This is a genomic window from Kaistia defluvii, from assembly GCF_026343955.1.
Lineage (GTDB): Bacteria > Pseudomonadota > Alphaproteobacteria > Rhizobiales > Kaistiaceae > Kaistia > Kaistia defluvii.
In genome coordinates, this window is sequence record NZ_JAPKNI010000010.1 from 112463 (window position 1) to 163911 (window position 51449).

Below are 51449 nucleotides of genomic sequence, written 5' to 3' on the forward strand. Positions count from 1 at the left end.
ACCAGCGAGCACCGGATGCGAATTGTCGTGCGGGGGACCATCTTGAGCGTCTCAACAAGTTTAGAGTGCCCGCTGGATCCTCCTTCGAGGCTTCGCTTACGCGAAGCGCCTCAGGATGATGGCGGAGCGGGTGGATCGGCCAGGATAGCCGGAGGACTGCCGTAGCCATGCACCGGATCGCGCTGGCGGGACCCACCGACTTCAAGGGCTGGCGCGACGCTGCCCGCCGGCTGGCGCGGCAGGGCGTCGAACCCGCCGACGTGGTCTGGACCGTGGCCGGCGAGTCCAGCGATCTCTTCGCCGCGCCGGGGCTGGAGACGCCGGCGGCCACCGCGCCGGAAGGGCCGGCCTTTGCCGTGCCGCGCGCCTTTCTCGATCTCGCCGAGACCGCGATCCTGCACAGCGATCCCGAACGGTTCGCCTTGCTCTACACGATGCTTTGCCGGCTCAGGACGAATCACGACGCGCTGGAGGACAGCGTCGATCCGCTGGTCATCCGGCTCAACGGTTTCGCCAAGGCCGTGCGGCGCGACATTCACAAGATGCACGCCTTCGTCCGCTTTCGCGCCGTCGAAACGGAAGCGGGCGAGTGCTTCATCGCCTGGTTCGAGCCGGAGCATCATATCGTCGAGGCGGCGGCGGCGTTCTTCGCCCGCCGCTTCGCCTCGATGCGCTGGTCGATCCTGACGCCGGAGCGCAGCGTGCATTGGGACGGCGAGATCCTGCGCCTGTCGGAGGGGGTCGATCGCTCGGCCGCACCGGGCGAGGATGCGCTGGAGGATCTCTGGCGGCGCTACTATGCATCGATCTTCAATCCCGCCCGGCTGAAGGTGCAGGCGATGATGTCGGAGATGCCGCAGAAATACTGGCGCAACCTGCCCGAGGCCTCGCTCATTAAACCGCTGATCGACCAGGCGGAGCGAAGGAGCGCCGAGATGGTCCAGTCCGCCACGACACCCGCCAATCCCCGGCCGCAGCGCGCCCGGCCCGCGCCCGCGGAAGCGAAAGAGGCGCCGGCAATGGCCGGCACGATCGGGGCATTGCGGGCCGAGGCGGCGGGCTGCCGGCGTTGCCCGCTCTGGGCGCCGGCGACGCAGACCGTCTTCGGTGAGGGGCCGGAGGACGCCGAGATCGTGTTTGTCGGGGAACAGCCGGGCGACCAGGAGGATCTGGCCGGGAAGCCCTTTGTGGGTCCGGCGGGCCAGGTGTTCGATGCGGCGCTTCGCGACGTCGGCATCGACCGTGGCCGCGTCTATGTCACCAATGCGGTGAAGCACTTCAAATTCGTGCCGCGCGGCAAGCGACGCCTGCACCAGAAGCCGAATGTCGCGGAAATCGTCGCCTGCCATGTCTGGCTGGAGCAGGAGCTCCAGATCCTGCGGCCGCGCCTGGTCGTGGCGCTCGGCCTGACCGCGGTGCGCAGTTTGACGGGCAAGACGATGACGCTTGCCTCCGCGCGCGAGCAGAAGCTGCAGACCGAGACAGGAACGGCGCTGGTGGCGACGATCCACCCGTCCTATCTGCTGCGCCTGCCGGACGAGGCGATGAAAGCGCGCGAGCACGCGCGCTTTCTCGAGGATCTGAGGCGCGTGGCCGATCTGGCCAGGGTTGCCTGACTACCAGCAGGTATAGCCGCCATCGGCCGAGACGATCGAGCCGGTCATCAGGCTGGCCGCGTCGCTGGCGAGGAAGTGCACGACCGAGGCGATTTCGTCGGTCTCGCCCATGCGGCCCATCGGGGTGCCGCCGATCCAGGCTTCGTTCATCACCGGATCGTCCTTCACGAAGGCGGTCAGGGGCGTGTTGATATAGGTCGGGGCCACCGCGTTGACGCGGACGCCGCGCGAGGCCCATTCGGCAGCCAGCGATTTGGTCAGGTGGTGCACGCCCGCCTTGGAGGCATTGTAGAAGGCCTGCTCCTGCGGCTTGTTGACGATGAAGCCGGACATCGAGCCGATATTGACGATGGCGCCGCTCTTCGCCTTGAGCATGTAGTTGCCGAAGGCGCGGCAGCACCAGAAGGTTCCATTCAGATTGACGTCGATGACGTTCAGCCAGTGTTCGTCGGTGACCGTCTCGGCCGGCGTCATGCTGCGGGCGATGCCGGCATTGTTGACCAGGATGTCGATCTTGCCGTGCTTGGCGACGACGTCGTCGGCGACCTGGTTGACGCGGGCGGAGTCGGTGACGTCCATCACCACGACCTCGACGTCATAGCCCTTGGCCTTCAGGCTGGCCTGGCCGGCCTTGGCAACGGCTTCGTCGCGATCGGCGATGATGACGGTCGCACCCGCTTCGGCCAGCGCTTCGACGGTGGCGAGGCCGATCGACTGGCCGCCGCCCGTGACGAGCGCGACCTTGCCGTCGAGACGGAGCTTTTCGAGATACATTCTTTTCCTCCTGAGAATTTCTCGTAGGCCATCAAGCTACTGAACGATCATGGTGCCGTCACGATCGAAGCGATGGGTTTTCGAGGAATTTGGCCAGAGAAAAGCGCTCTCATGGCGCGCGCGCCAATACAAGCGGCCCAGATCCGCCTGGGAGGCGGCCGGGCTTCTTATACGCCGGTGGGAGAGCGGGGCGCTGAAGAGTTGGCGACGGGCCGGAATCGGGGGCATTCGGGCCCGTCGCCCCGGCCGATGCATCGGGCAGGAGCATCGGCCGGAAAGTGGTCGGTGGGCCTCGGTCAGCCGTCCTGGTCCTGGCTCGGGCTGCCGAGCGGCGGCGCCTTGGCGCTCCCGGGGCGCGCGGGCTTGGCAGGATCATGCGGCTCCGCCTGCTTGCCGGGGTCGTCGCCCTGGATGTCGGCAGGACGATTTTCGTTGCCGAAGCTGCTGTTGCCTCCGGCCTTGTCCTTGTCATACGGCGTCGACATGAAGTGCCTCCTTCGTTTCCTCGGGAAGAAAACACGGCAATGTCGATCCGGTTCCCCTTCGGGAACGAGAGGAACGGGTCAGGTGACGGCGATCAGGAACGGCACGCGGTGCCGGCGGCCCTGCCGGTCGAGCTGGGTCAGCCGCTCCCGGTTGGAGATCACGGAACGGCGCAGGTGCCGCTCCAGCGCGCGCTGCGCTTCGGATGTCCGGCCGGCCAGAAGGTGCTCGAACACCTCCAGATGCTCGCCCAGCATCACCTCGATCTCGTCGGTGTCGCGATGGCGCTGAAACGTCTCGTGCATGGCGATCAGCGGTAGCTGGCTGCGGCGGATCGCGTCGCGCAGCTGGCTGTTGCTGCAGCGCAGGACGGTTTCGACATGCAGGTCGTTTTCCAGCTGCTCCAGCCGGGCCGGGGTGCGTTTGCCCGCCTGCACCCGGCGGATCCGCTCGTGCCGGGCGCGCAGCTCGGCCGGGTCGAGATGCGGCAGGGCCTGCTCCAGCGCGATCGGTTCCAGCAGCCAGCGCAGCTCGAAATGCTCGTGCAGCAGCTCCGGCGTCAGCGGCCCGGCATACCAGCGCTGGTTCTTGTCCTGCGTGACCAGCCCGGCGCGATCGAGCCCGGTCAGCACCTCATGCGCCACGGTGCGGCTGACGCCGTAATGGTCGGCGAGCAGGCTCTCGTTCAGATGGAAGCGGCCATAGGGCAGGCAGCAGGCGACGATGTGCTCGACCTCGGGGTAGATCGTGGCGCGACGATTGCGCGTGCGCGGCTCGATCATCCGCGCATCGGGCAGCGTCAGCCCGGCCTCGATCAGGTCAAGGCGCAGCGGCGGCGCGCCGGCATCCTCGCCGATCATCAGCCCGCGCCCGCCGAAGCGGACGACCAGGCCCTCATCCTCCAGCCGCCGCAAGGCGGCGCCGGCGGGGATGCGGCTCGACTGGAAGGCCCGCGCCAGCGCCGTCTCGCCAATCACCAGGCCGCGCGGCAGCCGTGCCTCGACGATGTGTCGCCGCAGCACGCGGTAGATCACCTCGTAGAGCGGCAGCTCCATGTCTTCCGGTTCAGCCATCGCCGACATCGGCGCGCCCTCCCGGCCCGTCCTGCGACGTGGCGGCCGGGGCCGGCACGGGCGATCGCCCGGCGCGGTTAGCGTGCCGCCGGTCAGACACGCGCCGCCTCGGGCGCCGGGCCTGTCTGGGGCATCGGGCTCGCCTCGGCGCTGCCGGCGTGGATCAGCGCCATGATCTCCCGGCTCATCGGCTCATAGCGGAGCGAATTCTCGATCGTGCCGGCGATGGCGAAATCGCGCATCACCAGGATGCGGTCGGCCAGCGTGATCATCTCCGGCATGTCGCTCGAGATCAGCAGCACGGAAAGCCCCTCGCGGGTGATCTCGCCGATCAGCTCGTGGATCGCGGTCTTGGTCTTGATGTCGATGCCGACCGTCGGCTCGTCGATGATCAGGATCTCGACGCCGGCCGCCAGCCATTTGGCGATCGACACCTTCTGCTGGTTGCCGCCCGAAAGCTTGCCGACGGCCTGCTCGATCGACGGCGTCTTCACCTCGAGCTTGTCGACCAGCGGATGAACCATCTTGCGCTCCGTCGCGCGGGTGATCAGGCCGAGACTGGAGGCGATGCGCCGCCAGACGGTGATCGCGACATTGGAGCGGATCGGATGGGTGAGGATCAGCCCTTCCGCCTTGCGGTCCTCGGAGATGTAGCCGAGGCGGTGGCGGCGGATGGCGGTCGGAACGTCGGGGATCGTGACCGGCTTGCCATGCAGGCGCAGCTCGCCCGAAACGACCTTGCCGTCGCCGATCAGCGCCCGCGCCAGCTCGGTACGGCCGGCGCCGACCAGGCCATAAAGGCCGAGGATCTCGCCCTTGTGCAGCTGGAAGCTGACGTTCTTGTGGCCGAAGGAGGTGGCGAGGTTGGTCGCCTCCATCACGGTCTGCGAGCGGTCGGCGCTCCGCGTCCCCATCTCGGCGACGCGCTCCTCGCGGCCGATCATGGCCGAGACGATCTTGCCGCGGTTCATCGCCGAAATCGGCTCGCCGGCGGCGGCGATCTTGCCGTCGCGCAGCACGGTGACGCGATCGGAGATCGCCATCACCTCTTCAAGCTTGTGGCTGACGAAGACGATCGCCTTGCCCTCGTCGCGCAGGCGGCGGACGACGGCGAACAGCGCATCGGCCTCATGACCGGTGATCGAGGCGGTCGGCTCGTCGAGGAGGAGCACCTGCGCTTCCAGCGACAGCGCCTTGGCGATCTCGACGATCTGCATCTGCGCCACCGAGAGATGGCGGACCTCGGTGCGGGTGTCGATCGTCGGATCGATCAGGTCGAGGAATTTTCGCGCCTCGGCATGCACGCGGTCGAAGTCGATGACGCCGTTCCGGGTCGGCGGCCGTTCGATCATGATGTTCTCGCCGACCGTGAAGCGCGGGATCAGATTGCGCTCCTGGTGCACGGCCGAGATGCCGGCGGCGATGGCGTCGCGCGGCGAGGTGAAGTCGACCGGCTTGCCGTCGACCAGCAGGCGGCCGCGATCCGGCCGGTAGAGGCCGGTGATGATCTTGATCAGCGTCGACTTGCCGGCGCCGTTCTCGCCCATCAGCGCGTGGGTTTCGCCGGGCAGGATCTCGAACGAGACGTCGTCGAGCGCGGTGACGCCGGGGAAATCCTTGCCGATGCCTTCTATGGTGAGACGCATGGTCAGGCGCCTCCCGCGCGGACGGCGCGCAGCCGGTTCAAACCGACCGCGGCAAGGATCAGCGCACCCAGCAGGAACTGGACCCAGTAGGGATCCACCTTGGCCAGCACCATGCCGTTCTGGATGATGACGATCAGCACAACGGCGAGCGCGGTGGCGGCGACCGAGATATGGCCGCCGGTCAGCGCCGCGCCACCGATGATCGGGGCGGCGAAGGACATCAGCAGCCAGTCGACGCCGATGGTCGGCTGGGCCGAGCCGAGCTGCGCCACGGCGAGGATGGCGGCGGCGGCGGCGAGCAGGCCGGACAGCGTATGCGCCATGACGATGACGCGGTCGCGCGGGATGCCGGAAAGCTCGGCGGCCTGCGGGTTGCCGCCGACGGCGAGCAATTGCCGGCCCGGCACGGTGCGCGCCAGGAAGAAGGCCAGCGCGATGGCGATCAGCACGGGGGGGAGCAGCAGATAGGGCAGGGCATAGAAGCGCCCGGTGCCGAAGGCGACGAAGCCGGCCGGCAGATTGTAGAACGGGATCGACTCGGTGATGCCCAGATTGATGCCGGTGAAGGCGGACGCCGTCGCCAGCGTGATGATGAAGCCGTTGATGCCGGTACGGACGGTCAGCAGGCCGTTGATCAGGCCGCCGGCGGCGCCGATGGCGAGGCCGCTGAGGATCGCCACGGGAACCGGGAAGCCCCATTTCTCCATCATGCCGCCAACGGCGATGGCGACGAGCCCGCCCAGCGCACCGACGGAAAGATTCATCTGGCCGACGGCGAGCGTCAGCATCTGCGCGAAGGCGACGATCAGCACGACGCAGAACGAGCGCAGCATCACATAGAGGTTGAACTCGGTCAGGAAGGCCGGCGACAGCGCGGCGAGCGCCACCAGGCCGATGACGATCGCCACCGCCAGCGCCGACCACTCATTGGCGAGGAAGCGCTGGCCGAAGCTCATGTTGCGGGTGAGGGTGCTCATGCGCGGCGTCCCGAATTGCGGCGGCCAGAATCTCTGCGTCCCAGGCTGCGGCGCTCGGCATAGACGCTGCGATAGCGGTCGAGCATGACGGCGGCGAGCAGGATCAGTCCGAGAAAGAGCTGGAGCCAGAAATTGCCGATCTGCATGACCAGCAGACCCGAGCGGATGGTGGTGACGAGGAAGGCGCCGAGGATGGTGCCGACGACGGAGACATAGCCGCCGGCGAGCAGCGTTCCGCCCAGCACCGGCGCGAGGAAGGAGGGCAGCAGCCAATCCTGCCCGATCGACGGCATGGCGGCGCCGAGCCGGAAGACGAGCATCAGGCCGGCCGAGGCGGCGAGCGCGCCCGACAGCGTATGCGCGATGATGATGGCGCGGCCGACCGGGACGCCGGAAAGCTCGGCGGCGCGGGCATTGGCGCCGGCGGCCAGGATCTCGCGGCCCAGCGCGGTGAAGCGGAACAGCACGATCAGCGCGGCGCCGAGGCCGAGCGCGACGAACAGCAGCGGCGACAGGAAGCCCCAGCGCATGCGGCCGAAGGCGGCGATTTCCGGCGGCAGCGCGTTGAAGGTCTGCGCCTTGGAAAGGATCAGCATGCCGCCCAGGAACAGGCTGGCGCTGGCGAGCGTGATGATGAAGGAATTGACGCCGGAGCGGACGATGACGAAGCCGTTCAGCCAGCCGAGAAAGGCGCCGAGCAGCAGCGCCAGCGCCATGGCGACGGGGATCGGCAGGCCCAGCGTCTGCATCAGATAGCCGGATGCCATCACCGCGCAGACGCCGATCGAGCCGATGGCGAGGTTCATGCCGCCGGTCGCGAGCACCACCATGGTCGAGAAGCCGATGACCACGTCGACCGCCAGCGAGCGCGACAGCGCGAACAGGTTGAAGGTCGAGACGAAGCCGGGGGCGAGGCTGGTGAACAGCACCCAGAACAGCAGGATGATGGCCGCGAGGCCGATCAGGTTCGACTGTTCCGCTAGAAAGGACGGCCGCGCGCGGGAATCGGATGGGACGGAAAGGGTCATGGTGAAGCCATGTGAGAGGATGGCGAGACGCTGGCCGGGCGACGCCTTGACCAGATCGAACCCGGCATCATCCTGAGGTGCTTCGCGCCAGCGAAGCCTCGAAGGGTGATCCAGATGTCTCGCGAGCGCGAGCCTCCTTCGAGGCCGCTTCGCGGCACCTCAGGATGATGGCGGCGGTTGATCCCGCCATCATCCCGGAGTGCGACCCGCTTACTTGCAGGTGAGATACTTGTCCTTGAAGGTGGACTGGATCTCGGCGGTGATCTTCTTCAGATCGTCCTTGTAGGTCGCGGCGTTGTCGTTCGAGATCAGCAGCGTGCCCGAGTCGATGAAATGCTCGGTCTGCGGCGTCTTGATCCACGGCGCATCGGCCTTGACCGTGCAGGTGCCGCTGGCGATCAGGTCGAGCACATAGGCGCCGACATAGCCCTGGCCATAGGGGTTCTGCGCCATCGTGCCGGCGACGAAGCCGTCCTTGATGCCGTCGAGAACGATCTGGTCATCGTCGATGCCGACCAGCTTGATGCGCTTGTCGCCGAGATTGCGCAGCGACTTGGCCGCGACCACGGAGGGGATGTAGGCGGTCGAGATCAGGCCGTCGATCTCGTCCTTCTGGGCGCCGAGCAGGGCGTTGATCTTCTGGTCGGCGGCTTCCTGCGCATCGGTATCGGTGATGTGCTGGACGATGGTGACCGCGCCGTTCGTTTCCTTGACGGCCTTCTCGACCGCGTCCATGCGCAGCTTGGTGTTCGGGTCGACCAGCAGGCCGGCCAGATGCACGATCTTGCCCTTGCCGCCGAGCGACTTGATCAGCGCCTGGGTGCCGAGATAGGCCGAGTTGAACACGTCGGTGCCGAGGCAGAACGACATCTTGGTCGGGTCCTGCGCGCAGCCGGCGAGCGCCGCGGCCGGGATGTTGTTGGCGGTGAGTTCCTCGACCGTCTGGTTGATGCCGACGGCATCGCCCGGGAAGATGCCGAAGGCGGTGTAGCCCTGGCTGACCAGGCTTTCGACCAATTCGGTCTGCAGGTTCAACTTCCACTCGGCCGGAACCTTGAAGTCGACGGCGGCGATGCCGAAGTCCTTCGCCGCGTCCTTGCCGGCCTGTTCCCAGGGCGCGAAATAGGGATGCGGGCCGCCCGGAATGAGCGCGATCTTGTTGTCGGATGCATGGGCGGCGCCTGCGGCAAGTCCGAACAGGGCGGCGGCAAGCATCGGCAGGGCGCGCGAGCGCGCGCCACGGTGGCGTAGATTCATGGTGTCCTCCCTCAGCGACTGACGCGGCCTGCTCCACCAGTCCACGTTCGCGAAGGGGATGTAACCACAAACGCATATCGCGTGCAATATGCGGTGGAGCTGCCGCGCGATTCATGCGCGACCGGAGAGGGCCAAAACAAAAATGGCCCCGCCCCTGGGGTTCAGGGCGGGGCCGTATTGGGGGGGTCAGAAGTCAGTCTGTCTTGTCAACTCCGACGGCCGGGGATGGTTCCCCGGTCGTGTTTGCATCACGCTTTCGCGCGCCGGATCAATCCGCCGGACCGGCGTCCGGGCCGCCATCCGCGGGGCCGCCTTCGTCCTGGGCCGGACCGGCCGGACCCATGTCGTCGCCGCCCATCGGGCCGCCGGGACCCATGTCGTCACCGGCCATCGGGCCACCACGGTCATGCGGGCCATGGCCATGGGGGCCGTGACCATGGGGGCCATGTCCATGCGGGCCGTGGCCGGGGCCACGATCACGGCCGGGACCGCGCGGACCCATCGGGGGACCGAAGCGAAGGTCGGCATTCGCCAGCTTGTCCAACTGCTCGGGGGTCAGCTTGGCCTTGAGGGCGTCGATCGCCTTCGACAGATCGGCTGCCTTGGCGGCGCGGTCGGTGACGTTCCGGATCAGGCGTTCTTCGCGGGCGAAGGCCTGCGGCGCGGGCTTGGGCGCCGGAGCGGGCTGCGCATCCGTGGTGCCGGCTGCCGGCGGGGCCGGCGGTGCGGGCGGCGCCGGGGGCGCCGGCGGCTGGAACATGGCGAGCAGCGCGTTGGTATAGTCGCGCCAGGCGTCATGCTGGTCGGCGCGGATGCCGATCAGGGTTTCCACGGTGCTGAGGTTCTGGGCGAGCCACATCTGCATGCGCTCGCCGCGCGGACCGCGAGGACCATGGCCACGCATATCGCCGTGACGGCCTTCATGCATGCCGCGCATCATGGGGCGGTCGCCCCTTTCGGTCGCGGCGGGAGCGTCTGGCTTGGCGAAGGCCGGCGCGACGGCAATCGCCGAGACGCTGGCGAGGGACAGGATCGTCAGGGCTGCGAGAGTACGCTTCATAGAAATCTCCAATGGCTTACGCTGGGCACGATCCGAAGCTAGGAGCGGGCTGTTTCCCCGGTAGGTCGTTTCGTGTCGGAGCATGTCCGGGGTAAACGATTTCGTTGCGAAATGTTTCCCGGGGTCGCTTGGAGACGTTCGGTTACGAAAAAGCCGAGCCCCCGATCCGTCGAGCGGGTAGAGCTTGGGCCAAGGTTCCGCGCCGCGCCAATCCCGCCGGCCTCCGTCAGACAGGTTCAAGAGGCCCAGCGCCGCAATGTCCAACCCGCCGCACATCCTCGTCGTCGATGACGACCTCGAAATCCGCCGGCTTCTCGGCCGCTATCTCGACGGCCAGGGCCTGCGCGTCACGCTGGCGGCCGACAAGCGCGAGCTGGAGGACAAGCTCGCCACCCAGCATATCGACCTGATCGTGCTCGACGTGATGCTGCCGGACGGATCCGGCCTCGACATCTGCCGCCAGCTGCGCGACCGCCGCCCGCCGATCCCGGTCATCCTGTTGACGGCGCTGAAGGAGGATGTCGACCGCATCATCGGGCTGGAGATCGGCGCCGACGACTATCTCGGCAAGCCGTTCAACCCGCGCGAACTGCTGGCGCGCATTCGTGCCGTGCTGCGCCGCTCGGCCGAGGTGGTCGAGGCGCCCGCGCTGGCCGTGAGCTACCGCTTCGCCGGGTTCGTCGCCGCGCCCGAGACGCGCACGGTGGTCGATCCCGACGGCGCCGAGATCGTGCTGACCGGCGCCGAATTCGACCTGCTGATCGTCTTCCTCGACCGTCCCGGCCGCGTGCTGTCGCGCGAGCAGTTGCTCGACCTGACCCAGGGCCGTGAGGCCGACCCGCTCGACCGCTCGATCGACGTGCTGATGAGCCGTCTGCGCCGCAAGCTGGGTGACGATGGCAAGTTCAACATCTTCAAGACGGTACGCAATGGCGGCTACCAGCTGGCGGTGAAGGTCGAGACGGAGGGGGCGGCTTGAATTCGCTTCGCCTCAAGATCGGCCTGCTCGTCATCGGCGCCATCGTCGCCGTGGTGGGGCTGGCCACGCTGGTCGCTGTCAGCGTCATCGGCGAGCCCGGCCCCGGGCGGATGCTGGGCCCGACGGCGATCCAGATCGACCTGATCGCCCAGCTCGTCGAGCGCCATCCGGAGGATTTTCGCGACGGCCAGGTGGTGCCCGGGACCGGGCATGGCCGCGATCTCGGCATCCGCCTTCGCGACAGACCGGCGCGGGGGCCCGTGCATGAAGAGCTGACGCGGTCGCTGCGCAATATTCTCGACCATGCCGGCCATCCGCGCGACGTGATCGTCACCCAGCCGCGGCCGCATGCGCCGGCGCTGGTCTCGATCCCGATCAGCGACCTCGGCTATATCGCCGTGCCGCTTTCCAATGCGCCGCCGGCGCGCGCCGGCTGGATCGTGCTGATCGGCTGGATGCTGGCGATCATCCTGGGCGCGGCCGTCATCGCGCTGGTGATCGCCAACCGGCTGACCAAGCCGCTGCAGATGATCGAGGCGGCGATCGCCTCGGTCGGCGCGGACGGGGTGCTGCCGGCGTTGCCGGAGACCGGCTCGGCCGAGACGCGGGCCACGGCCGGCGCGCTCAACCGCCTGTCGGCCCGGCTCAAGAGCGCGATGGAGAGCCGGATGCGCCTGGTCGCCGCCGCCGGCCACGATCTTCGCACGCCGATGACGCGGATGCGGCTCCGCGCCGAATTCCTCGACGACGACGAACGGCAGAACTGGCTGAACGATCTCGACGAACTCGACCGCATTGCCGACAGCGCCATCCGTCTCGTGCGCGAGGAGGTGGAGGAGGGCGACCGCGATCCCGTCAAACTCGACGAACTCGTCCGCCGGCTGGCGACGGAACTGGCCGTGCAGGGCCATGACATCGAGGTCGGTCCGCTCGACGCCGTGGCGGTGGCCGCCGCGCCGCTGGCGCTGACGCGGGCGCTGCGCAATCTGATGATCAATGCCGCGACCCATGGCGGCGGCGGCACGATCAGCGTCACGCGCCAGGGCGAGACCGCGATGATTCGCATCGTCGACCGGGGCCCGGGCATACCGCCCGAGATGATCGAGCGCGCCTTCGAGCCGTTTTTCCGGGTCGATCCGGCGCGCCGCCAGTCGGTGCCCGGCGCCGGCCTCGGCCTCGCGATCGCCAAGGAAATCGTCGAGCGCCTGGGCGGCCGCATCCTGATCCGCAATGGCGAGCAAGGCGGCCTGGTGCAGGAAATCAGCCTGCCGCGGGTCGAACTCCCGGACGAAGCCGTCCGGCCTGTCTAGCTTGTTGCAACCCCTTCATGCGGCTGTGCTACCGTTTGCGCGAAACCACGCCTGAACGGAAAAATCACGTGACCCTTTCGATCGAAGACCGCATCGCCCGCTTCACCCTGGCGCAGGAAATCGCGCGCGAGGCCGGTGCGCTGGCGCTCGGCTATTTCGAGCGCCTCTCGACTCTGGCCGTCGAATTCAAGCATGGCGGCCAGGATGTCGTCAGCATCGCCGACCGCGAGGTCGAGGTGCTGATCCGCGCCCGCATCGCCGAGACGTTTCCCGACGATGGCGTGCTGGGCGAAGAGGATGGCCTGGTCGAGGGCAAGTCCGGCGTGCTCTGGGTGGTCGATCCGATCGACGGCACCAGCCCGTTCCTCAACGGCCTGTCGCACTGGTGCGTGTCGATCGCCGTGGCGGTTGGCGGCGAGGCCGAGATCGGCGTCATCTATGCGCCGGTCAGCGACGAGTTCTTCGCCGGCGCCAAGGGTCTCGGCGCCTTCCTCAACGGCGCGCCGATCGCGGTCGCGCCGGCCCGCGCCATCGAGGACGGCCTGCTCGGTTTCGGCAGCAACCACCGCATCCCCCCGGCGGATGTCGGTCGCTTCGTCACCGCGCTGCTGGAAGCCGGCGGCATGTTCTATCGCAACGGTTCTGGCGCGCTGATGCTCGCCTATGTCGCCTGCGGCCGGCTGGTCGGCTATTACGAGCAGCATATCAATTCGTGGGATTGCCTCGCCGGTCTCTGCCTGATCCGGGAAGCCGGCGGTTGGCACAATGATTTCCTGTCCGGCGACGGCATGTTGCAAGGCAACCGCATCGCCGCCGGCGCGCCGCAGATGAAGGACGGTCTTGTCGCCCTGCTGGAGCGCGTCGGAGCGTCGACAGAGACGATCGTCTGAGGCCGATTCAGGGAAGACCCTCACCCCAGCCCTCTCCCGTGCGCGGGCGAGGGAGCAGGCCGGCGCCCGCAACACTCCGGCGTCATCCCGGCCCGAACTGGCATCCATTCAGCCGGATTGTCAGCACCGAGCCGGCTCTTCACCTCTCCCTGAGGGAGAGGTCGGACCGAAGGTCCGGGTGAGGGTTTACGCCCTCTCCGGATGGGTCCCTAACCCCTCACCCGCCGGCTACGCCGTCGACCTCTCCCTCAGGGAGAGGTGAAAGTGAAGCGACCTAAACCCCAGGTCCCGACGCCTCGCGCAGATAGCGGACCGGGCGCTCCGGCGCGAGTGCCAGCGCGGCGCGAACGATCGCCTGGGCGTCGATGCCGTGGTGGCGATAGAGGTCGGCGATCGTGCCGGTCTGGCCGAAATGTTCGACACCGAGCGAGCGGGTGCGGTGGCCGCCGACCGAGCCGAGCCAGCCCAAGGTCGCCGGATGGCCATCGAGCACGGTCACCAGCGAGCAATGAGGCGGCAGGTCCGCGAACAGCCGCTCGACATGCGACTGGGCATGGACCAAGCCGCGCTCGCGGGCGCGTCCGGCCGCGGTCCAGCCCGCATTGAGGCGGTCGGCCGAGGTGATGGCGAGCAGGCCGATGTCGCGGCGATCCTCGGCCAGCAGGCCCGTCGCCTCGATCGCCTCGGGCGCGACCGCGCCGGTATAGGCGATGACCACCTCCGCGTTCGGGCCGGGTTTGCGCAGCCAGTAGGCGCCGTCGACGATGGCGCGCGAAAGCTCCTCGTCGATCGTGCGGACCGGCTGTTCCAGCGGCCGGGTCGACAGGCGCAGATAGATCGAGCCGCCGGTCTGGTCGCGCAGCCAGGTGCGCTCGTCCGGGTCGCCGTCGCCATTCCTCTGGATGTAGTCGAAGCCGAAGCGGAGAATGGTGGCGAGTTCGTCGACGAAGGCCGGCTCGAAGGCGGCGAGGCCGTCCTGCGCCATGCCGATCAGCGGCGTGCCGATCGACTGGTGCGCGCCGCCTTCCGGCGCCAGCGTGATGCCGGACGGCGTGGCGACGAGGATGAAGCGCGCATCCTGGTAGCAGGCATAGTTGAGCGCGTCGGCGCCGCGATAGATGAACGGGTCGTAGAGCGTGCCGATCGGCAGCAGGCGTTCGCCATTGATCGAATGGCTGAGCCCCAGCGCCGAGAGCATCAGGAACAGGTTCATCTCGGCGATGCCGAGTTCCAGATGCTGGCCCGAGGGCGAGAATTCCCAGTTGAAGGTCGAGGGAATGCGCTCCGACTTGAAGGTGTCGGCCATGCTTTCGAGCGCGAACAGGCCGCGCCGGTTGACCCAGGGCCCGAGATTGGTCGAGACGGTGACGTCGGGCGAGGTGGTGACGATGCGGTTGGCGAAGTCGCTGTCCTCGCGCGAGATCTCGTTCAGGATCTGGCCGAAACCGGCCTGGGTCGAGAGCTCCTTGCCGCCGACGCCGGGGGTCGGCAGCACGGCGGGCACGTCGATATGCGGCGAGACGGCGGCCTTCTCGCGCTTGTTGAACGGCACGGCGTCGAGGAAGGCCTGAAGCTTTTCGGGCGCTTCGGAAAGGCCCTCGAAGTTTTCCCACTCATGTCCTGGCCGGACGTTCATCGCGGTGCGGAACGCGTCCATCTGGGTCGGGTTCATCAACCCGGCATGATTGTCCTTGTGGCCGGCGAGCGGCAGGCCAAAGCCCTTGATCGTATAGGCGATGAAGCAGGTCGGCCGGTCATGCGTGCCCGCCTTGGCGAAGGCGTCGAGCAGCGTCGGCAGGTCGTGGCCGGCGAGGTTGGTCATCAGCCGCGCCAGTTCCTCGTCCGAGCGCGATTCGACCAGTTTCGTCACGGGTCCCTGGTCGCCGATCTCGTCGAGAAGCCGCTTGCGCCAGGACGCGCCGCCCTGGAAGCAGAGGGCGGAATAGAGCTGGTTCGGGCAATGGTCGATCCAGTCGCGCAGGCGCTCGCCGCCCGGCTCCTGGAAGGCGGCTTCGAGCAGCACGCCATATTTGAGCACCACGACGTCCCAGCCGAAGTTCTGGAAGATCGCTTCAAAACGCTGCCACAGGCCTTCGCGGACGACGGCGTCGAGGCTCTGGCGGTTGTAATCGACGATCCACCAGGTGTTGCGCAGGCCGTGCTTCCAGCCTTCGAGCAGGGCCTCGAAGATGTTGCCCTCGTCCATCTCGGCGTCGCCGACCAGCGCGATCATCCGGCCTTCGGGGTGCTCGCCGCTCCAGCCCTTGGCGCGGACATAATCCTGCACCAGCGAGGAAAACAGCGTCTGCGCCACGCCGAGGCCGACCGAGCCCGTCGAGAAGTCGACGCCGTCCATGTCCTTGGTGCGGGACGGGTAGCTCTGGGCGCCCTTGTAGCCGCGGAAATTCTCGAGCTTTTCGCGCGTCTGGCGGCCGAGCAGGTACTGGATGGCGTGGAAGATCGGGCTCGCATGCGGCTTGACCGCGACGCGGTCCTGCGGGCGCAGCACGTCGAGATAAAGCGCCGTCATGATCGTGGCGAGCGACGCCGACGAGGCCTGGTGGCCGCCGACCTTGATTCCTTCCGCATTGTCGCGGAGGTGGTTGGCGTTGTGGATGGTCCACGCCGCCAGCCAGAGGATCTTCTTTTCCAGCTCCGCCAGAAGGGCGAGGCGGTCCGGAGACGGCGAAGACGGGGCGGGCGCGGTCGGCATGGACGATCCTCCATCGATCCAGATAGCGAAGGATGGACCGAACGGCGCGGCGCGGTCCAGCGGTTCCGCAACGCGCCCGGTCGGCCGGGCGCGTTGGCTGTCGTGATCAGCCGATGCGCGACCCGGTCGCGGTATCGAACAGGTGGATGCGGTCGACCGGGAACGAGACGCTGACCGTGTCGCCGCGCACGGCAACGCCGCGCTCCAGCGAGAACGCCTTGACGTCCTCGCCAAAGGCGCTGGCGTGCAGGATGGTGCCGAAGCCGGTCGGCTCGACCAGCGAGATCAGCGCCTGGATGCCTTCGAGCCCGGTCTTGCCGACCAGCACATGCTCCGGGCGGATGCCGAGCGTCACCTTGGTGCCATCGGCGGTCGGGGCCGGGCCGGCAAGCGGCACGACGACGCCCTGCGCCAGCTCGACCGTGCCGCCATTGGCGTTCCGGTAGGTTCCCTCGAACATGTTCATGGCCGGCGACCCCATGAAGCCGGCGACGAAGAGGTTGGCCGGGCGGTCATAGAGGTCGAGCGGGCTGCCGACCTGCTGCACGAGGCCTGCATTCATCGCGACGATCCGGTCGGCCAGCGTCATGGCCTCGATCTGGTCGTGGGTGACGTAGATCGAGGTGGCGCCGAGGTCCTGGTGCAGCTTCTTGATCTCGCCGCGCATGTGCTCGCGCAGGCGGGCATCGAGGTTGGAGAGCGGCTCGTCGAACAGGAACGCCTTGGGCGAGCGCACGATGGCGCGACCCATGGCGACGCGCTGGCGCTGGCCGCCGGAGAGCGCCTTGGGGCGACGCTCCATCAGCGGCGTTAGGCTGAGCTTGGTGGCGGCGCCCGAAATGGCGGCGGCGATCTTCTCCTTTGCCGTCTTCCGGAGCCTGAGGCTGTAGCTCATGTTGTCGGCGACCGTCATATGCGGATAGAGCGCATAGGACTGGAACACCATGGCGATGTCGCGGTCCTTCGGGTCGAGGTCGTTGACGACCCTGCCGCCGATGCGGATCTCGCCGGAGGAGATGTCTTCCAGGCCGGCGATCATCCGCAGCAGGGTGGACTTGCCGCAGCCGGACGGGCCGACCAGCACGACGAACTCGCCGTCCTGGATGGTCAGGTCGACGCCATGCAGGATCTTGGTGCTGCCATAGGCCTTGCGGACGTCGGTGATATCGATGGATGCCATTGCGAACTCCGTCAGCCCTTGACCGCGCCGGCCGTGAGGCCCTGCACGAGGTAGCGCTGGATGAGAAGGAAGAAGATACAGGCGGGGATCAGCGCGAGCACGCCGGCTGCCATCATCTGTCCGAAATCGACCGAGAATTTCGAGACGAAGCTGAGCAGCCCGACCGGGAAGGTGCTGGCGTCGACGCCGGAGATCAGCATCAGCGCGAACAGCAGCTCGCTCCATGCCGCCGTGAAGACGAAGCCCAGCGTCGCCGCCATGCCCGGCAGCGTCAGCGGCAGGATGATCTGCCGGAACGCCATGAAGCGGGTGGCGCCGTCGATCATCGCCGCTTCCTCGAGATCCTTCGGGATGCCGTCGAAGAAGGACTGCATCAGGAAGGTCGCGAACGGCACGTTGAAGGCGACATAGACCAGCACCAGGCCGGAGAGGCTGTTGGTGAGCCCGAGCGGCGACAGCATCTTGAAGATCGGCGCGATCAGCATCACCAGCGGGAACATCTGCGTCAGCAGCATCAGCCCGACGATCCAGAACTTGCCGCGGAAGGTGAAGCGCGACAGCGCATAGCCGCCGATCGAGGACAGGAGGGTGACGATGAACGCCGTCGAGACGGACACGATCATCGAATTGCGGAAGAACAGCGGGAAGTCGCTGTGCTCCAGCACGAAGGCGAAATGGTCGAGCGTCGCCCGCGACGGCCACATCTTGACGCCCTCGGAATAGAGGAGGTCGTTCGGCGTCACCGAGACCTTGACCAGCCAGTAGAGCGGGAACAGGGCGAAGGCGATGTAGAGGAGGATGGCCGCCCGGTGGGCGAGTGTCATGCCAAGGCGCTTGGGTCGGATCATGGTCTAGCGTTCCTTGAGCAGCGTCTGGCGCAGGAACACGATCAGCAACGAATAGATCATCAGCAGCATCAGGAGGACCAATGCGATTGCCGAGGCGTAGCCGAAATCGAGCCTGCGGAAGGCCTGGGTGAAGATGTAGCTGGCGACGATCTGCGTCTTGTCGGCCGGGCCGCCATTGGTCATCACGACGATCAGATCGGCGAAATTGGCGATCCAGATCGTGCGCAGCATGACGGTGATGGCGATCGTCGGCGCCAGGAAGGGCAGGGTGATCGAGCGGAAACGCTGGAACGGCGTGGCGCCGTCGATGGCGGCCGCCTCGTAGAGGTCGCGCGGGATCGACTGCAGGGCGGCCAGCAGCGTGATGGCGAAGAACGGGATGCCCCACCAGACATTGGCGATGATCGGGCCCCACATGGCGAGATCCGGATCGGACAGGATGTTGTCCGGCGCGCTCATCAGGCCCATGCCGTACAGCCAGTGCGGGATCGGGCCGACGACGGGATTGAACATCCAGGCCCAGTTCAGGCCGGACAGGAAGCTCGGCACGGCCCAGGGCAGGAAGCAGAGCGCCTGGGCAAGCCCGCGGCCATAAAAGGGTTTGTCGAGCAGCAGCGCCAGGATCAGGCCGAAGGCAAACTGCAGGCCGACCGAATAGCCCGTCCAGTAGACCGTGTTCTTCAGCGCCAGCCAGAAGGTCTTGTCCTTGGCGATGGCGCGGAAATGATCGAGGCCGATGAAGCCGCCCGAGAACGGGTCCAGCAGCGTCATGTCGCGGAAGGCATAGGAAATGCCGATCACGAGCGGCACCAGCATCACCGTGACGATCAGGATCAGCGCCGGGGCGGAATAGAGATAGGGCTCGCTCGCATTGGCGAGCCGCCGCAAGAACGGTCGTCGATCTCGCCCATATGGGGCGCTCACGGCCTCTGTCATCGGAAGTCGATCCCTTTGGTCTCTTCGCAGCCTGTGGAACCTCTCTTGGCGGAGGTCGCAGTCGCGGAATCTGGGTTTCGGGAGGCGCGTATCGCCCCGGCGAGGGGCGTCCCCTCCCGCAACCGTCTCTGCCGGGTGCCGGCCCTCCCGCGGGGGGAGGGCCGGTCCGACGGTGGCCCGGGCCGAAGCGCGGGCGAAGGCTAGAACGTCGCCGCCACGCTTACTTGGTGGCGAGGAACTTCTGCTGGCTCTTGGTCAGGTAGTCGGCCCACTGCTGGCCGAGCTCTTCCGGCGTGATCTCGCCGAGCAGCGCCTGCTGGCTCGTCTTGATGACCAGCGAGTCCTTGAAGAAGGCGAATTCGGGCAGGTAGGTCGGCATCACGGTCGGGACGACGTCCTTGTCCGAAAGCTCGGCGAACCAGCCCTTGAACTGCTCGCTGGCATAGAACGGGTCGGTTTCGGCCGACTTGCGGGCCGGCAGAGCGCCCGTCTTCTTGTTCCAGGCGATGTTGCCTTCCTTGCCCTCAAGCGCTGCGAGCAGCTTCCAGGACGCTTCCTTGTCCTGACTCGTCGAGAACATCGACCAGCCGGCATAACCGATGGTCGGGAAGGTCTTGCCGTTCTCGCCCTTCGGCATGGTCATGATGCCGTAGTCTTCCGGCTTCATCCGCTCGGCGATGGCGATCAGCGCGTCCGGGTCCTGGTCGAGCATCGCGCAGGTGCCGGAATAGAAGCCGGCCACGATCTCGTTGAAGCCCCAGTTGACGCTGTCCTTCGGCGCGAGGCCGTTCTTGTACATGTCGGTGACGAAGGTCAGACCCTTGACCCAGCCGGCATCGGCGAAGGTCGAGGTGCCGTCTTCCTTGAAGAAGGTGTTGTCGCCATTGGCGATCGCGCCGAACATGACCCAGCCGTTCAGGCCGCCCGGGCCGCCGCGCAGGCAGTAGCCCGACTTGCCCGGCAGGGCCGAGACCTTCTTGGCGGCTTCCTCGAACTCGACCAGCGTCTTCGGAACTTCCGTCACGCCGGCCTGTTCGAACAGCTTCTTGTTGTAGAACATCGCGCGCAGATAGAAGCCGTAAGGCAGCATGTAGGCGGTGTCCTTGACCGAGCGGCCGAGTTCCAGCGCGCGGTCGTTCAGGTCGGAAGCCTCATCCCACTTGGCGATGTAGGGCTCGAGGTTTTCGAGCATGCCGCGATTGGCATAGAGCGACAGCCAGGTATCCGGCATTTCCATGACGTCGGGCGTCTCGCCGGCGGCGACCATGGTCGCGAACTTCTCGAAGGCCTGGCCCCAGGGCAGCGAGATGATCTCGACCGTGGTGCCGGGATTGGCTTCCTCGAAGGTCTTGACGATGCCCTTGAGCGTCTCGGTGCGCTCCGGGCTGGTGATCACTTCGACAAGCTTCAGTTTGGTATCGGCAAGCGCCGAACCGGCGAGCAGCGCCGTCATGACGGCGGCCGCGGCGATCTTCCTGAACATTCTTGGTCTCCCTCTTCTTGTTAACTGCAGTGCTTACGCTCGCCGGGCGGACTCGATGGCCGCGGCGAGATCGTTCCAGAGCGCGTCGGCCCCCTCGAGGCCGACATGCAGACGAACCATGTTGGCGCTGACGCCGAAGTCGATTGCCGAATTGGGGCCGGCGGCCTGGACACGGACGACCTGCGCCGGCACCACGAGGCTCTCATGTCCGCCCCAGCTGACGCCGATCTTGAACAGGCCGAGCGCGTCGGTGAACCTGGCGATGTCGACGGCGCCCTCGCGGAAGGTGAACGAGAACAGGCCCGACGTGCCGGAAAGGCCGGCCGGCAGCGCGTTGCCGAGGCCGGGATGCTCGACCGACGCGACCGTGTCGTGATCGAGCAGGCGGCGCGCGACATGCAGCGCGGCGGCTTCATGCGCCTTCATGCGGATCGGCAGGGTGCGCAGGCCGCGGATCAGCAGCCAGGCGTCGAAGGGCGACAGCTTGCCGCCGAGATAGGGCAGCGTGCCGGAGCGGATCTTGCCGATCAGTTCCTTCGAGCCGACGACGATGCCGGCGACGACGTCGCTGTGGCCGCCGAGATATTTGGATGCCGAATGCAGGACGAGGTCGACGCCGAGCTGGATCGGCTGCTGGAACACGGGCGAGGCCCAGCTGTTGTCGATCGCGGTCAGGACGCCGTGGCGCCTGGCCATGGCCGCCAGCGCCTGGACGTCATGCGTCTCCATGGTCCAGCTGGTCGGGCTCTCCATGTAGAACAGCGTGGCGCCGGGCAGGGCTGCCTCGACCGCCGCCTCGTCGCGGCCGTCGACATAGGTGACGGAAACGCCGTAGCGCGCGAGCAGCGTCTCGAACAGGCGATAGGCGTCGGGATAGACGTGGCGCACGCAGACGACGCGGTCGCCCGGCTTGACGAAGGTGATCACGGTTGACGAGATCGCCGCCATGCCGCTGCCGAAGGCGAGGCCGTCCTCGGCACCTTCCATGGCTGCGACCTTCTCCTCGAAGATGCGCACGGTCGGGTTCAGGCCACGGCTATAGGTCGGGCGAACCTTGAGCCCCTTGTAGGTCTCTTCCATCTCGGCATAGGACGAGAAGGTGAAGAGCGAGGTCTGCACGATCGGCGGCACCACCGCGTCATAGGCGTTGACGTCGTCATGGGCGGCGATGAGGGACGCGTGGTCGAAGGCCGCGGTGAAGTCGTTCATTTCGATACCTTGTGCATGGTCTGGGCGATGTCCTGCGACATCTCCCGAATGTCTTCCTCGACGATCTCCAGGATCGTCAGGGTCTCCCGGCGGGCGCGATCGGCGTCCCGGGCCGCGATCGCCTCGAACAGCGTGCGGTGGAAGGGAAAGGAACGGCCGGCAAAGTCGGGCCGGTCGAAAGGCTTGGTCCAGAAGCGTTCGAAGGCCTCGCGCATCTGCTCCAGCAACTGCCCGAACATCGGATTGTGCGAGGCGTCATATACCGAGAGATGGAAGGCGAGGTCGTACTTGCCCGAGGTGCCCTCGGCGAGATGGACCTTCTCCATCGCCTCCAGCCTTTCCTCGATGATGTCGAGATCGGCCCGGGTCCGCCGCAGCGCCGCCAGCGCGCCGGCTTCGGCCTCCAGCCCGCGCCGGATGTCGAGCGTCGCCAGCAGGCCCTCGCGCAGCGTGCCGGCATCGATCGAAAGCGGCATGTGGATGGTGTCGGAGGAGATGCCGCGCAGCAGATAGGTGCCGCTGCCCTTTCGCGACTCGACGACGCCGAGCGCCTGGAACTGGCGGATGACCTCGCGCACCGTCGAACGGCCGACGGCCAGCGACAGCATCAGCTCGCGCTCGGTCGGCAGGCGCTCGCCCGGCTTCAGCCCGGACTGGGCGATATAGTCGGCCAGCGCCTTCATCACCGTGCCGGCACGGTCGGAAGCTGGCAGCGGCGACAGGCCGGGAACGGAAAGCGTCACGCCGGCACCCGATCGGGTGCAGCGCTTTTCGCATCAAGAATCCGGCTCGTCTGGATCACGCGCTCATCCCGTTGCCACGCCCGAGGGCTTTCATAATTGGTCTGACATCTGATCATTTCTACAATGGCGCCCTTCGTCAAGGGCAGGATTTCCGGCAGTTTGCTGCCTCTTTGGGCAGCCGCACGGGTTTCGCGCCCCGCGGCGACGGCAGGCGTGGGCACAAAAATCCGGCTAAGCCGGCAAAACTGCGTGATTCTGCGGCTTCTGGCCGAGCCCGTGACCTGCTAGCGTCGGCTGGCGCATGTTGCGCCGGGCGGACGAGCATGAGCGACAAGCCGGACCTTCAGATCACGCCGACGCGCTTCGAGATGGAGGTCGACGGCCATGTCGCCTTCATCCTCTACCGGATGCAGGGCGACGTGATTGAACTCGTCCACACGGAAGTGCCGGCCGAACTCGCCGGCCGGGGCGTCGGCACGCAACTGGTGCGCGCCGTGCTCGACAACATCCGCGCCCGCGGCGCCAGGCTGCATCCGCTCTGCCCCTTCGTGCATGCCTATATCGCGCGCCATCCCGAATATGCCGATCTCGTCACCGACTGAATCCAGCCGACCGGAGATACGCATGCCATCCTTTGATGCCATCATCATCGGCACCGGCCAGGCCGGGTCGCCGCTTGCCGGCCGGCTGACCGAGGCCGGAATGAGCGTCGCCATCATCGAGCGCAACCGGTTCGGCGGCACCTGCGTCAACACCGGCTGCACCCCGACCAAGACGCTCGTCGCCAGCGCCAAGACGGCGCAGATGGCGCGCCGCGCCGCCGATTACGGCGTTCTCCTCGACGGCCCGGTCAAAATCGACATGAAGAAGGTCAAGGCGCGCGCGGACAGCGTCTCCGGCGCCTCGCGCGACGGCATCGGAGCCTGGCTCGACGGCATGGCCAACTGCACCGTCTATCGCGGCCATGCCCGCTTCCTGGATGCCAGGCGCGTGCAGGTCGGCGACGACGTGCTCTCGGCCGACAGGATCTTCATCAATGTCGGCGGCCGCGCCATCCTGCCGGAGATTCCGGGTCTCGCCTCGGTGCCCCATCTCACCAACAGCACGATCCTCGACCTCGATGTCGTTCCCGATCACCTGCTGATCATCGGCGGCAGCTATATCGGGCTCGAATTCGCGCAGATCTATCGCCGCTTCGGGGCCAAGGTGACGGTGTTTGAAACCGGACCCCACCTGATCCGCCGCGAGGACGAGGATATTTCGCGCGCGGTGGCGGAGATCCTGACTGCCGAGGGGATCGACATCGTCACCGGCGCCGCCAACCTCTCGGTCAGCCGGGCGACCAACGGTTCCGGCAGCATCGCGCTCAGCCATGACGGCCCGAACGGGCTGCAGGCCGTCGGCGGTTCGCACCTGCTCGTCGCCACAGGCCGCCGTCCCAACACCGATGATCTCGACGCGGAAAAGGCAGGGATCGCGCTCGATGCGCATGGCTACATCATCGTCGACGACGCGCTCCGCACCAATGTCGACGGCATCTGGGCGATGGGCGATTGCAACGGCAGGGGCGCCTTCACCCACACCGCCTATAACGACTTCGAGATCGTCGCCGCCAACCTGCTCGACAACGACCCGCGCCGCGTCAGCGACCGCATCCCGGTCTATGCGCTCTATATCGATCCGCCGCTCGGTCGCGTCGGCCTGACAGAGACCGAGGCGAAGAAGACCGGCCGGAATATCCTGGTTTCGACCCGGCCGATGGCCCGCGTCAGCCGGGCGATCGAAAAGGGCGAAACGCAGGGTTTCATGAAGATCGTCGCCGACGCCGACAGCGGCGAGATCCTGGGCGCGGCGCTGCTGGGAACCGGCTGCGACGAGGCGGTGCATTCGCTGATCGACGTCATGTATGCCAAGCGCCCGTTTGAAAAAGTGCGGCGCGGTGTCCATATTCACCCGACGGTTTCGGAACTGCTTCCGACCATGATGGCCGAGTTCCACCCAGCCTGACGTTGCCGCCGGCACCCTTCCCAGGGTTGCAGGGATCGCCTTTCGCTGACGGGCGGTAGTGGCGCGAGGGCCTATGTATGGTAAATGTTAAGGATAGTCTCATAGAGACAGGAGCGTATAGGCCGAAGTAGCGTTCCGGCGATGTGTATGGGTGTAGTACCGTTGAAAGTCTCTCTTCTCCCGCCGCGCGGCAAACGTTTGCGGCGCCGGTTGCACCAGACTCTCGCCTCGGCCCTTGTCCTGATTATGGTGGGCTCGTCGGCGGGCTACGCCCAGGATGGCGGATTTTTCAGCGGAATCCGGTCGTTCTTCGGCAAGACCAAGGAAGAGCCGGTCGCCGACGCCGTCCCCTACAAGCCGACGATCAACGTCATCGACGCCCCACGCTCGCTGCGCAAGGCGATCGCCGCCGCCTCCAATCTCAACTCGATGAAGAAGTCGCCGCCTTCGGGCGCGGCCGGGCTGCTGCGCCGCGCGCGCGCCGACATCGACCAGATCACCGCCGCCCTCTACGCCAACGGCTATTATGCCGGCACCATCCGCATCACCATCGCCGGCCGCGATATTGACGCGCCCGATATCCTGCAGGTGATCGAGGCGGCGCGTCCGGCCGGGCCGGTGCCCGTCCAGGTCGACGTCACCACGGGGCCGCTGTTCCATTTCGGCGAGATCACGCTGGTCGATGCCGATCGTCACCGGCCGCTCGCCATGGCGCCGACGCTGAAGAGCCTTCGCCTGCTGCCGGGCGACGAGGCGAAGTCGACTTCCATCCTCGACGCCGAGGGCCGGATTGCCGAATTCTATCGCAAGGAAGGCCATGCCTTCGCCAAGGTCGTCGACAAGGACGTGGTCGCCGACCACGCGACCAACCTCGTCAACGTCACTTATGTCGTCAGCCCCGGCCCGGCGGTTGCCTTTGGCCAGGTCACGGTCTCCGGCACGGAGAAGGTGCGGCCGTCCTTCGTCCAGGAACGCGTGCGCATCATCCCGGGCGAGATGTTCTCGCCGCAGCGCCTGGCCGACACGCGCAAGTCTCTGCTGAAATACGAGGCGTTCTCCGGCGTTCGGGTCGTCGAGGGCACCAAGCTCGACGCCAATGGCCGCCTGCCGGTCGATGTCGAGGTCACCGAGCGCAAGCCGCGCTATATCGGCTTCGGCGCCAAATACTCCTCGACCGACGGTTCGTCGATCAATGCCTTCTGGGGCCACCGCAACCTGTTCGGCGGCGCCGAGACATTGCGCCTGGACGGTCAGGTCTCGTGGTTCGGCGGCAAGTCCGAGGCGGTGCCCGACGCCAATCCGCTCGGCTATCGCTTCGCCGCCACCTTCGGCAAACCCGGCATCTGGACGCCGATCGACGATCTCGTCGCCCAGGCGGCGGTCCTGCGCGAGGTGACCGACGCCTATGTCCGCGAGGGCGTGACCTTCACGGGCGGCGTTCGCCGCAACTACAGCGACCAGTTCTCGGTCCAGGTCGGCCTCGATCTCGAGCAGTCGCACGTCCAGGACACCAACGGTTCGCGCGACGACACCATCGTCGGCGTGCCGATCGACGTCGCCTACGACACCACCGACAATGCGCTCGATCCCTCCAAGGGCATCCGCGCCAGCGGCACGTTCGAGCCCTTCGCCTATCTCGGCCAGGCCAGCGCCGGCCCGATGATGTTCAAGGGTTCGCTGTCGGCCTATCGCGCCTTCGACGAGGACAAGCGCTATATCCTCGCCGGCAAGATCTCGGCCGGCACGATCTTCGGCGCCGACCTGCTCGACGTTCCGCCGCAGCGCCGTTTCTATGTCGGCGGCGGCGGCTCGCTGCGAGGCTATGATTATCAGTCGGCGAGCCCGCGCAATGCCGATGGCGACATCATCGGCGGCCTCAGCTTCGTCACCGCCTCCGTCGAGGCGCGGGTGAAGATCACGGACACGATCGGCCTCGTCCCGTTCATCGACATCGGCGCCGCCTCGGAAGGCTCGGTGCCGGATCTGGGCGACCTGCGCTATGCCGCGGGCCTCGGTCTGCGCTATTATACCGGCATCGGTCCTGTCCGGCTTGATGTCGCCATTCCGCTCAATCCTGAGCCCGACGATGCCGGTTACGGCATCTATATAAGCCTTGGACAATCCTTCTGATGCCCCGCGCCCTCACCATCCTGCGTTGGCTCGGCTTCGGTTTCATCGCCGTCCTGCTCACGCTCGTCGCCCTGTTCGGTTTCCTGCAGACCGGGCCCGGCCTGCGCATGCTCGCCAATGTCGGTAGCCGGCTTGCCAGCAGTGACGGGCTGACTGTCCGGATCGAAGGCATTTCCGGCTTCGTGCCGTCCGACATGAGCGTCGCGCGCATCGACGTCGCCGACGCCACGGGTCCGTTCGCCCAGATCGAAAACCTGCGTCTAGCCTGGCATCCGATGTCGCTGCTTTCCGGCAAGGTGGCGATCAGCGATCTCGCCGCCGACCGGGTCGCGGTCTCGCGCAAGCCCATGCTGCCGCCCTCGACGTCGACGTCGTCCGGCAATGGCCTTCCGTTCATCCGCATCGCGCTCGATCAGCTCGATATCGCCCGGATCGAGATTGGCGAGCCGGTGCTTGGCATGGCGGCGGTTCTCCGCCTGCAGGCCTCGGCCCGCCTGGTCGATCCGGCCGAAGGGCTGGCGCTCGATTTCGCGCTGGTGCGCGAGGACGCGCCCGGCGAGATCAAGGGCCGCGCCCGCTATGCGCCGGGCGACGGCACGGATTCGCTCTATCTCGACGTGACCGCCAGCGAGCCGGCCGGCGGCCTGGTCGCGCGGCTGGCGCAGATCGAGGGGCTTCCCGCCCTGTCGCTGTCGGTCAAGGGCAATGCGCCGCTCGACAATTGGGACGGCCGCATCGCGCTCGACGCGGGCGCCGCCGGCCATCTCGGCGGAACCGCCGCCATCAAGCAGGTCGAGAATGGCCGCCGCGTCATGCTCGATCTCACCGGCGAGATCGCCGGCCTGGTGCCACCCGATATCCGGCCGCTGTTCAGCGGGCAGACGACGCTGATCGGCTCGGCCATCGTCGAGCCGGAAGGGCGCATTGCGCTCGAAGGTCTGAACGCCACCGCCGCCGGCTTCGGCCTGGCGCTGGTCGGCCAGCTCGACACCTCTGCCAGGACCGCCGATCTGAAGCTCGATCTGGTGGGCGGCGACCCGTCCCATTTCGCCGCCTTCGCGCCGGGCGTCACCTGGTCCGGCTGGCGCCTGAACGCCGCCGTGACGGGCGCCTTCGCCTCGCCCTCGGTCGACGCGACGCTGACCGCGCAGAATCTTTCCGGCGCCGGTTATGGCGCCGCCGATATCAGCCTCGTCGCCAAGACCACCCCCGCCGCCGGCGGGCTCGCCTTCACCGTCGATGGCAATGCCGCCGGCCTGACCGCCGAGGATCCGAAGGTTGCCGCCGCCCTCGGCAAGACCGCGAAGCTCTCCGCCGCCGGTTCGCTCGGCGAAGCTGGCCCGGTGCTGACCGACGCCAAGGTCACGCTGGAGCCGCTCGACCTCGCCTTCACCGGCACGGCGGCGCCGAAATCCGTCCAGGGCGCGCTGCGCCTCGACCGGCTCAACCTCGCCGCCTTCTCCGGGCTCGCCGGTCGGCCGCTTTCGGGCAGCGCCGTGCTCGACGCCAAGATCGATGCCGACCCCTCGACCCGCCGCATCGCGCTCGACCTCGACGGCTCGTCCAAGGCGATCACCACGGGCATCGCCCAGGTCGACGATTTCTTCGCCGGCGAGAGCCGGATCAAGGGCGCGGTATCGCTGGCCGAGGATGGCCGCATCGCCGTCAACGGTCTGACGCTCGCGGCCAAGGGCCTCGATGTCGCGGTCGATGGCGGCATCGAGAAATCCGCCGCCGACCTGACCGCGCGGGTCAAGCTCGCCAACCTGAAGCAGTTCGATCCCCGCATCTCCGGGGCTGCCAATGCCGACCTCCGCTTCACCGGCGGGCTCGATGCGCTCGGTCTCACCGGCAAGGTCTCGATTCCGTCCGGCGTCGCCATGGACAAGCCGATCGAGAACCTGACGCTTTCGGTCGATCTCACGGATCTGACGGGTCGCCCCGGCGGCACGGTGGCGCTGGACGGCAAGCTGGCAGGCAAGCCCGCCAAGGGCGGCGCGACGCTGACCTCGCTTGCCGATGGCGGCCGGCGTCTCGACGATCTCGACCTGGCGATCGGCGGCGTCCGCGCCGAGGGCGCGGCTGCGCTGGCCGCTTCCGGCCTGATCGACGGCAAGATCACCATTGCCGCCTCCAACCTCGCCGACCTCTCGGCGCTGATCCTGACCGACATCGCCGGCAAGCTGGATGCGACCGTCGTGCTCGATGCGTCGAACGGCGCCCAGCGCGTCGCGATCGACGCCAAGGCGCAGGGCATCGACGTCGCCGGCAACCGGGTCGACCGGGCCGACATCAATGCCCGTATCGCGGATCTTTTCGGCACACCGGTGATCGACGGCAAGGCCGTGCTGGGCGGCGTCCGCGCCGGCGGCCAGGTCATCGAGAGCGCCACCGTGACGGCGAAGAGCGCCGGCACCGCCACCGACGTGACGCTCGACACCGCGCTGCTCGGCTCCAGCATCAACGGCAAGGCGCGCATCTCGCCCGCCGGCGCCGATACCAATATCCGCCTCGATGCGCTGAAGATCGCCCGCGCCGGGACCAATGTGACGCTGTCGGCGCCCTCCAACATCACCATCGCCAAGGGCGGCGTCTCGATCGACCGGCTGGCGCTGGTGACCGGAGACGGCCGCGCCACGATCAGCGGCAAGGCCGGCGAGACGCTCGACCTGAATGTCGACCTGCGCAACCTGCCGCTGTCGCTGGCCTCGCTCGCCGCGCCGACGCTCGACATGCGGGGCACGCTGAGCGGCACCGCGCGCATCACCGGCAAGGCGACCGCGCCGGCCGGCGATTACGATCTCAAGGTGGCAAAACTCACCAATGGCGACATCGCCCGCGCCGGCCTCGGCCCGTTCGATATTTCCGCGCGGGGACAACTGAACGGCGGCCGCGTCGGCGTTCAGGCGACCATCAACGCGCCTTCGGTTTCCGGCCTGACGATCAACGGGTCGGTGCCGATCGCCGCCGGCGACCTGGACCTGAAGATCAAGGGCGCGATCGACCTCGCCATCGCCAATACCGCGCTGGCCACCTCCGGCGGCAATCTGCGCGGCAAGGCGGTGGTGGACGCGGCGCTTGGCGGTCCGACTTCGGCGCCGCGCGCTTCCGGCTCCATCCGCGTCTCGGGCGCCAGCTACAACGACTCGCTGAATGGCATTGCGCTTTCCAACATCGAGGCGGTGCTGACCGGCTCCGACCGCGCGGTCACGGTTTCGTCCTTCTCAGCCCAGACCATCCAGGGCGGCCGCATCGTCGGCAAGGGCAATGTCGCGCTCGACCCGGCGCAGGGCTTCCCGGCCGCCGTCGAGATGACGCTGCAGAGGGCGACGCTGGTCTCCAGCGACCTGATGCGCCTCGTCGCCGACGGAAAGATCAACATCGAGGGCCCCGTCGCGACCCGACCGAAGATCGCCGGCCAGATCAATGTCCGCAGCCTCGACATCAACATTCCGGACAAGATCTCCGGCGGCATCGATCCGCTCGATGTGCGCCACGTCAACACCGGCGGCAAGCAGCAGGTGAAAGGCGGCATCCGCGCCCAGGCGCAGAACCGAGCCAACGCCACGGCCAGGAAGAAGGCCAAGGCGCCGAGCCCGTTCGTCGCCGATCTCGACCTCAAGGTCTCGGCCCCCAATGGCGTATTCGTGCGCGGCATGGGCATGGACGCGGAGTTCGGCGGCGACCTGACGCTGCGCGGCACCACGGCCGACATGATCACTCTGGGCGGCTTCAACCTGCGGCGCGGACGCTTCAGCATCGTCGGCCGCCAGCTCACCTTCACCGAGGGCACCATCACCTTCAATGGCAGCCTCGATCCCGAGCTGAACTTCAAGGCGGACACGTCGGGCGGCGATGTGGTCGCCAGCATCATCATTGCCGGCAACGCCTCGGCGCCGGAGGTGAGCTTCACCTCGACGCCGACCCTGCCGCAGGACGAGGTGATCGCCCGTCTGCTGTTCGGCCGTTCGATCAGCACGCTGACCGCCGGCCAGGCGCTGCAGGTGGCGCAGACGGTGGCGCAGTTCTCCGGCGGCGGGCCGGGCGTGGTCGATTCGATCCGCCGCTCGCTCGGCGTCGATGCGCTCAACATCGGCACGGATTCGACCGGCAAGGGTGGCCAGATCGGCGCCGGCAAGCGGCTGAACGACAAGATCTATGTCGGCGTCCAGCAGGGCACGACGCCGGATTCGAGCAAGGTCACGGTCGATGTCGACGTGACCCGCAACATCCGCATCCAGGGCGCAGCGGGCGCCGACGGCTCGAACGAGATCGGCATCGGCGCGCAGTGGGACTATTGAGGGCGGGGCTCGCGACCCTCACCCCAGCCCTCTCCCGCGCGGGAGAGGGGGCGCGATCGTGCCCGTCGCGGCATTCCGCTTGGTGCGGTGTTGAAGACACCCACAGGCCAAAATCCCTCGCCCGCCTGCGGGAGAGGGTAGGGTGAGGGCCTTGCTTGGCCTTTACCCCGGGAACAGCGTCAGGCCGCCATCGACGCGGATTACCTGGCCGTTGATGAACTTCGAGCCGGGGCCTGCCAGGAACGCCACGGCGTCGGCGATCTCGGACGGTTCGGCGTAGCGGTTGAACGACTTGCCCGACGAATCCATCTTCACCGGGTCGACGACACGGGTCGCCTGGAAGCGGGCCGATTTGGTCGGGCCGGGGCTCACCGCGTTGATCCGCACGCCCTCTTCATAGAGTTCCTTGGCGAGGCAGCGCGTGTAGTGCACGACAGCCGCCTTCAGCGTCGAATAGACGACTTCCGGCGAGCAGCCCATATGCGCCGCCGCCGAGGCGATGTTGATCACCGAGCCGCTGCCGGCCTTGACCATCGCCGGCACGAAGGCCTGGCAGACCAGCATGGTGCCGATCAGGTTGTTGTTGGTCAGTACCTGGATGTCCTCGAACGAGATGTGGAGCGCGTCGTTCGGCTTCGGCTTGTTGCCGGAGGCGCCGATATCGCCGCCGGCGCAATTGACCAGCACGTTGACCGTGCCGAGCTTAGCCTCGATTTCCTCCTTCATCTTCTGGACGGCGGCGGGGTCGCCGATATTGCCGGTGACGGCGACGGTGCGAACGCCATGCTTGGCGATCTCGGCGGCGACTTCGCCCAGGTCCTTGGCCTCGCCATACTTGGCCGGTCCCGTCCATTCGAGGTCATGGATGGCGACGTCGGCGCCCAGGCTCGCCAGCTTCTCGGCCATGGTGCGGCCCAGGCCGCGGCCCGAGCCGGTGACGAAGATGATCTTTCCGGCGAGTTCCTTGCTCATTTGCGAGCTCCTTCTGGATTTCGGTGTCGAGGGAATGGATTGCGAAGGTCAGGGCATGATGCCGAGCGAGCGCATGTTGGCGACGCTCCTGCGGATCATGTCGAGTTCGTACTGGACGAGCGCGCCATCCTCGCCGCGCTCCCAGGGGGTGCGATAGTCGGCGTCGTCGGGGAGGCGGTTGCGCCGCGCCGCGAGCAGGCAGGCGGCGAGCGAGCGGGCGCTGCGCGGGGCGTAGCCGTTCCACCAGTCCGGCGTCAGCAGGCGGACATGCCGCACGTCGAGCGCGCCGGGCTCCAGCACGGCGGTGAGTTGCGGATGATGCTCGGCCAGGATCGCCAGCACCTCGGCGAACGGCACGACGCCGTCGCCGATCGCGCAGCGGACGAGGCGAAAACCCTCATCGGTGAACTGGGCGTTGTAGTCCTTGAGGTGGACGTGCCGGACCCAGGGCGCGATGCGGCGGGTGAAATCGAGCGGCGCCTCGCCGACGGGGAGCGTGTTGCCGGTGTCGTAGCAGATGCCGACGGCGGAACCCGCCTCCTCGCAGAACGCAACCAGCTCGTCGCTGGTGAAATCCTGGTGGTTCTCGATCACCAGCGTCCGGCCCTCGGCCTCGGCGCGTGGGGCATAGAGGGCCAGCGCCGCATGCACGCCACGCACCAGCTCGTGCCACTTCTCGCCCCAGGCGTTGCGGTCGCCGCAGAGCACCGAGGTGAGGCAGACGCGGATCAGCTTGGCATCCAGCCGCCCGGCCGAGCGAAACGCGCTGTCGAGCGGGCCTTGGTTCAGGCCGCTGCTGATCACCGGTGTCATGCCGAGCGAGGCCAGCCGCGCCTTCAGCGCCGCGACCTCGCCATCGTCGAGCCGCGCGATCCAGGGCTCGAAGATCTCCAGCGTCTTCGCGCCCAGCTCCTCGGCCAGTTCGATGAATCCTTCAAGGCCGCGCCCGTCCGGATTGGCGCGCGGCGTGCCGTGCCCCTGCAGGCCGAGATAGTAGGTCAATCCATACGGGTTCAGTCCGACTTGCAGCATGGCATTTCCAATCTGCCGAAGGGTTTTGCGGGCGGCGCTAGATCAGGCCGCCATCGACGATGATGGATTGCTTGGTGATCATCCGGCTGTCGTCGGCGCCGAGGAACAGCACGGTGCGGGCGATCTCGTCGCCCAGCAGCACCTTGCGGATGCATTGGCGGCTCACCAGCGCGTCGACGCTTTCCGGCGTCGGATACCAGAGCGCGTGCTGCTTCTCGGTCATCACCGCGCCGGGCTCGATCGCGTTGACGCGGATGTTGTCGGCACCGAAGGCCCGCGCCAGGCTGCGCGTCAGCCCGAGCACCGCCGCCTTGGCCGTGGTGTAGGCCGGCATGTTCGGCGCGCCGCCGCGCCAGGCGATCGACGAGAAGTTGATGATCGAACCGCCGCCAAGCGCCTGCATCTGCGGCCGCACGGCCTGGGCGGTGAAGAATTGCGGGCGCAGATTGATCGCCTGCGCCCAGTCCCAATATTCCTCCGTCACCGCGTCGATCTCGTGCCGGTCGTCATTGGCGGCATTGTTGACCAGCACGCCGATCGGTCCGAGCGCGCGGCCGACCTCGGCGATCACCGCCTGCGTCGCGGCGGTGTCGGACAGGTCGCAGCGGTAGAAGCGGGGCGGATGTTCCGCGCCGGCGAGTTCTTCGGCAAGCGCCGCGCCCGCATCCGCCTGGATGTCGACGAAAGCGACTTTCGCGCCGGTTCCGGCAAAGGCGCGGACGATGTCGGCGCCGATGCCGGAGGCGCCGCCGGTCACGAACACGACGCGCCCGGAAAGGCTTGGGTAGTTGGCAAAGGTCATGAAGGCTGGCCCGTCGGCTGCGCGGCTAGATGAGGTTGCGGGTGACGGGGTCGAACAGGCATGCATGCGACATGTCGATGCCCAGCGTGATCGTCTCGCCCATGCGCGGCGCCTCGTCCGGGTCGAAGCGGCCGGTGACTTCCAGCTCGCCGAAGCGCATCAGCCCGATGGTCTCGGCGCCGGTCGGCTCGACCATCTCGACGGGTGCGTCGACGCTGGCGATGCTCTTCTTGCTGGCCTTCAGCTCGTGCGAATAGCGGAAGATGTGCTCCGGCCGGACGCCGAGGATGACGTCGCGGCCCGCCGCGCCCGGCGAGATGCCGTCCTGCAGCGTCAACACCGCCGTGCCGCCCGTCGCCTTGAACGAAACCGCCGGCTTGCCCTCGGCGTCGGTGGTGAGCGTCGCCGGGATGAAGTTCATCGCCGGCGAGCCCATGAAGCCGGCGACAAACATGTTGGCCGGCCGGTCATAGACCACCTGCGGTTCGTCGAACTGTTGCACCTGGCCCTGGTGCATCACCGCGATGCGCGAGGCGAGCGTCATCGCCTCGACCTGGTCATGCGTGACATAGACCGTGGTCTTGCCGACGCGGTGGTGCAGCTTCTTGATCTCGGTGCGCATGTCGACGCGCAGCTTGGCGTCGAGGTTGGAAAGCGGCTCGTCGAACAGGAACAGCTTGGGGTCGCGCACCAAAGCGCGTCCCATGGCGACGCGCTGGCGCTGGCCGCCGGAAAGCTGGCCGGGCTTGCGTTTCAGCAGCGGCTCGATCTGCAGCAGCGCCGCGACGCGCTTCACCGCCTCGTCGCGCTGCGGCTTCGGCACGCCGCGGCTTTCCATGCCGAAGGTGATGTTCTCGCGCACGGTCATGGTCGGATAGAGCGCATAGGACTGGAACACCATGGCGATGTCGCGGTCCTTCGGCGCCACCGAATTGACCAGCCGGTCGCCGATGCGGATCTCGCCCTCGGAGACGCTTTCGAGCCCGGCGATCATGGCGAGAAGGGTGGATTTCCCGCAGCCCGAGGGTCCCACCAGCGCGATGAACTCGCCGGTCCGCGCCTCGATGTTGATGCCCTTCAGCACCTCGACGGCGCCGAAGCTCTTGCGCAGGTTGCGGATGTTCAGGGACGACATGCGAGCCTCATCGGATTGCAGCAAAGGTCGGGGGAGCGGGTCATCACTTGATCGCTCCCTGGGTGAGGCCCCGGACGAAATACTTGCCGCCGAGGAAGTAGACGAGCAGGGGCGGCAGCGCGCCGATCAGCACGGCGGCGCTCATCACGTCATAGGCGCGGACATTGGTGCCGCTGGCGGTCAGCGCCACGAGCGCGGCGGTGATCGGCTGTTCGCGGCCCGAGGTGAACACGACGCCGAACAGATATTCGTTCCAGATGCCGGTGAACTGCCAGATCACGGTGACGATCAGGATCGGCGGCGACAGCGGCAGGATGATCTTGCGGAAGATCCGCCAGAAGCCGGCGCCATCGATGCGCGCCGCCTTTATCAGGTCGTCCGGGATCGAAACGTAGTAGTTGCGGCAGAACAGGGTGGTGAACGAGATGCCCTGCACGACATGGATCAGGATCAGCCCGTAGGTCGAATTGGTCAGCCCGACCTTGCCGAGCAGGAAGGCCCAGGGCATCAGCGCGATCTGACCCGGCATGAACACGCCGAGCAGCATCAGCGTAAACAGCACTTCCGAACCCTTGAAGCGCCATTTCGACAGCACGTAGCCGTTCATCGCGCCGAGCAGGGTCGAGAGGATGGTGGCGGGCACCGCCATCCAGAGCGAGTTCAGGAAGTTGCGGCGCATGCCCTCGCAGGTGCCGCCGATGCAATAGGTGCTCCAGGCTTCGGCCCAGGCCTTCAACTGGAAGCTGCGCGGGAAGGCGATCAGGCCGTTCTGCGCGATCTCCGGCTGCTCGCGGAACGAGTTGAAGACGAGGATCAGCAGCGGCGCCAGGTAGATCACCGCGAAGATCGTGAGCAGCGCGTAGATGATCGTGCGGCTGACGAAGTGGCGGCGGGAGGCGGCGGCGGCCTCGCGGTCGTGGACCGCGGCGATGGTGGCGTCGGTCATGGACGGCTCTCCCGGCGATGGCGCCAGACGACGAACAGCGCATAGGGCACCAGCACCACGGCAAGCGCCGCCAGCATCATCATGGCGGCGGCCGCGCCCTCGCCGATCTGCCCGCGCTGGAACATCAGATCGTAGACATAGATGGCCGGGAAGGTGGTCGAGATGCCGGGGCCGCCGCGCGTCAGCGCCGCGACGAGATCGAAGGTCTTGATCGCGAACTGGATCTGCACCACCGCGACGGCCAGGAAGATCGGCGAGATGATCGGCAGGATCACCCGTCGATAGGTCCGGAAGGTCGAGGCGCCGTCGATCTGCGCCGCCTTGATCAGGTCCTGGTCGACCGAGCGCAGCCCGGCGAGGAACAGCGCCATGGCGAAGCCCGAGCTTTGCCAGATGCCGGTGATGATGATGGCGTAGATCGCGGTGCTGCGATCGGACGCTAGCGCAAAGTTGAAATGGGTCCAGCCGAGGCTGCGCACCAGCATCTGGATGCCGTCGGTCGGGTTGTAGAGCCAGCTCCAGACCGTGCCGGTGACGATGAAGGACACGGCGAGCGGATAGAGGAAGATGGTCCGCCAGATCGCCTCGCCGCGCACGCGCTGGTCGATCAGGATGGCGAGGAGGAGGCCGATGCCCATCGCGCCGACGATGTAGAAGGCGGAGAAGAAGAACAGATTGCTGTAGGCGATGTTCCAGCGCCGGTTGCTCCACAGCGACACGTAGTTGTCGAGGCCGATAAAGCCGTAGCTCGGCAGCAAGGACGAGTTGGACAGAGAGATATACAGAGTCCAGATCGTGAAGACGAAGATGTAGACGAAGGACGCCGCCAGGGACGGGGCGAGAATGAGGATCGGCGAAATCCGGGCGAGACGCTCCCGCCAGGTGGGGCCGGGCGCCCCCGACGCGGAATTCCGGCCGGCATCCATTGGAACTGTCGACATTGCTGGCCCTGTCCTTGTGAGCCGGATCCTGGGGACCCGGGCTTCTCACCTCGCCTCAAGCGAGAGGTCGGCTCGAAGAGCCGGGTGAGGGTTTAGGGAACCATCGAGGAAGGCCGCGAACCCTCACCCGCCAGCCATCGCTGTCGACCTCTCCCTTGGGCGAGAGGTGAAGAATGGCGCAGGTGATGGAAGGGTGATGTAGCCTGACCAGGGAACCGGGCGCGACGCGGAGGCGTCGCGCCCGGAAGCGCGGTTCGTTACATCTGGGCCTCGACGGCGTCCGCGATCGCGGTCGCCGCCTGTTCGGGCGTCATGGCCGGCGTGTTCACGAACTCGGTGACCGTATCCATGATCGCGCCGCGATATTTCTGCGGAATGGTCATGTTGTGGGCCATCGAGCGCACCAGCGTGCCGGCCTCGATCGAAGCCTGCAGGTCCTTCTGCGAAAGCTGCTGGCAGGGGTTGAAGCCGGTCGACAGGTCGACGTCCATGCGGGCCGGGATCGAGCCCTTGGCCTGGTTGAACGCGGTCTGGAACTCCGGCGATAGGATCGTCTTGGCGAGCAACTGCTGGCCGGCGATGTAGTCGGGGTCCTTCTGCTTGAAGAACACGACGCTGTCGGCGTTCAGGATGAAGCCGGGCTTGCCCCAGTCGGTCGGCGCCTGGCTGCAGGTATAGTCGGTGCCTTCCTTGAAGCCGGCCGCGGTCAGCAGGCCGACGGTCCAGTCGCCCATGATGTGGAAGGCGGCGTCGCCGCGGCCAACCATCGCCGACATGGTGTCCCAGTCACGGCCGACCATGCCGGGATCCATGTATTTCGACGTCATCAGGCGGAGCTGGGTCAGGGCCTTGACCATGCCCTCGCTGCGCAGCGCGTCGACGTCGCCCTCGACCAGCGCCTTGCGGAACAGGTCGATGTCCTGGCCGTAGACGACCACTTCGAACACGGTCGAATCGGTCCAGTCGGCTGTCGAATGGGCGATGCAGATCTTGCCGGCGGCGACGACCTTCTCGCAGGCGGCGTTGAACTCGGCCCAGGTCTTCGGCACCGCCTCGACGCCGGCTTCCTTCAGCACCTTGGGCGAGGACCAAAGCCAGTTGATGCGGTGGATGTTCATCGGCGCGGCAACCCAGTTGCCGGTCGGCTTCATCACCGAGATCAGCTCGGGCGCAACGACCTTTTCCCAGCCTTCGGCGGCGGCGAGCTCGTCGAGATTGGCGGTCATGCCGGTGGCGTTCCACTCGGCGATCTCCGGGCCCTTGAGCTGGACGGCCGGCGGCGCATTGCCGGCGATCACGTCGGCGCGGAGCTTGGCGAGGGTGTTGGCGGTGTGGCCGGCGATCGAGGTCTGTTCCCACTTGCCGCCGGCAGCGGTGAACATCTCGCCCAGCTTGGCGACGGCGGCGGCGTCCGAGCCGGTCGCCCATTGATGCAGCAGGTTCGTCTTGGGCTCGGCAAGAGCCGTGCCGCTCAGGAGAACAAAGGACAATAGTCCAGCGCTCACCTTCCAAGTGAAGGTCATGGTTCCTCTCCCTAGGTGTCCCGCCCGATACTTACGATCGGTTTGCGCAGGTACTTGTTTTTATGGCTTTCAGTCCGTCTCCCCGTGATCTGACGCCGTATTTGTTCTATGATGAACTTATTAAGCTGTCAACGCGCCCGCAAAGTTCGCCAATGTTTGAAGCAAGACTAAAATCGTTCTTCGAGGATGCCGGCGACGGCACGCCTTCGGCGCGCGTCGTCCGCCTGCTGCGCGAGCGCGGCACGCTGAGCGCGACCGAAATCGCCAGGCTCACCGGCCTCGCCAAATCGACCGTCTCGATGACGCTCGCGGAGCTGCGCCGATCGGACATCGTCATCGAGAAGGCTAGCAGTGAAACCGGGCGCGGCGCCAGCGTCGGCCGCCCCGCGACGGCGCTGATGCTCAATCCGAAGGTCGGCACCTGCGTCGGCGTGCTGTTCGGGCTGGAGGCAATCCAGCTGATCGTCGCCGATGTCTCGCATCGGGTGATCTCCGACCGCAAGGTCCAGATCGAGCCGGATTATTCGCCGGCCGAGGCGGCGGCGCTGACCCGTCGCCTGATCGACGAAGCCTATGAGGAGCACGGGCTCGCGCCGGAAGGGCGGCTCGGCGTCGGCGTGGCGGTCGCCGGTCCGATCAATCCGGTCGATGGCCGCGTGCTGCGCGCCAGCGGCGTGCCGACCTGGGCCGGCACCGATATCCGCGCCACCTTCGGCCCGGTCCTGAAGAGCCCGATCTTCGCCGACAATGAGAGCAACTGCGCCGCGATCGCGGAGATGATGTGGGGCGCGGCGATCGGGGTGGAGGATTTCGTCTTCTTCAAGATCGACCTCGGCGTCGGCGGCGCGATCGTCAATCGCGGCCATGTCGTCCGGGGCATCGCCGGTTCGGCCGGCGAATTCGGCCATATGATGATCGATCCGGCCGGGCCCCTGTGCCGCTGCGGCAATCGCGGCTGCCTGGAGCTCTATGCCAGCGCCCGCACGGCGCTCGCCGATACGGAAAGGCGGCTGGGGCGTCCTTTCGACATGGACGGGCTGGTCGCGCTGGCCCGCGGCGGCGACGAGCCGAGCCGGCGCCAGATCGCCGAGATGGGCGAGGCGGCCGGCAAGGGCCTCGCCATCATCGGCACGGCGATCAATCCGGCGCTGGTCGTGCTCGGCGGCCGGATGCCGCTGGCGGGCGACATGCTGCTCGGGCCGCTGTCGGAGAGCTTCGAGCGCCACACGCTGGTCAAGCGGGCCGAGATCGCGCCCGAAGCGAGGACCCGCTTCGTGCCGGGCGTGTTCACCGACAATGACGCGTGCCTCGGCGCGGTCGGCCTCGTGCTGCGCCATCACGGCCGGCCGGGCTGAGATTGCCGGCAGAAGGCCGCAATCGCGGATGGAATTTGCAGCGCTTCGTGCGAAAACGGGTTCATGTCGATCGATCGTTCCCCTTCATCGCCGCTCCGAACCGGATCCGCGCCGCCGGCCGAACGGACGGCCTATCAGCCGGCCGGGCAGAACCTCGTCCATGCCGCCGATCACAATCTGCGCGTGACGCTGGAGGCGCTGCGCCGGACGGGGCCGATGAGCCGCCTCGAACTCGCCCGGCTGACCGGATTGACGGTGCCCGGCATCACCAACATCGTGCGACGCCTCGTCGCCGACGGGCTGGTCCGCGAGGGCTCGGACGAGGCCTCGCGCGCCAACCGTTTCAGCCTCGTTGCCGAGGGCGCCGTATCGCTTGGCATCGACGTGTCGGACAGCATGGCGCGGCTGGTGGCGATTGACCTCGCCGGTCAGGTCGTGCTGCGCGACGAGCGGCCCGTGCCGGAAGGCGAGACGGCGCGCGTCGTCATCGGGCTCGCTTCCGCCGCGCTGGAACGGCTGGCCGAAGGCACGGCGGCGCGGGTGATGGGCGTCGGCATCACGGCGCTCGATGGCGCCGACGAGATCCGCGCCGCGCTGGCGCCGCTGCCCGTCATCGTCGAGCCCGACACCATCGCCGCGGCGCTGGGCGAGCGGCAGTTCGGGCAGGCAACGGCCGGCGACAGCTTCGTCTATGTGCTGCTCGGTCCCTCGACCCGGGCCGGCATGATCATCGGCGGCTCGGTGTTCAACGGCGTCGACCAGCGGGCAGGGCTCGTCGGCGCGATGCGCACCGGCGAGGACGGAAGATTGCTCGACGAGGTCGCCTCGACCACGGCGCTTGCCGGCATTGCGACGCTCGATCCGGCCGATCCCGCCGTTGCGCGGTGGATCGAGGCGGTCACCGCGCATCTGATGGATTCGATCATCGCGATCTCCGCCTTCATCGCGCCGCGCGTCATCTTCATCGGCGGCCGCCTGCCGGCCGATCTGCTGGCGGCGCTGGTGTCGCGCCTTGCCCGGCAGCGGCAGGAGCGGATGATCGAGCCGACCCAACCCTACTGGCTGCCGGAACTGGCGCCGGGCTCGCTGGCAAGCGACGCCGTGTTGATGGGCATCGCCGCCATGCCGTTCCTGGAATTCCTGCTGCCCGATCCCCGCCGCCCGTTTCGGCCTTAGAGTCCTTTACCGCTCCCAGGGTGAGACTTTCGAGGACCCGAAAAGTGGCTGGGCAAATCCCGATCTCAACATCCTGAGGAGGCTTGCGCGAGCAAGCCGTCTCGAAGGACACACTGCCTGTGGGCAAGTCTTCATGCTGCCACGCTCTGCGTGCTTCGAGACGGCCCTCCGGGCCTCCTCAGCATGTTGAGGATGGAGTTGCATGAAGGTCTCTTCAGGGAGATGCGTCCAGCCCCTTACCTCGATCGACCTTGGTCGCGCTGAACGCGGTTGCCCGACCGCGTGTCGTCGCTACGCAGCGGCGAGCGGGTCAATTGCGCGGGGTCGGCGGATTCGAGCCGCAGCGCGTGCGCCAGCGGCAGGGTGGCGGCGCCGAGCGCTGCCGCGTCTTCCGAGCCGACGGCGCGGTGGATGCGCGGCGTCGGGCGAAGGTCGCGCGACAGCGCCTCGCGCACATAGCCGAGCAGTTCGTCGATGATCGTCACCGGAATGCGGCCGCCGATCAGCACGGCGTCGGGATTGATCAGCAGGCCGATGTCGATCGCCGCCTCGGCGATATGGCCGGCCGCCATGCGCAGCCATTGGGTCAACAGCCGCTTGCCGCGCGCGTCGAGCGTCAGAAGATCCTGCGGCCGCTCGACGGCGATGCCGTGGCTGGCGAGATAATCATACAGAATGAACAGCGACACGACCTGGCCGAGCGGCTGCACGCGCTCGCCGGCCGGTGCATCCGGCAGCGTCACCGGCAGCCAGCCGATCTCGCCGCTGATGCCGGTGGTGCCGTGATAGCAGGCGCCGTCCAGCACCAGCCCGCCGCCAAGGCCGGAGCCGAAGAAGATATAGAAGAAGCTGCGGATCTCGACGCCGAGGCCATAGGTCAATTCGCCGATCGCCGCCGCCGTCGCGTCATTGTCGATCAGGATCGGCTGGTCGGTGATGCGGGCGAAGCGCTCGCGCACGTCGACGCTGCGCCAGCTCTTGTAGGCCTCGGGCATGCCGATGAACGGGATTTCGCCGAGCCAGTCGGGAAAGGCGACGCCGATGCCGGCGAGGCGCGACTCGTCGATGGCGTGGCGGCGGAACGTCTTCAGCGCTTCCTTCATCTCGGCGAAGAATTCGTCCGGCAGCATGTAGCGGACTTCGCGGTGGATGCGGTCGCGCACCGTGCCCAGGGCATCGACGGCCACGATGGTCAGGTGGTCGCGGCCGAAGCCGACGCCGACCGCGAAACAACCTTCCGGATTGATCTCCAGCTCGATCGCCGGCTGGCCGCGCATGCCGTAGCGCCGGCGCGCCTCGACCACGAGGCCGTCATCGATCAGCTTTTCGGTGATGCGGGCGACGGCCTGCTTGCTGAGACCAGACCGGGCGGCCAGTTCGGTGCGGGAAATCGGCGCATGCCAACGGATGGTGCGCAGGATCACCGCCTGGTTATGGCTCGCCGCCAGCCCGGAGTTCGAACCGGCGAGGTCGCCTGGAGACGTCTTGGATTTCATCGGGATGTCAGTGCCGCCGGCGGAGATCATGGGTGACCGTCCGCCGGCGGATAGAGAGCAAGGGTGGCTCGCTTGTCAAGGATGGCGCAGGCCTAGCTTGGCTGGATAAGCCAGCTACGGACTTCGAACGGGTTGAGATCCGGTCCGGCGGCGCGATCGACCGTTTCCTCCAGGATGTTGACCGGGCCGGAGAGCCGCCAGCCCGCCCGCGGCGCGATGTCGAGGCGGCCACGCCCGCCGGCCGGCTCGTAGACGCGGAGCACCAGGGCCTTGCCGTCTTCGCTGGCCTTGAGGCCGCCGAGGCCGGCAGCCATGCCGGAGACCGCGATCGGGGTCTGCACTCCGGTCGCGACGTCAGAAGCGCGGATGGCGAGCAGCGGCTGGTTGAGGTCGAGCGCTTCCTCGCGCACGCCGCCCTCGTGCCAGGCGCCGGCATGCGGCAGCAGCGAATAGACGAAGCTCTGCTCGCCCTCGTCCGCCAGCGGATCCGGATAGATCGGCGCGCGCAACAGGCTGAGACCCAGCACGTTGCCCTTGATGCTGTGGCCATACTTGCCGTTGTTGAGCAGCGCCACGCCGAAGCCGGTTTCCGACAGATCGGCGAAGCAATGCGCCGGGACCTCGAACTTCGCCTCGTCCCACGACGTGTTGTTGTGGGTGGTGCGCCGGACGACGCCGAAGGCGCATTCGAAGGTGGCGAGATCGGAGCGGATATCGACGGGCGTTAGGGTCCGCAGCAGCACGCGGCGGTCATGCCAGTCGAGATCGGTCTGGATGTCGAGGCGCGGCGAGTTGGCGAACAGCTGCAGCGTCTGGGTGATGGTCGAGTCGCGGAACTTGCGCACGATCTGGATGGACGCGCGGTGCGGGCCGGACTCGGTCACCTCCAGGCTTTCGAACGAGGTCAGTTCCTGGCCGTTCTTGACGTAATCGTCCTCGAGGTCCCAGGCGTCCCAGTTGCGGGGCTTATCCATGGGATAGACCCAGAGCTGGTTGCCGCGACCCGCGAGCGCCTCGCGGCCGCTGCGCTTGTCGAACAGGCTGGCGATCGTGCCGTCCGCATTCAGCGTGACGCGGATCAGGCTGTTTTCGAGTTTCTGCTTCGAGACGCTGAGTCCGGCGGTCGGCGCCAGTTCCTTGTCGTCGAGCACGAGGATGCCGAGCGGCGGCACGACCGCGTCGAGCGCGATCGCCTGCCCGTCCAGTTCGACCCGGACGGGGCGGGCGTGCAGGTCGGGATTGACGACGACGAGGGCGTTCTTCGCCTCGCCCTTCGGCAACTGGCCGACCAGCGCGGATAGGCCCGCCTGCTGCGCGTCGAGGCCGGTTGCCAGCGCCTCGCCCAGTTCGCGCTCGGCGTCCTCGTAGATCTCGCGGATGCCGGAGCCGGGCAGGATGTCGTGGAACTCGTTCTTGAGCACCTTGCGCCAGGCAAGCTCCAGGCTCTCCGGCCGATCTGCGCCCAGCAGGTTGGCGAGCGAGGCGACCGTCTCGGCCGTGATCAGCGCGCGCTCGGCATGGCGGTGCAGGCGCTTGGTGTGGCTCTGCGTCGTCAGCGTGGCGCGGTGCAGTTCGAGATAGATCTCGCCCTGCCAGACCGGGATCTCGGCAGCGGGAATAGCGTGCATGCGGGCATAGACGTCCTCGACGCGAACGGGCGAAAGCGTCGGGATGGCCGGGAAATCGGCCAGCTGTGCCTGCCGCTCCAGCATCTCCGGCGTCACGCCGCCGCCGCCATCGCCATAGCCGACGGCGAGCAGGCTTTCGTCATGCAGCGTCTTGCCGCGGAAATTGCCCCAGGTGCCGAGGATCGCCTCCGGCTCGGTCGAGCCATTATAGCCGCGCACCGGATTGTCGAAGGTGTGGGCGATGACCCGGCTGCCGTCGAGGCCTTCCCAGAAGAACAGGTCATGCGGGAATTTGTTGGTCTCCGACCAGTTCACCTTGATGGTGAAGAAGGAGTCCATGCCGCCCTGCTGCAGGAGCTGTGGCAGCGCCGGCGAGAAGCCGAAGCAGTCCGGCAGCCAGCAGACGCGGTGGCGCACGCCGAACTTCTGCTCGAAATAGCGCTGGCCGTAGAGGATCTGGCGCACGAAGCTTTCGCCGGTCGGCATGTTGGTGTCGGGCTCGACCCACATGCCGCCAATGGTCTCCCACTGGCCGCTCTTCACCGCCGCGACGATCTCCTGGAACAGGGCGGGGTCGTCTTCCTCGATCTGCGCGTAATAGGCGGCGGTGGACTGGTTGAAGACGAAATCGGGGAATCGCTCCATCAGGCGCAGCGCGGTGTTGAAGGTGCGGCGCGCCTTGCGGCGGGTCTCGTCATAGGGCCAGAGCCAGGCGAGATCGATATGGGCGTGGCCGGTGATGCCGAGCTTGCCCTGCTGCGGATAGCGCGCCTTCAACTCCTTCAGCGCCGCGGTCAGATCCTTGAGCGCGCGCGAAACGCTGGCGCGGTGATCCTGACGAAGCCCTTCCGGATTGGCCTTCAGCGGCGGCAATTGCCAGATCTTCTGCTGGCCATGCTGCGGCGCCGTGCGGGCGACATAGTCCTGCGTCGCCGAGGGCCAGTCGAGCGTTGCGAAGGTGTTCTCCGCCGCCACGATGAGATGCGGCACGACCTCATGCGCGCCGAGGAAATGGGCGGCTTCCGAAACCTGGCGCAGCAGCAGCGCCAGTTCGTGCACCGGCTGGTCGATCCAGGCGAGATGGGCGCGCGTCAGGCGCGGCTCGCGCACCGGCTCGCCGAAGGGCAGGCGGGCGACGGCGTCGACACGGATCTTGAAGCGGCGGGCGGGAGCCGGGAATTCCTGGTGGAACGGGTCGAGACCGAAGCGCTTTTCAGCACCGGAGCCGATCGGCGTCAGCGTGATCAGGCTTTCCCCGCCGACATCGATCAGAAGGCGCACATCCTCGAGCGACCAATGCTCGGGCACGGACGCTTCCGTGTCGAAGGTGACGGTGCCGTCCTTCTTGGGCCAGAAGTCGCCCATGGCGATCGGAGCGCCCTCGAACTGCCAGTTTTCGACCGCGAGCGTCTCGCGCTCGCGCCAGAACCCCAGTTCCTCGACGCGGACGTCGATGCGGGCGAGCCGCTGCTGGAGGGTCAGGGACATGGGAATTCTCCGTCTCGGATAGGGGTATGGATAGGGGGAGGGGGATGGATCGGGTTGCCTCAGCCCTTGACGGCGCCGGCGGTGAGCGCACCGACGATCATGCGTTGCAGGAGGAGGAAGGCGATGATGGCCGGCACCACCGCGACGAGGCAGGCTGCGGCGAGCACCTGGGTCGAGGAAGCGTTGGAGGTGCCGGCGAAATTGAAGATCGCGACCGAGATCGGCAGCTGCGCGTCCTTGTTCAGCAGCAGGAACGGGATCAGGAACTGCGACCAGTTCAGGATCACGATCAGGATGAAGGCGGAGGCGAGGCCGGGGGCGGCGAGCGGCAGGGTGATGCGCCAGAAGGTGCCGAAGCGGCTGCAGCCATCGATGGCAGCGGCTTCTTCCAGCGACTTCGGAATGTTGTCGATGGCGCTCTTCACCAGCCAGGTGCACATCGGCACGCCGATGGCGATGTAGACCATGGTCACGCCGAAGTGGCTGTTGAGCAGGCCGAGCCGGCTCATGTAGCGGTAGAGCGGCACCAGGATGACCAGCGGCGAGATCATCTGGAAGGCGAGGATGGTCATCATCAGCGCCGATTTGCCGGAGAACCAGAAGCGCGAGAAGGCGTAGGCCGCGGGAGCCGCTACCAGCAGGCAGCCGAGCCCGCCCAGCGCGGACAGCTTCAGCCCGTTCCAGAGATAGAGCAGGAAAGTCGGGTCCGAGAGGATCTGCGCGAAATTGTCCAGCGTCGGCCGCTTCGGGATGAAGCGGCTGGCGCCGAGGAAGACTTCCTGCCGGGTGCGCAGCGACAGCGACAGCAGCCAGGCCAGCGGCGTCAGGAAGAAGGCGGCAATCACGATCGCCGACAGATAGGTGAGGGCGTCGCCCCATTTCTCGCGGGCTTCGTGGGTCATTCGGACACCTCCCGGCGCGGCATGAAGGACGCATAGAACAGCGCCAGCACGAGACTGATCACCAGCATCAGCACGGACAGCACACTGCCGCCGGCAAGGTCGTAGTTGCGGAACACCGTGTTGAAGGTGAACAGCGACAGCACTTCAGTGGCGCGGCCCGGGCCGCCGCCGGTGAGCGAGATGATCGCGTCGAAGGTGTTGAGCGTCTGGATCGTCACCAGGATCGAATTGACCAGGATAGCGGCGCGCAGCTGCGGCAGCGTGATGAAGCGCAGCTTCTGCAGATGGCCGGCGCCATCGACGCTCGCGGCTTCATACAGCGTCGGGTCGATCGCCTTCAGCGCGGCGTAGAACACGATCATGGAAAAGGCCGTGCCCCGCCAGACATTGGAGATGACGGCCGAGAGCATGGCGATGTTGGGGTCCGACAGCCAGGCGACCGGCGAGACGTGCATCATCCGCAGCACGCTGTTGATGGCGCCGAACGGCGCCTCGCTGAACAGCATCTGCCAGATCAGGCCGTTGGCGATGCCGGGGATGACCCAGGCGACCAGGACCAGGGTGCGGAGCGCGACCATACCCTTGAGCTTGCGCCGCTCGCCGCGCATCACCAGCAGCGCGATGGCGAGGCCGAAGGCCTGCTGGCCGACGACGCTGGCAATGGTGAAGACGGCGGTGGTCTTGAGGATGTCGAGCAGGGCGGGGTTCTCGAACATCGCCTGCAGTGTGACGATCGTATAGCGCTCGTCGGAGCCGACGAGGCTCGCATTGGTCAGGCCGAGGCGGAACACGTCGAGGATCGGATAGAGATAGAAGACGCCGAGCATGACGGCGACCGGCACCAGCCAGGTGAACGGGTTGGCTTCGATGCGTCGTGCGAGGCTGGGTCCGGCCACGCGGCGTTGCGCGGCGCCCATGGCGGCCGCCGTTGTCGTCGGCATGAGGTCTCTCCTTGAACGCCCTCGCGCGCAGCGGAGGGAAGGGCCCTGTCCCGGGGGGAGAAGGACAGGGCCCCGTCGCGAATACCGGGTCAGAGGCGGGCGAAAGCGGCCTGGACAGCGGTATTGGCGGCATCGAGCGCCGCTTCCGGCGTCTTCGTGCCGGAGAGGACGTCACCCATCATGATCTGGATCTGGTTCGAGATCTCCGGATAGATCGGCACGCCGGGGCGGGCCTGACCGTTGACGAGCGCCTTGGCGAAGGTCTCGTTCGCCTCGGTCTTGAAGACGTCGTACTTGCCGTAGAGGGCCGCCGCCGTCGGCAACTGCTGCTGCAGCGCGTTGCCGGGGCCGGCGTAGATCTCCTTGACCACGGCCGCGCACATGGCGACCTTTGCCGGATCGTTGGAGAAGGCGCCGAAGGTCCAGCCGCCGGTACCGGTCGAGCGCTGGTCGGCGGTCGGGCCGGGGATCTCCGAGAAGGTCCACTTGGCGAACTCTTCCGGCTCCAGCGTGTTCTTCAGCTGGCCATACTGCCAGTTGCCGCCGATGAACAGCGCCGCCGTGCCGGCCGCCGCCGCCGCGTTGAACTCGTCATAGTTGACGATGGTGGCGACCCGCTTCGGCGCCGCGCCGGAATCGACCAGATCCTTGAAGTAGTTGACCGCCTTCAGGAATTTTTCGCGGTTCTCGCCCTCGGCGAAGATCGGCTTGCCCTTGTCGTCGACGAGCTTGCCGCCCTGCGCCCAGAAATTGGCGAGCCAGTCGAAGGTCGTGCCTTCCCAGCGGCCGCCATTGAACAGCACGCCCTCGCCGCCCTTTTCCTTGGAAGCGAGCGCGGCGGCCTTCAGCTCGGCCCAGTCCTTGGGCGCATCCGGAACGATTTCCTTGTTCCGGTAGAGCACGCGCAGGTCGGTGTTCCACCACCAGGCGTAGATCTTGCCATCCGGGCCGGTGATGCCCTCGCGGATGAAGGGGAACAGGTCGGCGACTTCTTCCTTGGTGAAGTATTCGTCGAGCGGCTTCAGGACGTTGGCGCCCTTGAACAGGGCCAGAACGAAGCTGTCGACGGCGGCGCAATCCGGGCCGTTGCCGGACTTTGCCTGCTCGAGCATGCGGGCCTGTTCCTGGCCGATATTGTCGGACATGCGCTCGAGATCGATGCGCCAGCCCGGATGGCGCTGGATGAATTCGCTGAACAGCTTCTGGTAGCCCTCGGCCCAGACCGGATCTGTGCTGGTCGGGCCGTCATTGGTCAGGCGGAGCGTGAAGGATTTGGGCGCATCGGCGGGGCCGACGCGGTCCTTGGTGACGAGATTATCGGCATGGGCAGAGACGGCGACGAACGCGGCGGCGGAGGCCAGCAACGCTGTGACGAGACGCAAGCGCATCATGAAATCTCCCGTGGGTGTTTCCTCGAACGAACGGCTGTTTCGCCGTCTCTTTTCTTCCGCTCCGCATTTTTGGCGGCAGCTGCGACGGATTAAATCACATCGATTTTATATTGCAAGCGGAGTCACGAAGGGGTTTGCCGCCGGAGCGTGACGGAGGGGCGGAGGCAGGGCGTAGAGCGGGGGGCGAAGGTGTCGGTGGCGAGCCGGTGCAAGCTACGGGATCGAGGAAGCGTGCCGGCGAAAACCCTCTCCCGCGACCGGGAAAGGGTGGGGTGAGGGCTTGCTCTCGCTGCTCAGCCCGTCAACGTCGCGCCGCGATGCTCGCGGAAGGCGGCGGCCAGCGTGCGGAGCGCCCCGCGCGACTTGGCGTCGGTCAGCGTCGAATGCAGCACGATTTCGGACGAGGGCAATTCCGGCAGCCCGAAGCGCGAGCCGACCTCGACCGTGCCGGCGGGCGCCATCCGGCAGGAGAAGGCGCCGATGGCTAGCCCGGCCGAGACCGCCGCCGTCACCATCGACGAACTGCCGCCGAGAAACACCTCGGTCCAGGGAATGTGGCGGGCGTCGAGCGCGCGGGTGGCGATGTCGCGCACGCCGCAGGACGGGGCCAGCGCCGCCAGGCGCACCGGCTCGCCCTGCCGGTGCTCGAACTGCGGCACGGCGTACCAGCCGAAATGCTCCGGCCCGATCATCTCGCCATCGCGCCGGTCATCCTCGCGGCGGATGATGGCGGCGTCGAGCTCGCCGCGGTCGAAGGCGTCGAGCAGGGTGCGCGAATTGTCGAGCCGTACCTCGATCGTCAGGCCCGGATCATGCGCGTTGAGCCGCGCCAGCAGGGTCGGCACTTCCGGCCCGGCGACATGCGCGGCGATGCCGAGCGTGAAGCGGCGGCGGCAATCGGAGAGGCCGGCCAACGCCCGTTCATGCGCGGCGAGAAAACCGCGCGCGCCGTCGAGGAACAGCGCGCCCTGCGCCGAGAGCCGGACGGAGCGGGGCGTCCGCTCGACCAGCCGCTGGCCAATCTTGTCCTCCAGCCGCTTCAGCTTGACGCTGATCGCGCCCTGCGTCGTCCCCAGCGCCTCGGCGGCGCGCGTAAAGCTCTGGAAATCGGCGATGGCGACGAAGGCCTGAACCGACTCGACGTCCAGCACGGTCATGGCAGTCATCCGGATTTGTTGTCTCTGAAATAGATATCCATCCGGTTTTGCTGTCGTCAAGTCGTCGATAAGGTCGGCGCCGAATCTCTCGCCGCGACGCCGGCCCTCCCGCCGGAGCCGTCGCGGCCTTCGAAAGCCGATCCATGACCCACGACCCGTCCCCGTCGCGCCGCAGCCTCGTCGCGCTCGCCGCCGTCTGTCTCTCCTCGCTGATGTTCGGCCTGGAAATCTCGAGCGTCCCGGCGATCCTGCCGACGCTGGAGCAGGTGATGCATGCCGATTTCATTGAGTTGCAGTGGATCATGAACGCCTACACCATCGCCGTGACGGCGGTGCTGATGGCGACGGGCACGCTGGCCGACCGCTATGGCCGCAAGCGCGTGTTCCTGATTGGCATCACCGCCTTCGGTCTCGCCTCGCTGGTCTGTGGTCTGACGGAGAGCGTATCGATCCTGATCGTCGCCCGTTTCCTTCAGGGCCTGAGCGGCGGCGTCATGCTGATCTGCCAGGTCGCCGTGCTGTCGCACCAGTTTCGCGGGGGCCGGGCGCGCGGCATGGCGTTCGGCTGGTGGGGCATCATCTTCGGCATCGGGCTCGGCTTCGGCCCGATCGTCGGCGGCGCCATCGTCGCGGTCTGGAGCTGGGAATGGGTGTTTCTCGTCCATGTCGCGCTCAGCCTGGTCACCTTCGGGCTGGCGCAGGTCGGCGTGGAGGAATCGCGCGATCCCGAGGCGACGCATCTCGACCTCGCCGGCATGCTGACCCTGTCGCTCAGCGTTTTCGCGCTGGCCTATTTCATCACGCAGGGACCCGATCTCGGCTTTGCCAGCCCGGCGGCGCTGGCTATCCTTTGCGTCGCGATCGCGAGCTTCTTCGGCTTCATCATCGCCGAAAAACGCAGCCCGCGGCCGATGTTCGATTTCTCCGTATTCCGCATCCGCCCCTTCTCCGGCGCGGTGATCGGCTCGGCCGCCATGAATGTCAGCTTCTGGCCGTTCATGATCTACCTGCCGATCTGGTTCCAGGCCGGTCTCGGCTATGACAGCGTCGCGGCCGGCACAGCGCTGCTTGCCTATACGCTGCCGACCCTGATGGTGCCGCCCCTGGCTGAGCGTCTGTCGCTCCGCTACCGCCCCGGCCTCGTCATTCCGGCCGGCCTGTTCCTGATCGGGCTGGGCTTCCTGGCGATGAAGCTCGGCAGCAGCGTCGAGGCGGCCAGCTGGCTCACTATGCTGCCCGGCTGCGTGCTGGCCGGCATCGGCCTCGGCTTCACCAACACGCCGGTGACCAACACCACGACGGGCGCGGTCGCCGCCAACCGCGCCGGCATGGCGTCGGGCATCGACATGAGCGCGCGCATGATCTCGCTCGCCATCAACATCGCGCTGATGGGCTTTTTGCTGGTCGAGGGGGTGCGCGCGTCGCTGCGGGCGGCGCTTCCGGACGGCATCGACGCGACGGCGTTGCGCCAGCTGGCGCAGCAGATCGCCGCCGGCGCGACGGTTTCCCCCGAGAGCGGCGTCTCCTCGGCAGTCGTCCATCAGTCCCTGACGAACGGCTTCGGCTGGGTCCTGCTCTATGGTGGCCTCGCCGTCTGGCTACTGGCGATCGCGAGTTATTTCGTCTTCGGCCGCAGTGGGGCGAAGGCAGCCTGCCCGGCGCAGCCGGTGGTGGGGTAGGAGCGATGGAAGGCCCTCACCCCAGCCCTCTCCCGCGGGCGGGAGAGGGGGCTGCCGGCGCCTGACCCGAGGGCTCGCTATCGATTGACGGACTCCGGCCGAAAACCCTCGCCCGCTTGCGGGACTGCTGCGTTAGTCCAGTTTTGGGATTGTGTCGGTCTGGGCGTGGTGGCAGTCGCTCGGTTCAGACCTTCTGTGGCGGGGTGGGGACGATCGTGGGGAGAGACGATCGTGGGGCGACG

39 protein-coding genes are annotated in these 51449 nt (G+C 67.2%); 11 read left to right on the forward strand and 28 right to left on the reverse strand.

Annotated features, from left to right (window positions below):
* The first annotated feature begins 167 nt into the window (after window positions 1-167).
* Window positions 168-1616, forward strand: coding sequence for a UdgX family uracil-DNA binding protein (locus OSH10_RS20445; RefSeq protein ID WP_266334141.1), 1449 nt, complete (start codon window positions 168-170; stop codon window positions 1614-1616).
* Here the strand turns inward: OSH10_RS20445 and OSH10_RS20450 are convergent, their stop codons facing one another.
* From OSH10_RS20450 to OSH10_RS20485, 8 genes are all read right to left on the reverse strand, one after another.
* On the reverse strand, window positions 1617-2390 hold the full coding sequence (locus OSH10_RS20450; protein ID WP_266334143.1) for an SDR family NAD(P)-dependent oxidoreductase: 774 nt from the start codon (window positions 2388-2390) through the stop codon (window positions 1617-1619).
* Window positions 2391-2686: 296 nt separating this feature from the next.
* Window positions 2687-2875: a hypothetical protein gene (locus OSH10_RS20455; RefSeq protein WP_266334145.1), complete on the reverse strand. Its 189-nt coding sequence runs from the start codon at window positions 2873-2875 to the stop codon at window positions 2687-2689.
* Between the two features lie 78 nt (window positions 2876-2953).
* Window positions 2954-3955: a GntR family transcriptional regulator gene (locus OSH10_RS20460; protein ID WP_266334147.1), complete on the reverse strand. Its 1002-nt coding sequence runs from the start codon at window positions 3953-3955 to the stop codon at window positions 2954-2956.
* A gap of 83 nt (window positions 3956-4038) precedes the next feature.
* The gene (locus OSH10_RS20465) at window positions 4039-5592 is read right to left on the reverse strand and encodes a sugar ABC transporter ATP-binding protein (protein WP_266334149.1); all 1554 of its coding nucleotides are present in this window, start codon (window positions 5590-5592) and stop codon (window positions 4039-4041) included.
* Between the two features lie 2 nt (window positions 5593-5594).
* Window positions 5595-6569 (reverse strand): ABC transporter permease, encoded by a 975-nt coding sequence (locus tag OSH10_RS20470; protein WP_266334151.1) that lies wholly within the window; start codon window positions 6567-6569, stop codon window positions 5595-5597.
* Window positions 6566-7597 (reverse strand): ABC transporter permease, encoded by a 1032-nt coding sequence (locus OSH10_RS20475; RefSeq protein WP_266334153.1) that lies wholly within the window; start codon window positions 7595-7597, stop codon window positions 6566-6568. Before OSH10_RS20475 ends, OSH10_RS20470 begins: the two co-directional genes overlap by 4 nt.
* 210 nt (window positions 7598-7807) lie before the next feature.
* On the reverse strand, window positions 7808-8854 hold the full coding sequence (locus tag OSH10_RS20480) for a substrate-binding domain-containing protein (RefSeq protein WP_266334155.1): 1047 nt from the start codon (window positions 8852-8854) through the stop codon (window positions 7808-7810).
* A gap of 268 nt (window positions 8855-9122) precedes the next feature.
* Window positions 9123-9914 (reverse strand): hypothetical protein, encoded by a 792-nt coding sequence (locus tag OSH10_RS20485; protein ID WP_266334157.1) that lies wholly within the window; start codon window positions 9912-9914, stop codon window positions 9123-9125.
* Between the two features lie 256 nt (window positions 9915-10170).
* On the opposite strand from OSH10_RS20485, the gene OSH10_RS20490 reads away from it, so the two are divergent.
* Genes OSH10_RS20490 through OSH10_RS20500 form a run of 3 tightly spaced genes read left to right on the forward strand, consistent with a single transcriptional unit; the run spans window position 10171 to window position 13093 of the window.
* A complete protein-coding gene (locus tag OSH10_RS20490) occupies window positions 10171-10893 on the forward strand; it encodes a response regulator (RefSeq protein ID WP_266334159.1) in 723 nt (240 codons plus the stop codon).
* Window positions 10890-12203, forward strand: a complete 1314-nt coding sequence (locus tag OSH10_RS20495) for an ATP-binding protein (RefSeq protein WP_266334161.1) — start codon at window positions 10890-10892, stop codon at window positions 12201-12203. The genes OSH10_RS20490 and OSH10_RS20495 overlap by 4 nt, the downstream gene beginning before the upstream one ends.
* Before the next feature lie 17 nt (window positions 12204-12220).
* Window positions 12221-13093: an inositol monophosphatase family protein gene (locus OSH10_RS20500; protein WP_407660740.1), complete on the forward strand. Its 873-nt coding sequence runs from the start codon at window positions 12221-12223 to the stop codon at window positions 13091-13093.
* A 274-nt stretch (window positions 13094-13367) separates the two neighbouring features.
* Here OSH10_RS20500 and OSH10_RS20505 read toward each other — a convergent pair whose 3' ends face one another.
* From OSH10_RS20505 to OSH10_RS20535, 7 genes are all read right to left on the reverse strand, one after another.
* Window positions 13368-15806: a transketolase-like TK C-terminal-containing protein gene (locus OSH10_RS20505; protein WP_266334163.1), complete on the reverse strand. Its 2439-nt coding sequence runs from the start codon at window positions 15804-15806 to the stop codon at window positions 13368-13370.
* A 106-nt stretch (window positions 15807-15912) separates the two neighbouring features.
* Window positions 15913-16986, reverse strand: a complete 1074-nt coding sequence (locus tag OSH10_RS20510; protein WP_266334165.1) for an ABC transporter ATP-binding protein — start codon at window positions 16984-16986, stop codon at window positions 15913-15915.
* Between the two features lie 11 nt (window positions 16987-16997).
* Window positions 16998-17834, reverse strand: coding sequence for a carbohydrate ABC transporter permease (locus OSH10_RS20515; protein WP_266334167.1), 837 nt, complete (start codon window positions 17832-17834; stop codon window positions 16998-17000).
* Window positions 17835-17837: 3 nt separating this feature from the next.
* Window positions 17838-18770 (reverse strand): carbohydrate ABC transporter permease, encoded by a 933-nt coding sequence (locus tag OSH10_RS20520; RefSeq protein ID WP_266334169.1) that lies wholly within the window; start codon window positions 18768-18770, stop codon window positions 17838-17840.
* A 220-nt stretch (window positions 18771-18990) separates the two neighbouring features.
* On the reverse strand, window positions 18991-20253 hold the full coding sequence (locus OSH10_RS20525; RefSeq protein WP_266334171.1) for an ABC transporter substrate-binding protein: 1263 nt from the start codon (window positions 20251-20253) through the stop codon (window positions 18991-18993).
* A 33-nt stretch (window positions 20254-20286) separates the two neighbouring features.
* Entirely contained in the window at window positions 20287-21462 is a 1176-nt protein-coding gene (locus tag OSH10_RS20530) for a PLP-dependent transferase (protein WP_266334173.1), read from the reverse strand.
* Window positions 21459-22145, reverse strand: coding sequence for a FadR/GntR family transcriptional regulator (locus OSH10_RS20535; protein ID WP_266334230.1), 687 nt, complete (start codon window positions 22143-22145; stop codon window positions 21459-21461). Before OSH10_RS20535 ends, OSH10_RS20530 begins: the two co-directional genes overlap by 4 nt.
* Window positions 22146-22528: 383 nt before the next feature.
* Here OSH10_RS20535 and OSH10_RS20540 point away from each other — a divergent pair, with 383 nt between their 5' ends.
* The 4 genes from OSH10_RS20540 (at window position 22529) to OSH10_RS20555 (ending at window position 30643) form a co-directional block, all read left to right on the forward strand.
* The gene (locus OSH10_RS20540) at window positions 22529-22807 is read left to right on the forward strand and encodes a GNAT family N-acetyltransferase (protein ID WP_266334175.1); all 279 of its coding nucleotides are present in this window, start codon (window positions 22529-22531) and stop codon (window positions 22805-22807) included.
* A 22-nt stretch (window positions 22808-22829) separates the two neighbouring features.
* The gene (locus tag OSH10_RS20545) at window positions 22830-24212 is read left to right on the forward strand and encodes an FAD-containing oxidoreductase (RefSeq protein WP_266334177.1); all 1383 of its coding nucleotides are present in this window, start codon (window positions 22830-22832) and stop codon (window positions 24210-24212) included.
* A 210-nt stretch (window positions 24213-24422) separates the two neighbouring features.
* Complete coding sequence (locus OSH10_RS20550) at window positions 24423-26342, forward strand: autotransporter assembly complex protein TamA (RefSeq protein WP_266334179.1); 1920 nt, start codon at window positions 24423-24425, stop codon at window positions 26340-26342.
* Window positions 26342-30643 carry a translocation/assembly module TamB domain-containing protein gene (locus OSH10_RS20555; protein ID WP_266334181.1) on the forward strand — a complete coding sequence of 1434 codons (4302 nt, stop codon included), beginning with the start codon at window positions 26342-26344 and terminating at the stop codon, window positions 30641-30643. The genes OSH10_RS20550 and OSH10_RS20555 overlap by 1 nt, the downstream gene beginning before the upstream one ends.
* A 162-nt stretch (window positions 30644-30805) precedes the next feature.
* Here the strand turns inward: OSH10_RS20555 and OSH10_RS20560 are convergent, their stop codons facing one another.
* The 7 genes from OSH10_RS20560 to OSH10_RS20590 form a co-directional block, all read right to left on the reverse strand.
* Complete coding sequence (locus OSH10_RS20560) at window positions 30806-31615, reverse strand: SDR family NAD(P)-dependent oxidoreductase (protein ID WP_266334183.1); 810 nt, start codon at window positions 31613-31615, stop codon at window positions 30806-30808.
* 48 nt (window positions 31616-31663) lie between these two features.
* Window positions 31664-32647: a sugar phosphate isomerase/epimerase family protein gene (locus tag OSH10_RS20565; RefSeq protein WP_266334185.1), complete on the reverse strand. Its 984-nt coding sequence runs from the start codon at window positions 32645-32647 to the stop codon at window positions 31664-31666.
* Between the two features lie 37 nt (window positions 32648-32684).
* Window positions 32685-33449: an SDR family NAD(P)-dependent oxidoreductase gene (locus OSH10_RS20570; protein ID WP_266334187.1), complete on the reverse strand. Its 765-nt coding sequence runs from the start codon at window positions 33447-33449 to the stop codon at window positions 32685-32687.
* 25 nt (window positions 33450-33474) lie between these two features.
* On the reverse strand, window positions 33475-34584 hold the full coding sequence (locus OSH10_RS20575) for an ABC transporter ATP-binding protein (RefSeq protein ID WP_266334189.1): 1110 nt from the start codon (window positions 34582-34584) through the stop codon (window positions 33475-33477).
* 43 nt (window positions 34585-34627) lie between these two features.
* Window positions 34628-35530 (reverse strand): carbohydrate ABC transporter permease, encoded by a 903-nt coding sequence (locus tag OSH10_RS20580; RefSeq protein WP_266334191.1) that lies wholly within the window; start codon window positions 35528-35530, stop codon window positions 34628-34630.
* Window positions 35527-36471, reverse strand: a complete 945-nt coding sequence (locus OSH10_RS20585) for a carbohydrate ABC transporter permease (RefSeq protein WP_266334193.1) — start codon at window positions 36469-36471, stop codon at window positions 35527-35529. The genes OSH10_RS20580 and OSH10_RS20585 overlap by 4 nt, the downstream gene beginning before the upstream one ends.
* Before the next feature lie 257 nt (window positions 36472-36728).
* A complete protein-coding gene (locus tag OSH10_RS20590; RefSeq protein ID WP_266334195.1) occupies window positions 36729-37994 on the reverse strand; it encodes an ABC transporter substrate-binding protein in 1266 nt (421 codons plus the stop codon).
* Between the two features lie 152 nt (window positions 37995-38146).
* Between OSH10_RS20590 and OSH10_RS20595 the strand changes: the two genes are divergently transcribed.
* Window positions 38147-39349, forward strand: coding sequence for an ROK family transcriptional regulator (locus OSH10_RS20595; RefSeq protein ID WP_266334197.1), 1203 nt, complete (start codon window positions 38147-38149; stop codon window positions 39347-39349).
* 63 nt (window positions 39350-39412) lie between these two features.
* Entirely contained in the window at window positions 39413-40525 is a 1113-nt protein-coding gene (locus tag OSH10_RS20600) for an ROK family transcriptional regulator (protein ID WP_266334199.1), read from the forward strand.
* Window positions 40526-40761: 236 nt separating this feature from the next.
* Here OSH10_RS20600 and OSH10_RS20605 read toward each other — a convergent pair whose 3' ends face one another.
* From OSH10_RS20605 to OSH10_RS20630, 6 genes are all read right to left on the reverse strand, one after another.
* Entirely contained in the window at window positions 40762-42021 is a 1260-nt protein-coding gene (locus OSH10_RS20605; protein ID WP_266334201.1) for an ROK family transcriptional regulator, read from the reverse strand.
* 92 nt (window positions 42022-42113) lie between these two features.
* Window positions 42114-45137 (reverse strand): alpha-mannosidase, encoded by a 3024-nt coding sequence (locus OSH10_RS20610; protein ID WP_266334203.1) that lies wholly within the window; start codon window positions 45135-45137, stop codon window positions 42114-42116.
* A gap of 59 nt (window positions 45138-45196) precedes the next feature.
* A complete protein-coding gene (locus OSH10_RS20615; protein WP_266334205.1) occupies window positions 45197-46039 on the reverse strand; it encodes a carbohydrate ABC transporter permease in 843 nt (280 codons plus the stop codon).
* Window positions 46036-46956 carry a carbohydrate ABC transporter permease gene (locus OSH10_RS20620; RefSeq protein ID WP_407660743.1) on the reverse strand — a complete coding sequence of 307 codons (921 nt, stop codon included), beginning with the start codon at window positions 46954-46956 and terminating at the stop codon, window positions 46036-46038. Before OSH10_RS20620 ends, OSH10_RS20615 begins: the two co-directional genes overlap by 4 nt.
* Before the next feature lie 113 nt (window positions 46957-47069).
* Entirely contained in the window at window positions 47070-48368 is a 1299-nt protein-coding gene (locus OSH10_RS20625; protein WP_266334234.1) for a type 2 periplasmic-binding domain-containing protein, read from the reverse strand.
* A gap of 296 nt (window positions 48369-48664) precedes the next feature.
* Entirely contained in the window at window positions 48665-49528 is an 864-nt protein-coding gene (locus OSH10_RS20630) for a LysR family transcriptional regulator (RefSeq protein WP_266334207.1), read from the reverse strand.
* Window positions 49529-49671: 143 nt separating this feature from the next.
* On the opposite strand from OSH10_RS20630, the gene OSH10_RS20635 reads away from it, so the two are divergent.
* Entirely contained in the window at window positions 49672-51207 is a 1536-nt protein-coding gene (locus OSH10_RS20635; RefSeq protein WP_266334209.1) for an MFS transporter, read from the forward strand.
* Window positions 51208-51449: the final 242 nt, after the last annotated feature.

What these genes read in the sequence shown, in the direction of transcription:
- OSH10_RS20445 (WP_266334141.1), top strand. Translation starts at nt 168, where the DNA reads ATGCACCGGATCGCGCTGGCGGGACCCACCGACTTCAAGGGCTGGCGC.
- OSH10_RS20450 (WP_266334143.1), bottom strand. Translation starts at nt 2,390, where the DNA reads ATGTATCTCGAAAAGCTCCGTCTCGACGGCAAGGTCGCGCTCGTCACG.
- OSH10_RS20455 (WP_266334145.1), bottom strand. Translation starts at nt 2,875, where the DNA reads ATGTCGACGCCGTATGACAAGGACAAGGCCGGAGGCAACAGCAGCTTC.
- OSH10_RS20460 (WP_266334147.1), bottom strand. Translation starts at nt 3,955, where the DNA reads ATGTCGGCGATGGCTGAACCGGAAGACATGGAGCTGCCGCTCTACGAG.
- OSH10_RS20465 (WP_266334149.1), bottom strand. Translation starts at nt 5,592, where the DNA reads ATGCGTCTCACCATAGAAGGCATCGGCAAGGATTTCCCCGGCGTCACC.
- OSH10_RS20470 (WP_266334151.1), bottom strand. Translation starts at nt 6,569, where the DNA reads ATGAGCACCCTCACCCGCAACATGAGCTTCGGCCAGCGCTTCCTCGCC.
- OSH10_RS20475 (WP_266334153.1), bottom strand. Translation starts at nt 7,597, where the DNA reads ATGACCCTTTCCGTCCCATCCGATTCCCGCGCGCGGCCGTCCTTTCTA.
- OSH10_RS20480 (WP_266334155.1), bottom strand. Translation starts at nt 8,854, where the DNA reads ATGAATCTACGCCACCGTGGCGCGCGCTCGCGCGCCCTGCCGATGCTT.
- OSH10_RS20485 (WP_266334157.1), bottom strand. Translation starts at nt 9,914, where the DNA reads ATGAAGCGTACTCTCGCAGCCCTGACGATCCTGTCCCTCGCCAGCGTC.
- OSH10_RS20490 (WP_266334159.1), top strand. Translation starts at nt 10,171, where the DNA reads ATGTCCAACCCGCCGCACATCCTCGTCGTCGATGACGACCTCGAAATC.
- OSH10_RS20500 (WP_407660740.1), top strand. Translation starts at nt 12,221, where the DNA reads ATGCGGCTGTGCTACCGTTTGCGCGAAACCACGCCTGAACGGAAAAAT.
- OSH10_RS20505 (WP_266334163.1), bottom strand. Translation starts at nt 15,806, where the DNA reads ATGCCGACCGCGCCCGCCCCGTCTTCGCCGTCTCCGGACCGCCTCGCC.
- OSH10_RS20510 (WP_266334165.1), bottom strand. Translation starts at nt 16,986, where the DNA reads ATGGCATCCATCGATATCACCGACGTCCGCAAGGCCTATGGCAGCACC.
- OSH10_RS20515 (WP_266334167.1), bottom strand. Translation starts at nt 17,834, where the DNA reads ATGATCCGACCCAAGCGCCTTGGCATGACACTCGCCCACCGGGCGGCC.
- OSH10_RS20520 (WP_266334169.1), bottom strand. Translation starts at nt 18,770, where the DNA reads ATGACAGAGGCCGTGAGCGCCCCATATGGGCGAGATCGACGACCGTTC.
- OSH10_RS20525 (WP_266334171.1), bottom strand. Translation starts at nt 20,253, where the DNA reads ATGTTCAGGAAGATCGCCGCGGCCGCCGTCATGACGGCGCTGCTCGCC.
- OSH10_RS20530 (WP_266334173.1), bottom strand. Translation starts at nt 21,462, where the DNA reads ATGAACGACTTCACCGCGGCCTTCGACCACGCGTCCCTCATCGCCGCC.
- OSH10_RS20535 (WP_266334230.1), bottom strand. Translation starts at nt 22,145, where the DNA reads ATGAAGGCGCTGGCCGACTATATCGCCCAGTCCGGGCTGAAGCCGGGC.
- OSH10_RS20540 (WP_266334175.1), top strand. Translation starts at nt 22,529, where the DNA reads ATGAGCGACAAGCCGGACCTTCAGATCACGCCGACGCGCTTCGAGATG.
- OSH10_RS20545 (WP_266334177.1), top strand. Translation starts at nt 22,830, where the DNA reads ATGCCATCCTTTGATGCCATCATCATCGGCACCGGCCAGGCCGGGTCG.
- OSH10_RS20555 (WP_266334181.1), top strand. Translation starts at nt 26,342, where the DNA reads ATGCCCCGCGCCCTCACCATCCTGCGTTGGCTCGGCTTCGGTTTCATC.
- OSH10_RS20560 (WP_266334183.1), bottom strand. Translation starts at nt 31,615, where the DNA reads ATGAGCAAGGAACTCGCCGGAAAGATCATCTTCGTCACCGGCTCGGGC.
- OSH10_RS20565 (WP_266334185.1), bottom strand. Translation starts at nt 32,647, where the DNA reads ATGCTGCAAGTCGGACTGAACCCGTATGGATTGACCTACTATCTCGGC.
- OSH10_RS20570 (WP_266334187.1), bottom strand. Translation starts at nt 33,449, where the DNA reads ATGACCTTTGCCAACTACCCAAGCCTTTCCGGGCGCGTCGTGTTCGTG.
- OSH10_RS20575 (WP_266334189.1), bottom strand. Translation starts at nt 34,584, where the DNA reads ATGTCGTCCCTGAACATCCGCAACCTGCGCAAGAGCTTCGGCGCCGTC.
- OSH10_RS20580 (WP_266334191.1), bottom strand. Translation starts at nt 35,530, where the DNA reads ATGACCGACGCCACCATCGCCGCGGTCCACGACCGCGAGGCCGCCGCC.
- OSH10_RS20585 (WP_266334193.1), bottom strand. Translation starts at nt 36,471, where the DNA reads ATGTCGACAGTTCCAATGGATGCCGGCCGGAATTCCGCGTCGGGGGCG.
- OSH10_RS20590 (WP_266334195.1), bottom strand. Translation starts at nt 37,994, where the DNA reads ATGACCTTCACTTGGAAGGTGAGCGCTGGACTATTGTCCTTTGTTCTC.
- OSH10_RS20595 (WP_266334197.1), top strand. Translation starts at nt 38,147, where the DNA reads ATGTTTGAAGCAAGACTAAAATCGTTCTTCGAGGATGCCGGCGACGGC.
- OSH10_RS20600 (WP_266334199.1), top strand. Translation starts at nt 39,413, where the DNA reads ATGTCGATCGATCGTTCCCCTTCATCGCCGCTCCGAACCGGATCCGCG.
- OSH10_RS20605 (WP_266334201.1), bottom strand. Translation starts at nt 42,021, where the DNA reads ATGAAATCCAAGACGTCTCCAGGCGACCTCGCCGGTTCGAACTCCGGG.
- OSH10_RS20610 (WP_266334203.1), bottom strand. Translation starts at nt 45,137, where the DNA reads ATGTCCCTGACCCTCCAGCAGCGGCTCGCCCGCATCGACGTCCGCGTC.
- OSH10_RS20615 (WP_266334205.1), bottom strand. Translation starts at nt 46,039, where the DNA reads ATGACCCACGAAGCCCGCGAGAAATGGGGCGACGCCCTCACCTATCTG.
- OSH10_RS20620 (WP_407660743.1), bottom strand. Translation starts at nt 46,956, where the DNA reads ATGGGCGCCGCGCAACGCCGCGTGGCCGGACCCAGCCTCGCACGACGC.
- OSH10_RS20625 (WP_266334234.1), bottom strand. Translation starts at nt 48,368, where the DNA reads ATGCGCTTGCGTCTCGTCACAGCGTTGCTGGCCTCCGCCGCCGCGTTC.
- OSH10_RS20630 (WP_266334207.1), bottom strand. Translation starts at nt 49,528, where the DNA reads ATGACCGTGCTGGACGTCGAGTCGGTTCAGGCCTTCGTCGCCATCGCC.
- OSH10_RS20635 (WP_266334209.1), top strand. Translation starts at nt 49,672, where the DNA reads ATGACCCACGACCCGTCCCCGTCGCGCCGCAGCCTCGTCGCGCTCGCC.